Source organism: Vibrio hepatarius (assembly GCF_018860525.1).
Classification (GTDB): Bacteria; Pseudomonadota; Gammaproteobacteria; order Enterobacterales; family Vibrionaceae; genus Vibrio; species Vibrio hepatarius_B.
Map to the genome: position 1 here is coordinate 115,344 of NZ_JAHKPM010000065.1, position 57,671 is coordinate 173,014.

Consider the following 57,671-nt stretch of genomic DNA (forward strand, 5'->3'; position numbering starts at 1 on the left):
GCAGCAGGAGGAGAAAAACCTTGGTTATGTTCTTTACTCTTATTTTCCCGAGTAATCCAAAACGAAGCCCCCATGACAGCCATTCCTAATGGCGCAAATACAAACCAAGGGAATCCTGGAATAATGGCAAATACAAACATTACTGCAGCCGCCATTTGAAGTGAGGAAGGTTGACGGCAAATTTGCTCAACAAGCTCATTAGCAAGATTGTTTTTTGTTTCACCTGGCACACGCGTGACAATTAGACCAGCCGTAATTGAAATAAGAAGCGAAGGAATTTGAGCAATAAGCCCGTCACCCACTGATAGAATGGCATAGGTATTAATTGCTTCAGATGCAGACATATTATGCTGTAAAACACCTACTGCGACACCACCAAAAATATTTGTTAAAATTACGATAACACTTGCGATCGCATCACCTTTAACAAACTTCATCGCACCATCCATTGCACCATAAAGTTGACTTTCTTTCTGAACCACAGAGCGCTGACGTTTCGCTTCTTTAGCATCGATGATCCCAGCGCGCATATCACCATCGATACTCATCTGCTTGCCTGGCATACCGTCGAGAGAGAATCTTGCACTTACCTCAGCTACACGCTCTGAACCTTTAGTAATTACAATAAACTGAACTATGGTAATAATGGCAAAAACAATGATACCAACGGCGAGGTTGCCTCCAACCACAAAGTCTCCAAAGGTATAGACAATTTCACCAGCATCATGCTGTAGCAAAATCAATCGGCTGGTACTAATAGTTAATGCCAAACGATATAAAGTTGTTATTAATAGCATTGATGGAAAAGCGGAAAACTCGAGTGGATCTCGAATATAGATTGCTATCATTAATAAGACAATCGACATACCAAGATTAATAGCAATCAATACGTCAACCAATGTAGTAGGTAGCGGCAAAATCATCATGAAGACCGCAATAATCAACATCGCACTTAAAACAATATCTTGCCTACCAGCAATTTTAGCCAGAAAGCGAGTTGCTACTGACATACGTTATTACCTCCAACAAGCTGTATAAGAAACTCTCGTTGTTTTTTACATACCCAAAACCACTGCCGCGCATCAAATTGAGATGGGCACAGTGTGCTTATAAAAAGTTTATTTTTAATCATGAATAAGCGTTGAGGTAACCCTTTAAAACGTTCTGGTTGATTTCGTTTAAGAGCGTAATCTAATTGTAAATCATCAATTTCAAGTAACCATGAAGTTAACATCAAGCGCTCACCGATCACTTCAAGTTTCAAACCATAAGGTGATTGATGTATTTCGAGGATATCTGCCACCTCAGATTGAGGAAGCCTGAATAAAGAAACTAATTGTTCAATGTTTCTTAACATTTGTAGATCCATAATCACTCCTATCGCTATCTAGCCTATAGCAATATGATGCCGTGATTTGGACTGGCAAAATATCAGGTCTACACCTGAAAAAAAAGCCCCAAACTAAACTGGGGCATTAATATTTAATCAACAAAATTTTACTGCGAATGCCAGAGCATCGTCGAGATTCCCTTTTATGTACTTACTAATTTTTTCGTGGCACCCTTCCCAAACTTTCTCGTCGTAATTTTCAACCGTCAATGTTCGTGCTACCGCAATATCTTCAGTACGTGCTTGCCTATATTGGCTGTCAAGTTTTGCAACCGACTGGCTAGCAGCCTGAGTAATTTCATCCTGCAACGCCTGTTCTTGTTGTTTAACTGACATATCATTTAGCTTCAATGATTTTCCAGCACCTTCAAGTTCTTCACTCAGTAGTTCGGCTAAACGTTTATTATTGGTTCTTGCCTCTATACGCTCAAGAGCTTGATCAATACGTTGTTGAGTCATTTTCTCTCTTGCTCTTTCATTGGCATCATTCATACCAAGAAAGTTACTTGCAGCAACCAGGTTAATCATTGTCCTAGCAAAGAATCCACCGATAGACATGGCACCTACTCCAGCAAGAACAGCAATCGCGATCGAAATTCCTCCTGTACCTATAATAGAGATAACGCCAAGAGCTGTAATTGCAGCAGCCCCGACAGATATTGCTGATGTAGTAGCAAGAGTAAAAGTTTTCGCTTTCCAATCCATCTCGGACCATGTGTTTTTTACGTCCTGAAAAGCTCTACGTATCGTGCTCATTTTATCAGTTTCAAAACAATCCCTAGAAATCGTTCCTACATCTTGAAGCGCCTGACGCTGCATTGTATAAAAAGCCATAGCTTGTGCCCGGTCTTTAAAACTTCCACTATTAATTAACCCTCTCATTAGGGCATTTACCATAATTTCGGTCGTTCTATGTTGGGTAACAATATTTGCCGCCCTACTTTCAGACCATGTTTGCACTATGCCACCTAACATTCTTGCCATAGGCTGAACAAAAGCGCCCCCTGGCATTAATGTCGATACAAGCAATCCAGCTCCATTTGCCATAAGACCACCTCCAGCAAGCCCTTTTATTGCAGAGGCCATATAGGGTGCACTTTTGGCTAGATGAAGTAGTGCAATCATCTCAGGTGTCATAGATAGAGACTCTTGGCTAGGCAAAAACTCACGACGGCCTTGAAGAATATCTTTTACCTGACTTTCAACAGTCCCTGTACTCCAGATGGTAGATGCCATTGCAGCCACATCAGAGCCGAAAAAGCCACCATTGGTACTCACGATCTGAAAAACATGGTTTAGATCGCCTGCTAAAGCTTGAGACTCTAATGGATGTGACATTGCCCAGTGATGTAAATCAACTAAAGCTTTTTTTACACCATCGTAACTAATGGTTACCTGGCCGGATACTAATGGTACAAAGACCGTTTTATATGCTTCTGTGTAACTACTTATGCCAGCTTTAGTCATCTGGCGCTCTAGAAGCAGTGCACTCATATCAGGACGAAAATCTCCCGATAAACTTCCAGATACATTTTGTTTGACCCATGCAGACCAAGCCTCAATGCTGTTACCATTCTCACCTGGGTAACCTTTGTCTTGATTTATCTGCCGATCAAGTCTTGTCAGTTCTAACAATCGTCTTTCGTATTCATCATCAAGTATCTGAATATCCGTATTGAGAGAAGTAATTCTTTCCTTAAGCGTATGATTTTCTTTGTTTTCTAATTCATTTTGAAGATTATTTCGTTCTATAACTAGCTCTCTAACCTTGTCATTATTAGCTCTCAAAGAAGGCAAAAATGTCAGAAACCCCTGCAAGTTCAACCGTTGAGTAATCGATGTTGTTGAATGATCTAACATGGTCTCTACACGGGCTAATTTATTACTTAATAGTACTTTTGTATCAACCACTTGCTGTACTGAATTGCAGTGTGTCCGTAGCTTGTTTAAATGTTCAAACTGTATTTTTGTTTCAACTATTATCGATGAAACCTGATTGGTTACTTCGCTACCTATAGATGCTGTATGTTGAGAAAATGCCTCTAAGGCTGCAATATAACTTGCCAAGGCCGATGCTTTCTCTTCTATATAATCTGAATAGCGTGGAAGATTTTGAGTCAGATTATCAACCAATTGGTGGGCTTCAACGTCAGAGTAAATGTCAACCCCTGCATTATTATTGGACTCGAAAGTAATAGTATTTCTTTGATCCAACCATGATACACGATACTGGGCTTGGACAACATTTCGAGCTATTTGGCGAATGTCATCACTCACATGACCTTCTTGCAATTCTTTTTTAATAAGACTGCTGAGGTTAAGATCTTCATAATCCGTTAAGTCATCTGGTATCAGAGTATCATTTTTTGCTACTAACCATTCCTGTCCAGTGATAGCCCATAAAGTTGCTACAAACTGATCTTCTTGGTTAGAATCTGAATTCATCAGTTCTTGAAAAAATGTCTCGAATTTAACAGAAACACGTTGAAGGTCTGCCATTTTACCTGAGAGATCTAAGCGTTCATCTATACCTCTTTGTTCTGCACTTAATTGCTTTTGGCTTTCTATTAATGCCTGTGTAATAAGTTGAATTGCACCAAACTGTGCTTTCTGCTCAGGTTTGGGGAATGCAATTTGAACATCATCAGCCAATGTAGGTATCTTCTCAGCCAATATGTCCGAAAGTACCCTCAAATTAACTGCTGACATATCTGAATCATATTGAGCGAGCATATTCGGCAGGTGATTTGCTAAGCCTTCTGTTTCAAAGTGCGGTGATTCTGTAATCAGTTCGAAGCACAAACGTTTCAATTCAGGTGTCATGGTCGATTGGAGTCTCGATGAACATGACGAGAAGAATTCATGGAAATTTTTATAATCGTTGATGTTCGAATTCCAATTCCCTTGGAATTCCTCTACTAATATGTGATTTTTATCCAGTAAGTCATGTTCTTGGCTCAACATAGCACCTAATTGCTTTGCATCACTTGAATCTAGTTCTGTTAAACTTTGATACGCGGACTCAACTCTAGCTAGAGCACCTTGTAGTTTTTCTACTTTATTGGAGAACGTTTTGAGTTGCTCTGTCACCACCACCTCTGATACGGGGTTATCAAACAACTTAGCAAGTGTTTGTGCTTCATCATTCATAACAAAATCTTTGATGATTTGGTTATATTCGGCCACTTCTTTTTGAAGTTTCTGCATAGAATCCGTCTCACTGTAAAAAAAACTACTCACATAAGATAGAGATTTAGGTGATGGTAATGTATTGGGTTTATTCAGTTCAGATAGTTGCTTTCCGAGATTATCTAAACAATAAGCGGAGCTAACACCGCATCCGATCAATGTTCTTTCTGCTTGAGCTTTATCGCTCAATTTATTGGGGTTAACATTTTTCTCTGAAGATTCTTCAGATTGTATATCACCCTCGATGGAGCCTTGTATTATTTGTCTAACTAACCGCTCGTTCAGAGGTGAACGTCCACTAAGATCCATTTTTTCCGTAATTTGATCTGCTATATCCTCACCATATTCATTGGATAGTGCATGGATAAATACCCCCAATACTTTGAGGTTTTCATCCGTTTGATTACGAACAAAATCTTTAACTGCTTCCATATCACTTAGCAAAGGTATGTTGCTAAAAAATTGAAGTATTTTTTCGATAAACCCTAATTTAGCTGTAACAATTATTGGTTCCCCAGTCGGGCCATCAGATAGGTTAAGCTGGTGATTATCGACTCCCTGAGTAAATTGATTTAGTTCAATAGACATGGTTGCTACCTCTCAGTAAAGTAAAGTCTTCATCTGACCATTCGTTTGATTCAAATATACCTTGTAAGTATTCATACCTGTTTATCAATTCAGTGAGTCTATCAATAACTTCATCTGTATTTTCAAGATCTTCTATTCGATCTAAATACAACAAGGCATGGCTATCATCTTCAAAATATATATGACCCGATCCAACCTGATTGAGATGATGATTGATAAGTAACGCTTTCTTAAAAGTTGTTTTTTCTTGCTCAGGCTCGATTCTCGCCAACATACAAGTTAACTTCCAGTGTTCTTCTTCCGGTGCTAAGGATACCAGAAGGTGGCGATCAAACATGAGCATACATTGATTCGACTGATCAAATTCAAGAGGTAAGCCAAGTTGTTCACCGACGCGGTTTAATGTTAATTGATGATTCATATTCGTTATCTCCCAACATTGGTTTACTCATTCCATCGATCTAAAAGTTCAAGCATTGCTTCCTGAACATGCTCTTTTTGTTCTGGTTCTCGGTAACATTCCGGTGACATTACGGCTATTAAATCTTTCCATCGACGTAAGAAAATAACTTTTCGATCCCAAGTTAAATCTAAACGTTCTATCATTAGTGATAGTGCATCCGGATAAATCCAAGACTGTTCGAGTAGCTCGATAGTCACCGACATAACGACAGGTAGTTCCAACCCCATAGCTTGAGCTAATGAGCTACAATGGTCCTCAAATGTCAGAAATAACAATAATCGCTTCAAATCAGCAATTGACGCTACAACCATTGTCATGTCATCACGTTTTTGACCTTCTGCTAGTGGCTCCGACATAGACCGAATTAGAATTCGGATATATTGGCGTCTATCTTGATGTCGCTGAAGCAATTCAAACCAATGCGCTAGGCCTTGTTCACCTCGCTTAGCATGTTGGTATAATTTTCTGAGTACTCTGAGGCCTTCATCATTAACATTCAGTCCTTGCGCTGCCGCTATAACCTCAAGCTCAATTCCTTCTTCATTCAATAGTAAATCTAAACGTTTCTTAAGCTCTTTCTTAATTGAACTAGATAGGCCCTTAAAGCTCATTAAAGACGTTAAAATTAGCGCGATGTTTCCCTTATCTAAACCTGATTGGTCTAATGCTGTGAAAACTTGATTGGCATTTTTTAATTGTGACAGTTGTTCACACATACGATTGATCGACTGGCGAGCCATTTTATCCATTTGCTGAAGAAGTTTTTCCATACCATTTAGCATCGAATCCTGAGCTTTGTCTGCCAGACTAAGCTTTTTCATCATGCTACTAAGCCCAAGACTTAAACCTTCGATAGTTTCTTCTAATGCTTCTTCTCTCACTTCAGCAAGCGCTGCACTCGCTAAAGAAGCCGTCGATTCGTTGGTAACTCTTGTACTAACTGTATTCGGTGATAAAGAGTGAATTTCCGTATGTATATGCGTGTCGACTCTCATCTTTATTCTCCATTTACTGTTGATATAATTCGGCTCTGTCGTGAAAATGAGTCGAGCAAGGTTTGTAATTGAAAATCTAGATCGAGCCGGACAATCAAAAATTCAGATACTAATTCGGCTTGTGCTCCCTCTAGCTCTGGCTTTACTTGGACTTTTAGTTGATCATCGAAAGCCTGTGCCACCACAGCGTAGTGCTCCTTTGAAACGAAAAGTGTTAGGATCTCTTGGCTACTTTGAAGTGCTATCTGATCGCTAAGTCGTTTAACCATAAACTGACTGATATCCTGCTCCCCTGACCATTTCTCTATCACGCTACGAATTTGCTGACGAATTCGCTCTTTGAGGCTGTCGACCAAATTTTGTTCAATATGCGCTTTTTCGACTAACCAAGAGATAGATTCCTGAACCACAGCTCGTTGAGCATCTTGCTTCCACGTTTCTTCAAACTGATGAGCTTTTTTATGAGCATCTTCTATGATTTGCTCTGATTGCTTATATGCTTTGTCTCGCGCTATTCGGGCGCGACGTATAATTCCAGCCACACGAGAACGTGCTTTAGCTTCATTGCGAGCGGAACGAATGGCAGATTGAATTCTTTGTTTTGGTACTACCTCTCCATTCTTTTCAAGATCACAATCAGTGGCTGAAATAGCAAATGGTGTCATAAAAATTTCTCCAATCTGAACATCCAGCTAACAACGCCTTCGTTTTCTGTCTGAGATAGCTCAATAGGGCTTTCTACTATGGGTAAGCTAAGTGACAATATTGTCCAAAATGGATGTCCATTCCATAAATGGTACAGAGCACTCGCAGAGAAATACTCCGCTTTTAACAGCATTTCCTCTGGTGCCCATAATGGTGAGTGATGGTTATGCGGCCACAACGCAATTAACTGCTCGATCTCGGATTGACTAAATCTTTGCTGCATTTCCTGACGGTACTGTGTATCCCAAATATAATCAGGACAACCCTGAACTATCAATCCAGCAGCAATAGACAAAGCAGGTAACTTATCTATTATTACTAACCATTTATAGATAGACTCTATATCCTCTTTCAGCATAAAGTCTTGATGTTTAATGCGGCTTAATATGACATTATCCAATCGTTGTCTAATTAACTCATTGTCTTTGGCCAAATGTTGCCAGCTGCTCATATTCAATTTTTCCCACCACTGAAAATGGAGCCTTGAACTCACCTGACGAATTGTTTTGTTTAGTTGGATAACTTCTAGTGTCATAATCAGCTCTCTCTTTTTCGCCTTATAGCTAAACAAGCAACACCAGCAATAAATACACTCCCTAAACCAATCGTTACAGGTGTTTTATTCGCCACAATCCAATGATGTGCATCAACCCACCCTGGATCATCGCTTTTTTGCATGGAGGGTTGATATCGAAAGTCAGCCGGTTGTAGAAATAAACTGATATTTTCGTACTGGAGATCCGGCACCGCATTTTTTATCAAATTACGGATCTGAGTTTCAGAGCTGCTTAAATTTGCCTCTGGCGAATACTTTATATATATAGCAGCCGATTTATCAGTTGCATTCGAGTAATTCGTTGAACCAGATTTAACATTTTCAGCTATTGATACACGAGCACTAATCACTCCGTCCATATTCGATAATGTTCTCTCTAGTTGCTGCTCTTTTAGGTAACTCATCTTGGCCTCTTCTTGGGCTGGAGAGGAGACAAGTTGCCCTGAAGGAAACAGCTGTTCTATGTCAACATAATTCGCTTTGGGGTACCCATTTTGCCTCAGTAGTTCAACGGCATTAATGAATTTATCTTTTTCAATTTTAAGTGTCACTTTTCCTGTTTTAGCATCAATATCTGAATTTACATCAATATGGTTAAGCATGAGTAGCGCGACCATTTGATTCGCTTCAGACTGGGGAAGGTTTTGGTAAAGTTCAACTTTACAACCTGCCAAAAACAAAGCTAAAACTAGAACGAGCCATCTTAATTTCTTCATTGCATTGTCACCAGTTTGTTTATAGATTGGGATAGGCTTCCTGCTGTTTTAGCCACTAAATCCACTTCTACTAACGCACGTGTCACCACCTTTTGGCTTTCGATCGCTTGCTCTGCAGAAATACCTACCGAAGATCCATTAATTGGGGAAAGGCCAACCAATCCGCTGAGGCTTGACGTTTCTTGGACCCCCTGTTGCATCAGTTGGCTGAATTTATCCACTAAGCCCTTATCTGGGTTTACGGGTTCTGCCTGTTTTTCCAATGCAGCAGATGTCGCTTTAGCTATTGCACTGATCTCCATCTTGACCTCCAGTAATGAGTGAACAAATTGTTTTCATGTCCGCGCTTTCAGCCGATGAGGTATAAAGAAAACGCAACCCTTCCGCTTGCTCCGTATGTAAACCATTAAGAGCACGCAGTGCCTGCGCTCTTTTTCCCAAAGCAAAATAAATCAGGCTTTCACAAATACGCCTATCGACTTCATCTTCAATAAGGTGAGGAAAAGCAGCCATAATACTTACTGCCTGTTTCTCAAGTCGATGGTTGGCTGCTGCTAATGCAGCTTCAACAAGAAGTTGCTTATCTGAACTTTTCATATTTTCGAAATGATCCCCTGCACCATATCTTTGACAGCCTTAATTAAAGCACTTTCATATCCCATGAAATTTGAATATTGCTGTACAGCAAACTGAGCCTTCAACATTTCATCAGGATTATTAGGATCAGCCTGTGTCATCTTAGTTTTAATGTCTTGTGCTGATTGAGCCGACATTTGAGATAAATGATTAATAATTGCATTGAGATCCATAATAAACTCCTATTTTCTAACCACCCTTAAATCAGAAGGGCTGCAGTGATATCGCTTTTTAAAGGCACCAATAAAGTGCGAGTGGCTACTGAAGCCGGCATCAAACGCAACATCCGCAATTTTTCGATCTGTTTCCAGGATAGATTTTTTAGCAAATTTTAGTCTTTGTTCTGTAATCCAAGTCTTTGTAGATTGTCCATAGTATTTATAAAATGCGGTGTTTAATTTAGTCACATCCATCTCTAATAGTTCGGCATAACGTGTCACTGACCATTGTTCATAAAGGTGTTTATTAATAAAATCGAATATTTTTTCGTTAGGATCCGAGTATTGGTTGAGCAGATTCGAAAAATACGTTTTATCTATCTCTAAGCAATATGTGAAAACAAAACGAAGCATTACACTCTTACTTACTTTGTGAAGCTGTTTAATTACGTTTACAAGTTCATCAAAAATTGGCACTGTTTTTACTGATTTGCTTATTGCCTTAATATCGACATAGTTATGATCAATCAGCTCTGTAACTAAATGATATATTTCGCATATCTCGCCAGGGTAAAAAAATATACTCATCCAATCATTACGGCTTTGAGCATGTATTTCTGCTTCTTCAGTCACCATGACTAATTGATTGGCACTTACTTCAGTACGTTGACCTTGATAATCGATATGACCTTGCTTATTGAACAATACGACCTGTAACGCTTTCACATCAATGACCTTCTATTTCTTAGCTTAGGGGTAGTTTGCCAAGATCAAGCAATATCTGGTATCAGGTCTTCACCTGAATTAGTGGGTTGGATGGGGGCAGGAATAAGAAACAGAAAAATAACAATTAACTCATAAAGTATATATAAAAAGGTCCCTGACAAATCAGGGACCTAAAAGCAAAATCATGCCATAGACTATTAACTTGTCAAAGCAGCTAGATAAGGTATCGAATCAAGCTCCCTCTGCATGGCCCTCATTTGTTCAAACTGCTCTTCTTTTTGCTTCAGTCGTTCCATTTGTTCTCGTTGTGGATCCATCCTAATTTGCAATCTTACATTCTCCTCGGCGAGCTCTTTCGTATCTTTTTTGTATAGTGCCTCTCTCATTGTCAGCATTGAATCACGAAAACTGACAGCAACCTCTGTTTTGTGAGCATTAAGCTCAGCTTTTGCCTTATCATGGTTTACCTTGCTACTGCCCAGATGAAATCCTAGCATTTCATTACCTGTTGCAGAGATACCGAGTCTCGCCATTTTAGTTGTTGATATAGCACTGGTCGCCGCACCGAGGCTTGATGGAACAGAAACCGTACCAGCATAAAGCGTACCTATTGTTAAACCTAATCTAAGTGTGGCTGAACTCGCTCGTGCCCAATGCTCTGCTCTTTCATCCTGCACTCCCATTTTATCCAAAAGCGCATAGACAAGGTTAGAGAGAGTATCTGAACCCATTCTTAAACCTTGCTCTCCGTTGTCCGCCTTACTCCAATTATGATATGCACATCCAGCATCTGAGACTGCAAGTGTTAATGCTATTCCTGCTGCTACGGTAAGAGGGATTCCTAAACCACCGCTAATGACAGTTGCCGCAACCGCTAGCCCTAGTCCAGCACCAGCAATGACAACATTAAATAACTCTTTAAAAAACGTACTATTAGCTACATCTACGCCCGCTTTTTCAGCTTGTTGATACAATTTCGCAGACTTTTCTATTAGTTCATGTGTGTGTGACAGATGGGAATCTATTAGAGATAAATTCTTTTCTTGATTGGCAGAAACTGCGGGGTCCAAATATGTGGATAAAGGCACTTGGGCAACATCAAATTTTTGAAACTCAGTATCTTTTGATACATTAGCATCACTATAACTATTGACTTGAGATAGTCTAGAATTCGCGACTTCTAGAGGCATAACCATTAATTTCGCTCCTATTGGTTATATTGGTGAATTTCATCCAAAAGCGACTGAGCAAGTTGCCTTATCTCAGGCTGCTCTGGAGACAGAAAACTTTGCTTAATACTTGTTCGAAGCGCATCGGATGCTTCGTTCGTTCTGTCGAGTAATAGATAACACTGGCCAATCCTAAACGTAACACCAGCATCACATGCATCCATCAAAGTAGCGTAGCCGTAAAATATCAATGCATTTTCATATTGCTCTAGCGCATGTAACGTCGAGGATAATCCGAATATATATTCCCTACGCCACGGATTATTCATAACAAGATATGTGAAATGCGTCATAGCTTCGGCCATATTGCCGCTGTAATACTTACCCAAAGCGTCTTTGTAAATATTTACTAAAGCTTTTTCATCAATATTGTTCAATTGAGCCAGTGTTTTGTGTCCATTAATAACACTATCTATTGATTTTTTTAATTGATTGATATCGATAGAAAAAGCATTGTTACTTATCATAGAATCTCCATTTTTTGGTGAGAGCATCATTGACACGATACTCTCACATTCGTGATGATATTAATTGCGTACAGCTGAGGTTAACTTTCCATTTAGCTCAACCAAATCTTTGAGCATTGCATTCATTTGTTGGACTACCTGACGTGCCTTTTCTACTAATTCATTTAGCGCTTTCATATAGTCCTGCGCATTCATTGCTTTAAATTCACCGGCTATCTTGTCCATTTCTGCATCTTTAGTAATCGATGCAGACGCCATAGTGCCGACTGCATCAACACTTTTGCTCATTGCTTGACTTAAGTGAGTCGCTGCCTCTCCTAACTGGCTGGTTCCACCAACACCTGCCATTCCAATAACTCCAGAAAGCGCCTGTAAAATCCCAGCTGAAATACCTGAATCTTTTGCTCTCTCTATACCATCTCTTTTGTCACTTAATGACGCTTCCTGGATGTCATACTGCTGTGACCGTTGCTGTGCGGAATATTCCCTCATTAACTGAAGAATTTGGTTCGTGATTTTTGCTAATTCAGTTCCAAGCTCATTGATCTGACCAATCATATCCTCTATATTGCTCTCAGTTGGTACTGAGGATACCGCAGCTGATTGTTTTGTTGATTCAGTAGCTGATGGTGTATTCATGTTTATAGTTGAAAAACTTCCACTCATAATAATTCCCCTTAACTAAACAGATGCATTGATGATGCGAGTTTGTAACATCGCAGATTCATTAATTACCTTAGTGGCACCATCAACAGCTTCGCCCGCTTTTGCTAATTCACTACGATTTCTTTCATTGACTTGTTTCTTATTCTCACCAAGCCAGTCATAACAAAACTCCATGAAGTTCTGCTTCACAATTAGATCTTCTATTTGCTTTTGAAGTTTGGCTTTTTCAATTGTTATAACTCCGTTGGTGATTGCTTTTCCTGCACCTGCTGAAGCTCGAATTAACTCTAGTGATGTATAGGTACAGGCTTTAATCGTACGGCTTATGACCTCGTTACGTACGGCCTTGACTACCTCTTTAGTAATTTGATCAGCAGTGACCTGACCGCCTTTCTCCATCGCAGAAACAGCCACTTTTTCTACCGCTTGACTGACAAACTTTTCAATAGCTCCTTTACTAAAAGCTTCTGTGAGTGATTTAGCTATGTGTCCACCCTGCTCTGCAACTTTTTCGATGGCTTGGGTTGCCCCCTTCATAAGTTGTTCTGCCACCTGTTCCGAAACCTGCTCAGAAACTTGACTACCTATTTGCTGGGCAATATTGGCCACTTCATTGGTTGAACCTTTACCAATACTTTCAACTAGTTTAGGGGCTGCTTCTCCCATCGCAGTTTCCGTCCCTTTTGCGATAGAGCGCGTCGCTGATATAGCACGTCCAGCTTGGAAAATATCCAAGGCCATGCCTACAACTTCTGCCCCCAATTGAACTTTACCGGCAACGTCAATAACCTGCTGACATTTCTCTTTGTCGGCTCCACATAATATTGCTGTTTCAGCCGCAGCTTTAACCATTCCTGCGATCCCTGCAGTAAGATATGCACCGCCACTTGCCATATCCATAGCACCACCAACCACATCGCCAACAACAATACGTGCTGCGCCCTCGATAAGCTTAAACACACCTATCACAGATTCAACTGCACCTACTATCCAGTCGAATATGGCACCAAAAATACCACCTTTGTGGGCTTTTTCTGATTGCTCAATATGTTTTGCTAATTGCTCTTGAAACTCTTTTACACGCTTATCGTTTAATACCGCCTGAGTGTCCGTCTTTAACTGGCTTGCTTTTGATAGCGCTTTAGCGGTATCAGTAAATACTTCAATACCAATATTGGCCACTAAAAGGGCAATTTCACTCATAGATGCATGTTCAACATGACCTACAGACACATTCTGATTTGTTATACGTTGTAAAGCTTGATTGGCTTCTTCCAAACTTACTATATGGCTTTTATCTTGTGTCAGTTCAGCCTGTTTACAAGCCCCCGAATCAGGTAAGCGTGCTGGAATTTTTTGGCTTTTTTCCACATACTCAGGTTCTAGTGTGGGATTAACCGCGAAATGGTTACTCATACTTATATTACTGGTCATAACATGCCTCCTGCGTCAATTTAGCTAACGCTTTACGAGATTGATCTGCTATGTCTGTCCATTTATCTTCATCAAGACAATCACACACTCTTATAGCCGCTTTATATGATTTGACGGCATAGTCTATATTGCCTACAGCATGATAGCTTTTACCTGCATAATAAGGACTGCGTGGATCTTCTACATTAATAATGCCAGATCGACCAAAACAGAAAATCGCTTCTTCATGCTCCCCGAGCTGCTGACAACTGGTCCCAAGAGAAAAAAAATAATCGAAGTTCCATTGATCAATCTTCATCAATAAATAGAAGATTCGTTTAGCCCCCTCATAGTCGCTATAATTCATTAACTGAGTACCATAGCGATACAGTATATTAAGATCTTTAGGGTCTGTATCAGCCAACATTCTTAGAGATCCACCTTGATGAAGAAATGCCTGCAAAGAGGCATAATCACTTTCTTTCATAACCCTTCTCCTATCGAATGCCTTGGAAAATAGTGTCACAAAGTTGTTTAATCATTGTTTGCAAGCTACTAATCAAAGTAGTAATCATGTTCGCGTTTTGTGTCAGTTTCTGAATTTTCAACTGGGCTTGAGTGACGAAATCAGAGGCTCTGTTTGATACAGTTTCTAGTGCTGCTTTAACCGCTTGAAGTTTGCCTTGATCAAGGTTTGGGCCATTTTCTTCAAGATATTGATCAATGGATTTTCCACTTACCTTAAATCCATTTTGTTTCATGTAGTTAATTACATCGTCTGGAAGTTGACGGGTTGCTTTGTCCCCTTCTTCAGCCGCTTCGGCAATTTTTTCATCCACACGGTTTGCCATTTCTTGAGCATCACGTGTTACTCGAGACTTAAGTTGCATTTCTTCAAATTTTTGTTTCCCCATGGCAAAAACAGTACTCATGAAGTCAAATAAAGTTGAAATACCAAATGAAAAAAATCCGTCATCTTTAGATTCTGATGTGTAGTCATTTTGTTGGTTGTTTACTGCATGGGTATTTGGGACACTGTCACTTGAAATATATCCGCTCATAATATTCTCCTCAATTTAATAAGTTTATTACTACAAGCTGGGGTGTAAATCTGGAGTTCACCATTTATCATCTCAGTTTGTTATTCCATTTTAACGCTTGATTGTTATGTTTATTCCTAATGTCAAAGAATATCTCAACATTCTGGTATGACCAGATGGTGTCATTTATATAAAAAACGGCGCAATATTTTATTGCACCGGTAAAAAGCATGGAAAACATTTATATGTCGAGAATTTCAACACTCACATATACTTTCTCATTGCTTTAACTTTACGTATATTGGTCTGCTCATCTTTATTAGATGTTTCAGATTCTCCTATTGCTAGAAAGCCTTGCTGTAATTCTTTAAAACCATCTTCTATTTGAGCAACTTTTTGCATTATGCTTCCCTGAGAAGAAGACATCCCCTCAGGAAACAATTGATTTAGCTTATCAAGCTTTGCTCTAGCATCAACGTCATGGTTAGAACGTTTAACTAAATCTTGTATTTCTTCTTGTAATGACTCGAATTCTTGAATCTGTTCAGTAAGTGCACCACGACGATCGTTCAAAGCATCCATCACGGCTTTCATGTCTTCAAATGTGTCCATAATTATCTCCTAAATAAAATTTATTAAATTCAATATAATTATTTATAGCGTTTTGCTAAAATATTTATCACATCCATGGCGGAATCTATTGCTTCATTATATATATAGCTATCTTCTTTAGCTTCTTTATTTATAATTATCTTTGCATTCTCTAGCTGATTAATTAATTTTCTTTTCACTACAGAGTCATTTTTTAAATTTGTCTCTAGGTTTGTAATACGTGCCATAGGGCCTCCTATAATATAAATGGAATATGGATAACTTCACCATCACGGCTTAAGTCCAATCCTTTTAAATCTATGTGGCTAACCATATAACCACTATCAAGTTTGCTATTCATATAAAGTCGAGTGCCATTGCTTAACTCAACAAATGGGTGACTTGCATTACCGCCAAAGCTGACTATTTGACCAGACAAATAACGCGTTAAATTGTCTCTTACTGTAATATTCTCAAACCTAACATCAACCGTTTGACCTGTGCTAGAAGTCAGTTCTTTATTCACTTGGCGAATCTGACTACGTATTTCATTGGTAATTTGGCCGGTGACCATTATGCTTTCTTGCCGCCTCTCGACCATAAGCCCTTTTAACAAACCTTTTTCTCTTAGTTCATTAATGAATTTGTGAATATATCCGCCCAAATCATTAGCAACTTGCCAATGCTTTAAACCCTGGATTTGTTCTAACTCAGCTGTAACTTTATCCCACTGCTCTCCAGACTGTATAGCACCAGAAATCCTAACCTCTCCAATTATACGAGTTGGCATCACATGAACACTCTGATAACCATTTGCCGCTAAAACAGCTGCTACATTGTCTACCAACTTATCTGTACAGATCGCTTGGGCATTAAAACGAATTGAATGCTGTTTCAATCCTTCTTGTAGCTTAGACATAGAAGTTGAGTTATCGCAGTATCCTGTTAAAGTCACAACACCGTCTTGTCCCCAACTAGCTTCTATTTGGTGCAGTGCGGGTACATTTAGCTGACTTTGTAACCATAGCTGTGGGTTAAATACCGGCTGAGTTTTTGCGGGTAACATAAGCACAAATGCCATCAACACCAAAGCAAAAAAAGTGGTACAGAGCAAAGCTATATTTCCCCAACTATTAATCATTTTACTGGAATGTGGCGGCAACTTTTGCCATTTCAGTGTTTGATTGCAATTACCGAGAATAAAGCCAACACCACATATTTCTATAGGTTGCCCCATTGGTAATGGTGTAGATGAGTTAACCAACATGCCCTTAACCCAGACATTTATATTATCCTTTACAACCACGCCTTTTTCATCGACCTTGATGTTTATGGCATCATGCTCAACAAGGGGGACCATGATGTCGCCATTAGCCCCCATTGAAAGCTCACCTAGAGGCATCTTTAGTTCTCTACCCTGCATAGGGCCAGTAAGCCATAAAAGTTTGATACTAGGTTCCATAGTCACTCCTCGTTATTGATTAACGGGTTCTGCTTTGATTAGGAACAAACGCATCACACTTTGTTTACTATGGTTGGTGCTTCGGAAGAGCCCACCTAGTAATGGTATATCGCCAAGTAAAGGAATTTTATTTTCAATTGTTTGGTCTTTATCTTGAACAAAACCGCCAAGCAATAAACTTTCTCCGGTTTTTAAAGTAGCCTGTGTTGCAATCTCAGAGTTTTCAACCTGTGGTAGAGGGTCCTTACTATTAATAGATTTAGATTGCTGTCCATCTTGAATATTAAGTGACAACATCACTTTCCTATGATTTTTTTCATCAACCAATCTTGGAGTCACTCTTAGCAGAGAGCCCGTTGTAACAGATTCGAGCTTGGCAACTTTTTCACCCTCTACTTTGGTATAGAAAGTAATGTTTTTATCCAATACCGCTTGGATATTGTTCAGCGTTACTACTGAAGGCCTCGACAATACCTTCGCTTTAGAATTTTGTTCTAACGCATTTAATCGGACCATAAAGTTTCCGGTATTACCAATAACGGTAGAAAAATTATCGCTGTTCAAGCTACCTTGGTTAAATGATACACCTCCACCCCCTATTTTGGCAGCAGCTGACCAATCAATACCTAACTGATTAAAATCAGATGTATCAACATCAATAATGGTGACAGAGATTTCAATCATGGTTGGAGTGATATCAAGTTGTTTAATTAAAGAAGCATACATTGTCATATCTAAGTTACTTGCGCGGATAATGACTGCATTTTGCCTTGAGTCTGCGGAAAAGCTGGTTGTACTGCTATTTTTGGGGTCTGAATTATCTTCCTGCTCAATTTGTTTTAGAACAGAAACAACACCAGGCACAGTAACATCTTGGCTTCGATAGCTATATACCGTATCGGTAGCCGATGCGTATTTAAGAGGAAAGATACGCACTGCTTTTTGAGACTTAGCATGCTGCTGAGAATCATTGTCTAGCTGTTGCACGAACTTAGCAACTGAGCTTACGCACGCTGGTACTCCATTAACTTGTACCGCGTGAAGCCCCGATATGGAGGTCACTTCACAGGCGACTTTATCTAGCAAGTTGGCTTTTGCGATATAACGTATTGCTTGGTCATTCGACAGAGAAGACAGCGATACAACGTCATTAATGACCTGACGGGCTTTATAAACATGCAATAAATCACCGTCGTAGTACCAAACTAAACCGTACTGTTGAGCTAGCATAGTTAAGATCTGTTTTGGCGTTTTTCCATCAATCTGTCCACTGAAAGTATCTGTGACTTGATCGCTGACTTCAATGGGGATCCCATAATTTTTTCCAACATCTTCGATAACAGATTTCAATGGTGTTCCACGGCTATAGAAAATAAAAGGTTCACCATGCCACTGTACTGCCGATATTGGTGCGGCATGTGCAAAGTTAATTGTGCAAAGCAGTAGCCAACATATTAATTTTTTCATAACTTACTCCTCCAAATACGAGGTCTATTAGCCGGGGGTGATTTCAACATGTCCTGTTCCAAGTAATGGGCCAAGGCTAGTTGCATTTTCATTGATGACACAAGAACTTCGTCATCTATTGCACTCGGGTAGCAATACCATAAGACCCAGTCATCACCACAATGCTCGATAGAACAGTCCCATCCGTGCTCACAAGCGGCTAGCACAAGGGTAGCCTGCTTCGACCAACTGCGATGATTTGGAGGTGACATCTTCATTCCGATCGTGACGTAATGTTCCGATTTCAGCCAGCGAAGTAGTCTGCTCGCACAAGAACCTTGCCATTTACTATTAGGGGGTAAGTCATTTGTATCTAAATAACCTAACGCCAATAAACGTTCGACCATTGAAAACCTCTTTCTCCGATTATGAATACATTATCAATATTTCACTTATTACCATCTATCAGGTGAACACCTTAATCTGAAATTGATGCAAATCTATTATTGTCATTCGACGGCAAAGATGGACCTCAGGCGGTTATTCGCGCTATGGTAGAATTAGAAAAATGAATCTCTACGGCCTTAGGATTGGATATGAAAACTAGCTGGAACTCCTCTCTCGTAACCAAACTCACCGTCGCATTTGTTTCTGTTTTTATTGGCTTATGGGTCCTAATCCAAATCAGCGCCTTTGATAACACCTACAAAGGCACTCTAAATCAAACACTCAAAAGCTATAACGAAATGGGAGAGATTCGATCTCAGATGAATCAAAGCTTGTTTCAACAAGCCATGGAAGATACACAGCAATTTGAACAAAGACTCGAGCAATTTAAAACGTTAAGGATTGATCCCAATATTGAACTGGTTGCTAGACAATTTAATATTGGACAAGGAACTTTGGATATTGACCATAAAAAGCTGTGGGCTCTCCAAACATTCGGTATTGCCGGGCAACAACGATATGTTGACTCCTTTATTATAGAGCCGAATAAACATGTCTCAATTTACTCTGCGTCCGAGCGAGAACGGGAACATCAAGAGCAGAGAATTCAAGAAATTATTGACCTTGCTAAGCTTCCGGCAAAAGAGGGCTTTCGCTGGAGTGAGCCTAAGTATGACCGCGAACGCAACAGTGTTTACATTTTGCTAAGTTACACACTAGCTCCCAACAATAGTTTGGCCCGTCAGGTTGGTTTTGCGATTAACATTGAAGATGTACTCACGGTTTCCAATGTCTATGCCAAAGATGATATCAATTTATTTATTACCCGAGATGAAATAGTCCCTGTATTTGGTCAAACTGGAATAAATGACACGATAGAGAAAGAGTTGAAACAGTTTATTAACTATAACCAGAGTGCTAGTGCTGTCAAAGGTAAACCTAAATTTCCTCAAATCAACAACTTTTATGTGGTCAGTAAATTTATTGATGGCCCAAACTGGCATCAAATTTCGTTAATACCCAGGTCTAAAATTGAAAAACTCGCCTATGCACCATTTTATAATGAACTTAAGTGGTCTCTCGTATCCTTCGGCCTTATGGCCATTATTATGCTTGTCATATTGAGAAAGTCCCTTGCTAACCCCATTCGCCGTTTTGTAGACATCATTAATAGCGATCGACAGCCAACCTTTGATAGACGCCTGTCTGAATCCCGAAAAGACGAACTCGGAGACATTGCAAGGGCTTATAACATGCTACTTGATACAATCAAGTCGAGCTACGATGAATTAGAATCGAAAGTTGAGCTACGAACAGTTGAATTGGCGCACGCCAAACAGGTCGCAGAAAAAGCAACGGCTAGAAAAAGTGAGCATCTAACTAATATTAGCCATGAAATAAGAACACCGCTTAATGGAATTATCGGTTCATTGGAATTATTACGAAATACTATTTTAACTGACCAGCAAGCTGATCTTAGAAACACAGCTTATACATGCGCTAAATCATTATTAAGCATTATTAATAACTTGCTAGATTTTTCGCGCATAGAAGCAGACCAAATTGAATTAAATATTAGCGACAACCCTCTTCTTAAAATCGTCGATGAGGCTATGTTAACCATACAATCGTACATCATAGATAAACCAATCCAGCTAAAAACTATTGTTAGTTCAAACACTCCAGAAACGAGCTCATTTGATCCTATTCGCGTAAGACAAATCTTAGTTAACTTGTTAGGTAATGCGGCAAAGTTCACTGAGCAAGGTGAGATTGTTTTGTCTATTGATGTCATAGATAAACAACTATGGTTCTGTGTCAAAGATACAGGGCCAGGAATTCGAGAAGATAAGCTCAATGAAGTATTTGAACCTTTCCGACAATCTTCACAACATCAGGTAGGCACTGGTTTAGGCCTACCTATTTCACGTAAACTGGCAAATATAATAGGCGGAAGTCTTACAGTAACAAGTGAGTATGGTGAAGGCTCAGAGTTTATCTTCAAAATGCCTCTGAATAACACAGGAATGCTTTTACGCCTTAAAGAAGCAGTTATTGAAGCACCTGAAACACTTCACCCACAGATTCAAGCATGGGGCGGCCACTGCATTTCCAGTGACTCTGATACACTCAAAAACGAAGAATTTCATTACTTACCTTGGCGTTTATGGAAACGACTATACGAACTGCAGCATGGTATTTCCACACAAAAAACGCATACAAATCCAAAAGAAATGATTCCATGGAAGCTGAAAGTATTACTCGTCGATGACGTTGAAACCAATCGTGACATAGTGAGCAAAATGCTGATTGAACTGGGTCAAGAAGTGACATGCGCCAGCAGCGGAAAGATGGCCCTTAAATACAGTGAACAGCATGTATTCGATTTGGTATTGATGGATATTAGGATGCCAGAGCTCGATGGCTATCAGACGACCAAGTTTTGGCGAGAAAGCGAGACCACGCTGGATACCGACTGCCCTATCATAGCCCTGACTGCAAACGCTAATCCGTCAGAGCATGATAATTCGATAAACCTTATGAACGGCTACCTAACCAAGCCTGTGTCTATGAAAGAACTCGCTAAAGTATTAGAGCATGCAGCAGAAATTCAAATAGATCGCGACATGCAACCGGACATTAATATGGAGTCAGATACTCCCATTATGGATTTCAATGAAGGTGAATTTACCCAACGCTTAACCAACCACTTCAAAGAAATGGCCAATGCAGCAAGGGAAAGCTTCGCTGATAAGAATTGGTCTGAGTTCAAAGACATCTTACACAATGTAAAAGGCAGTGCAGGGCTTGCCGGTGCAACTAATGTTTTCGATACGGTGAGCACTCTAGAGCATCAAATTGAAAACGGCCAGAAAATAACCGATGAAGAGTTTTCTCTGTTAATCAATGCTCTAGAAAAATACAGCAGTAAATAACACGTTGGCAAGTTTTTATATGATGGCAGAATGCATCGAACTATGCATTTGCTTTAATTTTTATTGTTCTTTGATAACTTAATGAAAAATTGGATAAATAGAAAGATTTAATCTCGCACGTTTGGCATTTTTCATTCCATTCACTGGTTTTTGTGTTTACGATGGCAAGGTTTAGTTTCGTGGTAGCGCTACTCGCGACTTATCAAGGTATTAGATTTAAGGAATTGTTATTAATAGATTATTAGTGTTAGCGGGAGTGTTTATCGCATTTATCGCGCATGGTACACCTGTGAATTTAGAATATTGCTCAGAGACCGTTATTCAATCAAGCAGATTAGAAGATGATCAAAGGGTTGAGGTTGTCAAAACTACCACTGGTTATTCCTGACTACGAATATGACAAAAAAACAGGAAACATACGACTTCTTTGCCAACAAACCTCACAAGGTATTTAAAGTGTATTAGTTACGACTAGATCTAACCGCTACCCTTTCCACTTGCTAGCGGTCAGTGATTAAAAATTAGCAACGGACCTAAATACCCATCCTGTGTGCCCACTTCATTAAATCTGCTACGTTATGTGCATCAAGTTTACGCATTATATTCATTCGGTGGGTTTCTACCGTCTTTAATCCAATCAGTAACGCTTCTGCAATGTCACGGTTGCGTTTGCCTTCGAAGATAAGCTTAAGCACTTGCTTTTCACGTGGTGTTAAAACGGGAATATCGCCTTCTTCAACGAGGCTTAATGCCTCGATGTGTTTGGCATCTAACGCGGGATCTAAAAAGTTTTTCCCCCTAGTGACACTTTTAATCGCAGCAAGTAACGTACTTTTTGACCCATTTTTGAGCACATATCCATTTGAGCCAGCATCTAAAGCCTCACGAGCTTTCCTTTCCTCTTCCGAAGCAGTTAACACAATAACCATCATTTCGGGCCAACGCTTACGTAATTGCCTTATGGCCTCTACACCAGACATACCTGGTAAATTAAGATCCATAAAAACCATATCTGGTTTAAGCTTCAAACACTCTTCGTAGACTTTTAATCCATCATTAACAAAACCGACTAATTCCAAATTCGGATAAGGCGCAAGACAACTTTTCAAACCATCAAATATAAGATCATGGTCGTCTACAACCAAAATTTTTAGCTGTGAGTATTCACCAAATGTCATTGTCTTCCTCCACATCATAGACTGATACGAATCAGATTTACTATAACCAAATGGTTACAAATTTATTGATTATATTAATAATTAATCTATCACCCACTAGCAACTTATCAAGAATGTTTTTCATTTAAGTGATGTAGATTAGACTAAGTGGCGAAAGACAGCCCAAAATGGTCAAAAATCAACCTACAAAGCAAGTTTAGTCGATTAAACGTATCAGTATATTTTTATTAATATAGGGCCTAGCGTGATATGAACATTGAGTAACATAAATACAGAAATGTGTAGGTGAAATCATATTGTTTTGGGTTGTTTGTAGACGGCAAGACTTGCGTTAAAAGCAACTACAATCTTATTAAAAATAACAGAAAGTATTATGCTAATTTTAGTCATCACTTTCATCATAAGATACACTCATGATGATTCGAAGCAACTCTGACACAGGTTCAAATAAAGATTCAGGTATCGCATGACCTGATTCAACATCTTTAAATAAAGCTCTAGCTAAAGGAATATTTTCAACTAAAGGTATTGTATGTTTTTCTGCCATCTCGACAACATGAAGAGCCATATGGTCTTGTGCTTTATCCAAGACCACTGGAAGCGGAGTTTCACCCGGTTGATAGTACAAGCACACTGCAAGATGAGTTGGATTTCGAACAATAACAGTTGACTTCTTAACATTAGAAACAAGAGAGCCATTAGCTGTTTCTCTTTGCAACTCGCGACGTTTCTGTTTTACTTCTGGGTTACCTTCTGTTTCCTTATATTCTTGCTTGGTATCATCTTTTGACATTTTAAGTTCTTTCATAGTCTGGAAGTGAACAAACGCATAATCTGCAACAGAGAATATTAAATAGCAGATTAAAAAAGCACCCCACAACCATTTCACTAAAGTGAAAGTCACTTCTACACCGCACTCTGCTCCACAAGTAGGTAGATATTGAAACATGTTGATATGCTGGTGTAACAAGTAGTAGAAGACCAAACTCAAAACCAAAATCTTCAATATATTTTTCAATAACGAAAACACGCTTTTCATTGAAAAAATATTTTTTGCATTATTGACTATATTGATTTTATTGAAGCTGGGATTAAGGCTTTCTGAAGCCCAAACTGGACCAGTTTGCACCATACAACTAAAAATAACCGTAATAATTAGTAGAAAAATCAGCCCAGCTATAAAACGTACCATGATGAACACGAAGGCAGCTAAAACCATTTCAGCGGCAACTTTGATTGGAAGATTTATCGAGTTAATCGCAATATCGATCATCTTCCAGATTGCCTCCATCATCCCTTGCCCCTCAACGATGAAGTAGCCAAGAATGACAGCCATTTGAAACCCAGTTACAATTTCTGGGCTTTTTACAACTTGTCCTTTCTTACGCGCATCTCTTAAGCGTTTTTGTGTCGGTTTTTCCGTTTTCTCAGCCATATTTAGCCTTTCATCAATTGAAATAAAGTAGAAATTTTTCCTTCAAATTGATTAATTTGCTCCAAGTAATGAGACAAAGAAAAATGTATAGTCACCAATAAAAGAAATACCACCAATATACTCTTAATTGGCATAGATAAGAAAAATACGTTGAGTTGTTCTACTGAGCGATTGACTAAGCCAAGGGCTACATCCACCATGATCATAACGACCATCGATGGTAGTGCAAAACTCAGGCACATCTCGGACATCATTTGCCATTGCTGACTAATAAAAACCAACAGTTCCTTATTAAAAGACAAAGCAGATTCCGGAGGTAGTGAAGAATAAGACTGATATAAAGCCGTTAATAGCGCATTAAACCCTCCAGAGACTAAGAAAAGCACTCCTAAGATCTGAGTAAATAACATCCCAAAAACGGATGACTGGAGTCCCATTAATGGGTTTAAAACTGTCGACATCGAAGCACCACGCATCGTATCGATAACAAACCCCGCCATATCAATCGCCCAAAAAGGAATAGCGGCACAAAAACCAACAATAATACCAATCAACAATTCCTCACCGTATATCAAAATTAACTCTATTAGTGGCTTAGAAGAGAAATCTGCCGGATGTGCCTGCATCATAGGGATTATAGGGAGAGCAAACATCAGCACTAGGGAATTACGAATTAATCCACTTCCCATGGCTCCGCCTTTAAAAAGCGGTAGCATCAACATCATACCTAGAGGTCGCATCATGCATAGAGCAAGAATAGGAACGTATTCTACTAGGGCAGACATTTATCCTCCCACATAGCCAATTTGGTCAAACGCCAAACCTGCATAGTTGAGTAATGTACTCCCCATCCAATGGTAACTAACCGCGAGCGTTATACAAACAGCAACTAACTTAATGAGAAACTGCAATGACTGATCTTGAATCTGAGTCAACGCTTGAAACAAGCTAACTAGAATACCTACGACAGATGCAACTAATACCACTGGCATCGACAATATAAGGACTATCCACAATAACTCAGACGTAAAATGTACGATGACGGCTTCATTCATGAGAAAGACCCCATAAGCTGACCAATTAATTTATCCCAGCCTCCCATAAGTATGAAAATTAAAAGCTTAAACGGTAGAGCAATAGTCATTGGTGAGACCATCATCATTCCCATCGCAAGCAAGATATTGGAGACAATTAAATCGATTGCGACAAAAGGTAAATAAAGTAAAAAACCAATTTTGAATGCTTCTATCAACTGACTCATAGTGAAAGCAGGAAGCATTACAAGAAGTGAGTCTTTAGACAATTGACTTTGGTATTGCTCAGGCCAAATTTTATGACCGACTTCGGAGAAAAACTGGATTTGTGTATCGCTAGTGTTATGACTCAAAAAATGGTGATATGGCGCAATAATCTGATCTGATACCAGTGTATATAGATCAGGTGAGGTCCAATCAATTGGGTGTGCTAATAGGTTATCTCTAATCGCAAGGCCAACAGGCGCCATGATAAACATGGTTAAAATTAATGACAGACCATATATCGCCATGTTAGGTGGGATCTGTTGAATACCTAATGCATTTCGTAGCATCGAAAGAACAATTGATAGTTTCAAAAATGATGTCCCCATTACTGCAAACAAAGGCAGCAAAGAAAGACAAAATAAAACAACGATTAGTTGAATTGGGTTATCCAATAAGGCCATATACACCTCCCTCTATACTCACAGAATGAGTTTGCTACATATGGCACTTTGATAATATCAGGTGAGGACCTTAGATTAATAAAAAGAAAACTCTAAAAAAATACATTTCAATAATATAGAGTATTTGCCCACTAACTATTGATGAAACTGAACTTTAATTGGCTCATCATTTTTAGCACTTTTAAAATAAAATTCAATATCTTGCTGTGACAAAAGCTTGACCTTCCAACTATAATCGTCAACCTGCACCTCTAAAGAAGGATCCATACTTTTCATCGTCCAATCATCGACAGGTTTATAAACGATTAATATCGAACCTTCTAAATAAGCGATTAGAGAACTATCATTAATATTAACCGTACACTTTGGGGTTAAGTAGCATTCTAGATTGTCTTGCTCAAAATAAGATAATGTGCGCCATGTAAACACCGCGATTAAAAGAGTTAACATGATGATAATTTGAGCAAAACGAGTAGGGGTAAGTTTTTCGGCTGCCATGCGGTAATGTTCTCCGTGTAACTAACTTCAAAGTTTTTAAATAAAAGGTCAATACCAGACCAAGAGTAAGGTTACTATACTGTCATTGGTATATTAAATGCAGTATAGTTGCCGGCTGAAAATGCCACTTTTTAGAAAATCCACAAGGAAGTTTAACCATTTGTTTAGTCATAACTTTCTAGACGATTTGGGTGGCATTACGACATGAGTCGTGTTGGAAGTAAAGTGTAGTTAATTAGAAAATTGGAAGCATGCAAATGAGCCAAGAAAAGCAGCTTGAACAAAACTACAACTATACGGTCGTACGTCAATTTACCCTTGTAACTATTTTATGGGGTATTGTCGGTATGGGCGTTGGTGTTTTGATTGCCGCTCAATTAGTTTGGCCACAGCTAAACTTTGATACGCCGTGGCTGACGTACAGTCGTTTACGTCCCCTGCATACTAATGCGGTTATTTTTGCGTTTGGTACAAGTGCTTTGTTCGCAGCATCTTACTATGTTGTACAGCGTACTTGTCAAACTCGTTTATTCGGTGGCCCTCTTGTCGCCTTCACCTTTTGGGGTTGGCAAGCAATAATTTTATCCGCAGCAATAACTTTACCTTTAGGTATGACTTCAGGTAAAGAGTATGCTGAACTTGAATGGCCTATCGACATAGCAATCACACTTGTGTGGGTTTCTTATGCTGTTGTATTTTTTGGAACAATAGTAAAGCGTAAAACATCTCACATTTATGTTGCAAACTGGTTCTTTGGAGCCTTCATAATTACTGTCGCAGTCCTTCATATTGTTAACAGTATGGTCATTCCTGTTTCCATTGGTAAATCCTATTCGATTTATTCTGGTGCGGTTGACGCCATGGTACAGTGGTGGTACGGGCACAACGCTGTAGGTTTCCTGCTGACTGCTGGTTTCCTTGGCATGATGTATTACTTTGTTCCTAAACAAGCTGAACGCCCTGTTTATTCTTACCGTCTTTCTATCGTTCACTTTTGGGCACTTATATCTCTTTACATATGGGCTGGACCACACCACTTACACTACACTGCCCTTCCAGATTGGACGCAGTCTATCGGTATGGTGATGTCTTTAGTACTGTTTGCTCCTTCTTGGGGAGGAATGATAAATGGTATCATGACACTTTCTGGGGCTTGGCATAAACTCCGATACGATCCAATACTTAGGTTCCTAATTGTGTCTCTGTCCTTCTACGGTATGTCAACGTTCGAAGGCCCTATGATGTCCATCAAAACGGTAAACGCACTATCGCATTATACTGACTGGACGATAGGACATGTTCATTCCGGAGCTCTAGGTTGGGTTGCTATGGTTACTATTGGCTCTGTCTATCACTTGGTTCCAAAGCTGTTTAATCAGGAGCGGATGTACTCTGTAAGCATGGTCAATGCACATTTCTGGTTAGCAACGATTGGTACCGTTCTCTACATTGTTGCCATGTGGATCTCAGGTGTTATGCAAGGGTTGATGTGGCGTGCAGTAAATTCAGACGGAACATTGACTTACAGTTTTGTTGAGTCTGTGCAGGCATCTTATCCGTTCTATTTTGTTCGTTTCCTTGGCGGTGCTATTTTCCTAACTGGAATGCTTATAATGGCATACAATACGTACAAAACTGTGTCTGCCCCTAAAGACAGCCTAAAAGCTGTTCCTCACCCGGCATAAGGAGATGAAAAGAATGAGTTCTAATTCTAGCAATCGCCACGAAATCGTTGAACGCAATGTCGGCTTACTCGCTATTCTTATTGTACTTGCAATCAGCCTAGGTGCTCTTGTGGAGATAACACCGCTTATATTCCAAAAACAAACTACTGAGCCTGTTGAAAACTTACGTCCATACACTGCATTACAGCTCGAGGGTCGCGATATATACATTCGCGAGGGTTGTAACGTATGTCATAGCCAGATGATTCGACCATTTCGCTCTGAGACTGAACGTTATGGGCACTACTCCATCGCTGGAGAGAGCGTTTGGGAGCACCCTTTCCTGTGGGGCTCTAAACGAACAGGCCCAGATTTAGCACGTGTTGGTGGCCGTTACTCTGATGAGTGGCACAGAGTTCATCTGCTTGACCCCCGTGAATTGGTTCCTGAATCAAATATGCCCGGGTTTCCATGGTTAGCTGACAACGTTCTCGACGGTAAGTACACACAAAAGAAACTAACAATCTTCCGAGATCAGTTTGGTGTTCCTTACACAGACGAACAAATTGCAAATGCGTCTAAAGATGTAGAAGGTAAAACAGAGATGGATGCCATCATTGCCTACCTTCAGTCTCTTGGCCACGCAATGAAGTAATAAGGGGGAAGTTATGGATATAGGTACTATTCATGGTATTTGGACCATAGTGCTGTTTGTGTGCTTTATCGGTGTAGTGTGGTGGGCGTTTGGTAAAAGTCGAAAAGCCCGCTTCGATGAAGCTGCAAACCTTGTTTTTGCTGACGAAGAGCAAGCCCCCTCAAAAGAACAGGGAGTGACTAAGCAATGACGACATTTTGGAGTCTTTGGATAATCATTATTACAGTCGGCACTTTAGTAGGCTGTGCTGCAATACTGTCTTGGTGTCTTAGAGACAAGACTGGCATCGAAGAAGGTGCAGACATGGGACACGAATATGATGGTATTCGTGAGTTAAATAACCCGCTACCTAAATGGTGGACATATCTGTTTATCGGTACTTTCGTATTCGCTGCAGTATATTTTGCCCTCTATCCGGGAATGGGAAGCTTTAAAGGTCTACTCGGCTGGCAAAGCTCTGACCAATTGGTGACTACTTTGGAGCAATCCAAAGCATCCATTACCGATGCTCAGGAAAACAAACGCCTGATTCAGTATGCGAAAGAATTGGATGACGCTGATGCCTATTTTGGCAAAGCATTTAAGCGCCTAGCATATGTTGATGGTGGAACTGAATTGCGTTCTATCCCAGAGATTGCGACAGACAGTGAAGCTGTCAAAGTAGGTCAGCGCCTATTTTTACAAAATTGTTCGCAATGTCATGGCTCTGATGCTAGAGGTCAGAAAGGCTTCCCTAACCTAACAGATGAGGCTTGGCTCTATGGTGGTGAACCTGAAGCGATAGTGACCACACTCATGTATGGTCGAGTTGGTCAGATGCCTTCTTGGAAAGATGCTCTTGGCGAGCAAGGAGTAAAAGAGGTAGTTAGCTATACGCTTAGTCTGTCAGGTCGCTCAGTTAACGCTCGAGAAGCAGAAGCAGGTAAAGCACGTTTTGTTGTATGTGCAGCATGCCATGGTACCGATGGTAAAGGGAACCCTGCAGTAGGAGCTCCTGACCTAACTGACCAAAATTGGTTATATGGTGGTTCTCGATCAGACGTCACTGAAACACTAATGAATGGCCGTTCCGGTGTTATGCCAGCTTGGAAAGACATTCTGGGTGAAGATAAAATCCAACTTGTTGCTTCCTATGTATGGAGCTTGAGTAATTCGGATTCAGAACAAGAATAAAAGTCCAATATCAGCCCCTTTCTAAGGGGCTGCCTTTCCGATTGATTGAGCCTAGTTTCTTTTCAATATATGAGAATTTTTTATGGTAAAGCCTTGGTATAAGCAGTTTTGGCCCTGGTTCCTGATAGCGCTGCCACTGACTGTCGTAATTTGGACCATTATTACTGTTATCATATTTTCAAATAATTCGGTTTCTCTTGTAACAGAGGATTACTATAAAAAAGGCAAAGGTATAAACATCGATATATCTAAATTAAACATTGCCAACGACCTTGGGCTATCGGCTTCAATAACCTCTTTTAGTAGCGATATTATTATCACCTTTGATAAAGGCCGGTTAAAACATTTTCCAGCTATAACAGCTTTATTCGCGCATAGAACATTACCTGATAGAGATTTTACCAAACTGCTAACCTCGGATGCCAGTGGGCAATATAAATTGAAGCTTGATAACGCGCTTCAAGGCCCTTGGTTTATTGAATTAACGCCACATGACGAACAATGGCTTATTCAAGGCCGTGTTACCTTCCCTACCGAGGCCAATGTTGAACTCTCAAAATAACTCACTTAAAGTTAAATCATGTTACCACTGCGGAGAAGAAGTACCGAACAACATAGACTTTAAAGTCGAAATTTTAGGTAAAGAAAGGGCCATGTGTTGTCCTGGGTGCGAGAGTGTAGCGCAGACAATTATCGATAGTGGCTTAACATCTTACTATCAATATCGAACCACCACTGCAGAAAAAGCCAACTTAGTACCTGAGCAGCTTCAAGCATTAACTCATTACGATAATGACGATGTACAATCAGAGTTTGTGCGGCATAAAGATAATTTTGCAGAAGTGACGCTGTCACTTGAGGGGGTTTCCTGCGCGGCTTGTGCATGGCTAATAGAAAAAAGAACCGCTCGGCAGAAAGGAGTTATCTCTATCCGAGTTAACACAACAACTCATCGAGCTATCCTTGTGTGGGACAAAACTCAAACTCAACTAAGTGATTTGCTCAGTGTCATACACAGGCTTGGTTATAAAGCTGCCCCCTTTGAAGCAGATAAACAAGAAGCCGCTTATCACAAACAAATGAAGCAATATCTCAATCGGCTCGGTATTGCTGGACTTGCTACCATGCAAGTAATGATGTTGGCCATTGCTCTTTATCTAGAAGTTTTTGGTGATCTAGAACCTGAATTTAAAAACTACTTTCGATGGGTTAGTTTAATTTTTGCCACGCCTGTAATGCTCTATTCGGCTCTGCCTTTTTATATTAACGCTTGGCGTAGCTTAAGGAGTAAAACACTGGGTATGGACGTTCCAGTGTCACTTGCGATGATATTTGCCTATATCGCCAGCTTGGTTGCCACTGTGACAGAAACAGGAGAAGTATTTTTCGAATCAATCTCCATGTTTGCCTTTTTCCTTCTACTTGGTCGATTCCTTGAAATAAGAGCCAGACGTAAAGCGGCCGCTGCAAGTGGTAACTTACTCAAATTAATCCCAGCAATGGCGACTAAACAAGACGGTCAGCAAGTTCCTGTGAAAACACTGATGGTTGGCGATCGTATTCGTGTTCTTCCAGGAGAGCATGTTCCATCTGATGGAGTGATCATTCAAGGTAGAATTCATATTGATGAATCAATGCTGACGGGAGAATCTATACCCGTTGTGAAAACCACCGATGACTATGTTTACGCGGGTACATTAAATGGTGAAGAATCATTCGAACTTGAAGTAACATCAACAAAAGCTGACTCGATGATTTCTAAAATTATAAAGCTTCAGGATGAGACCCAGCTTTCCAAGCCTAAGATAGCACAGCTTGCAGACATTGTTGCGCGCTACTTTGTCGCAGCGATTCTTATAATAGCGAGCGGGACTTGGCTTTATTGGCTCCAAACCAAACCAGACGATGCATTTTGGATTATGCTCTCAGTTTTAGTGGCAACGTGTCCTTGCGCTCTTTCACTCGCAACACCAACCGCACTAACATGTGCTACATCTCGATTAGGTCATCTGGGCATCCTTCTTCGTAAAGGACATGTATTCGAAACCCTGTGTAAAATTAACCATCTCATAGTAGACAAAACAGGTACCCTAACCCACGGTAATATTGCTATTAGCAATATAAAAGTTTTTTCTCACTATTCTGAAAGCAAGGTTGCAGCCATTGCTTCATCACTTGAATCTTATGCAAACCACCCTCTTGCAAGGGCCTTTTCTGCCTATAACAACCCCAAAGTTCAGGTGTCAAATGTAGAAAACATTATAGGTTCAGGCCTTATTGGCAAATACCTCGATGCTAGCGTTAAAATAGGTAGTGCTGCTTTTGTTCTGGGAAAAAATATGGGTTCGAAGCCTAACCAAATATATTTATCTATTAACGATCAACATGTCGCTACTTTTTCCTATCAAGACCAAGTTCGCTCAGAATCAAAAGCTTTCATTAGTCGCTTCAAACAAGCAGGTATATCTGTCACATTACTCACTGGTGATTCTGATCTAAACGCAAATGCAGTTGCAAAAGAAATGGGAATTGAAAAAGTAATATCAGGCGCAAAACCAGAAGATAAGCTTGCCTATCTAAAGAGCCTGAATCATAGCAATATTACAATGATGATCGGTGATGGTATTAATGACGCACCAACCCTTGCGGGTGCACACGTTTCCGTTGCCATGGGTGGAGGAACAGATACCGCTAAGGCTTCTGCTGATATGATCCTTTTAGGTGATCAGTTAGATAGAATATTAGCAGCTAGAGAACTAGCGATACAAACACGTACTATTATTCGTGAAAACCTTGCTTGGTCTCTCGGTTACAACGCCTTAATTCTTCCTCTAGCTGTTACTGGCTTTGTTGCGCCCTACTTTGCAGTTATTGGTATGTCTGCAAGCTCTATTATTGTAGTATCTAATTCTCTTCGTTTACTTAAAGAGTAAGAGTCGCCAATATGGAAAGCCTTTATATTTTAATACCCATCGCTATTGTTCTCGTCTGTATTGCAATTGCAATTTTTATCTGGGCAGTAAAGAGCGATCAGTTCGAGGATTTAGAGCGGCAGGGCCATAACATTCTGTTCGAAGACGATGACAAAAATGAGAATGATCCCAAATGACACCAGATTGGCTTGGCGCATTTTTGATTGGTGTAATTGGAGCAGGCCATTGTATGGGAATGTGCGGTGGTATCGCATCTCTACTGAGCACGAATGCATCTTATCACTCAAAATGGACACCTATTTTTTACAACCTAGGTAGAATGTTAAGCTACTCAATAACAGGAGCGGTTGTCGGCGGCACGATTGCGTCTGTAGCCGAGTTTAGCTTAATAAATAATGCTTTAACTTGGTTGAGGGTCTTCGCCGCTTTTTTCATGATATTGCTCGCTTTTTATATCGGTCGCTGGTGGCATGGATTAGTCTATATTGAAAGTATTGGTCAAAGACTATGGAGATTAATTTCCCCTGCTGGTCGTTCTCTTCTTCCACTTAAATCACCACTTTACGCACTTCCATTTGGATTCGTATGGGGCTGGCTTCCGTGTGGGTTAGTCTATTCTACACTAACTTGGGCTGCTGTCTCTGGAAGTGCGTTGAATGGAGCTCTTATTATGGCATCGTTTGGAATCGGAACCCTTCCAGCTATGTTATTCGTCGGGTTTGGAACAACTTATTTAAGCAAACTGAATCAATCGAACGTTTTTCGCCAGATAGGTGCGATTTTGATCTTATTCTACGGAATTTATACGGCTGTTGAATCATCAATACTATTATTATCAACTTGATATCAACTTGTTTGATATGGTTTTTTTATGCTACCTTTTCAGGCTAATGAATGCTAAAATCTTGATGTATGTCAATAAGTGAAGTTTGCTATGATTCCTGAAAAGCCTGCGACAAAACCTATCCAATCTGGTGCATGTACCATTCACTGTCAAGACTGCAGCATCAGTCAATTGTGTATTCCTTTCACGCTAAATGAAACTGAACTCGACCAGTTGGACCAAATTATTGAGCGAAAGCGACCAATCCAAAAAGGGCAGGAACTCTTTAAAGCTGGGGATAATCTAAAATCTCTATATGCTATTCGTTCAGGGACAATTAAGAGCTTCACAATAAGTGAACAAGGTGACGAGCAAATCACCGCATTCCATCTAGCTGGCGATTTGGTCGGGTTTGATGCAATTACAGAAGACATTCACCCAAGTTTTGCTCAAGCTTTAGAAACATCCATGGTATGCGAAATCCCATATGAAACTCTTGATGACCTGTCAGGAAAGATGCCTAAGCTTCGACAACAAATCATGAGGTTGATGAGTAGCGAAATCAAAGGCGATCAAGATATGATATTGTTACTCTCTAAAAAAAATGCCGAGGAACGCTTGGCCGCTTTCTTATATAATCTATCAACACGTTTCTCCCAACGTGGCTTTAGCCCAAGAGAATTCCGCCTCACCATGACAAGAGGTGATATTGGGAACTACCTCGGCCTTACCGTTGAAACAATTTCACGATTACTTGGTCGTTTCCAAAAATCTGAAATGTTAAGTGTAAAAGGTAAATATATCACTATACTAGATCACGATACCCTCAAAGAGCTCGCTGGCGTTTCAACGGAATCCTAATAAGTTCAATGACGTAGTTCAAAACAGAGCTACGTCATACTTTTGATCACTATCCTCTTCTTTTGCTAAAATTCTTTATCTAGCTGAGCTACATTAATCATATAACTCTCCCTACACTTAAGGAGTTACTATGAGTATCTACAACAACATACTTGTCGTTGCCGACATAAATAAAGATGAACAACCAGCCTTAGCTCGTGCCATGCAGCTGGCAGCTCAAAGTCGTTCTCGTAGTAAAGTGTGTTTCTTTTTATCTATTTATGATTTTTCATACGATATGACTTCTATGTTATCAGTTGATGAACGTGATGCTATGCGTCGAGGCGTGATAGGCCAACGTGAGCAATGGATGCACAAGATTGCCAAATGCTACCTCGTTCAAAACATAGACTTCGAGGTAAAAGTGGTTTGGCACAACCGTCCATATGAAGCTATTATTGCTGAAATATTTGCTGGAAATCATGATATTGTGATCAAAGGGACTCGTAAACATGACGTTCTAGAATCTGTAATATTTACACCCACTGACTGGCACTTATTACGTAAATGCCCCTCACCTGTCTTGCTAGTAAAAAACTCAGACTGGCCAGATAATGCAAGTATATTGGCCTCTGTTCATGTTGGTTCAGAGAATGACACTCATCTTGGTTTAAACGACAATATGGTGGAACAGTTAAATAGCCTGAGTGAACGATTAGGAGCTAAACCTTATCTGGTTAATGCATACCCTATAACACCCGCGAACATCACTATTGAATTGCCAGAGTTTGATCCAAACACCTATACCGATGCAGTAAGAGGTCATCATCTAACAGCAATGAAAGCTTTACGTCAGAAACATGGGTATGATGAACAGCAGACTATTGTCCAACAAGGGTTACCTGAGGATGTAATTCCAGAATCTTCTGAGAAGTTAAACGCTGCGATGGTGATTGTAGGTACAACAGGCCGTACAGGTTTATCCGCGGTCTTTATTGGAAATACCGCTGAGCACGTTATAGATAAAATTAACTGTGATGTACTGGCACTAAAGCCTAAAGGTTACATAAGTCCACTTGACCCTAAAACAGCTGTCTAACACTATTGTTAAAGGCCATCAAAGTGGCCTTTAACGAACAGTAATCATAGACCTATTTGAGTCTCTTAGCTTCAATGAACAACTTAGACCAATACTTTGAATTGAGGTCGCTTATCTGCAAATATGGGGCGTTATTACCATCATTATCTGCTACTGTTGCGTTAATAAACAAAAGATTCCCCTCACTCTTACTTAAAAAAAGTCCTACATGAGTGACTTTTTTATTACCAAAAAAAAGCAGATCACCCGGCTTAAGTGATGATTGGGATACTTGGATCAATCCACCCCACTTAGATTGTGGTCCCGAATCTCTCGGTATATAAACTCCAATTGCTTTATACATTTCTTGGACAAACCCAGAGCAGTCAAATCCAAAGCTAGACCTACCACCCCAAGTATAAGGAGTACCAATAAATGACTTCGACAATTTAACCATTTCTTTGATATCAAGATCGAAAGAACCGATATTGATGTCCCCTCGTTGTATCCAAGCTATCTGGCCATCCAGCAATTGTATTTTTACCCATCGTTTCTCCCATTTAATTACCTCATCCATTGCGACGAGCTGAATACCAAAAGGAAGTTTGATTAAAGGCTTATGTTCACCAACACTAGCGGAACTGTATACCAGCACTTCTCTGTTTAACGTTGTGACAAGCTGATTTTTTGCATGATAATTATCGGTATGAATAATTTCGTTGCGTTGAACCCAACCTTCATAGTTATCACTCGACTTTACCAATAACCAATTAGACTGCTCTTTTAACACAATCACTTGCTCAGCATATTTAGCCTGAGAAACCACAGAGCTGTTTTCATCAGCATACTCATGCATGTTGACGACAGGAAAATTTACCCTTTCTTCAGCCCAAGAAAGTACAGGAAAGAGTAGGCACAAGCACGTTGCCCAAAATAATAATTTTAATTTCACAAATTGACCCTATAATAAACGACAATGCCCTCAATTGATGAGGGCATTGTCGTTATAACTTAAGAATCAGCTCAATACTCTAAACAAAATTACACATAGAGTATATTAGACTAAGTGGACTATAAAAAATTCTAAATATTGGTAACATCAATAAACATTGAGTCGTCTATATTAGTAGAGGAAACGCAGGCCTCAGTAAACTCATACTCTTTTCGGTTTCCCTCACGGAGCAAAGGAAGGTTAACAAAATCGAACAAAACTCTATCAGCGAGCTGACTCGGACTCACATTCTGAATAGACTTGAACACCTTTTCTACTCTTCCGGGAGTTTTGTGATCCCATTCAATGAGCATAGTTTTAATCGATTTACGCTCTAACTTTTCTTGTGAGCCACATAAATTACAAGGAATAATTGGAAAGCTTTTATGTTCTGCATACGCGATGAGATCTTTTTCACGGCAATACGTAAGGGGACGAATGACAACATTTCGTCCATCATCAGATCGTAATTTGGGAGGCATGGCTTTTAACCTTGCACCATGGAACATGTTGAGAAAAAGAGTCTCGACAATATCATCCATATGGTGGCCAAGCGCTATTTTAGTCGCGCCTATTTTTTCAGCAAATGAATACAAAGTACCACGACGCAAACGAGAACACAGACCACAAGTCGTTTTTCCATCTGGTATTTTTTCTTTCACAACTGAATACGTATCTTTATCAACTATATAGTAAGGGATATCGAGAGTTTCAAAATACTCAGGTAAAATATGCTCAGGAAAGCCAGGTTGCTTTTGGTCAAGGTTTACAGCAATGACCTCAAACTTGATCGGCGCTGATTTTTGCAACTGTAGAAGAATATCAAGCATTGCGAAAGAATCTTTTCCACCACTGATGCATGCCATGATAACGTCACCATCTTCTACCATGTTGTAATCAATAATCGCATTACCAACATTACGTCTGAGACGTTTTTGAAGTTTGTTATATTCCAGCGTCTCTTTTCTTGTATCTACTTGACTCATTACCTACTCACAAATAGCTATCGTAACTATAAAATGTCTGTGCTGTTGCTAGGGGGCAATATTATACGTACTTTTCTGTCGGTATGAAATGCTTATCTAATCCTTACTGGAGCAGAAAAATAGTTTTTAATCGAGACCAGCGACAAAATTAATTCGCTTTGGGTAAGTATGGTAAGACTCTACTAGTTTTTTGAGGAAGCGTCATTGTTCCACCTTTACCTATATCCGATAATGCAACTTGTACTTTTCCACCTTTAATAGGCTTAGCTTGACCATTCGAAAAATGAACTTGATCATCTAGCTCATTAGCAAATTCCAATGTGACACCTTCTACATCTGGCGTAAACCAGCTAGCAAACATGCCACCTAAGTCTTCGAGTATGGTTTGCATTTGAGGCATGAGTTTTTCAATCTCAGCATAAGATACTTTTCCGCTAAGTGGCTGTTTGGTCATAACCACCATAGAGAAATCACATCGCTCGTCTTGTGGTGTCCTGACAAAAACTAACGGGTTTGCTGATTTTAGGTTATCGTCTAAAGGGACTAACAATTCATGATAAGGCGTGGACTTTAGCTCTTCATAATGCTTTTCTTTTTCCATCCAAGCTTTCTGAATAATACAATTTTTTTTTGTATCTGCATTAAGAAAAAAGAAGCCAACTTTGACGTCCTCGTGGCCTTCCTTAACATTTTGTTTCAAGTGACTAAAAAGCTTCGAGTAGGTAAACATGTATTCTTGAGCCTTTATTGACAAAGGCAAAATAGATAGAGTAACTCCTATCAAGAGAGCGAAGGGTAGTTTTTTCATTTCAGTGGATAACTTATTTTAAGTGGTCTTTCCAGAAAGATTTATTGTGCCTGATCATTGTTTGCAAGTCCTTGACATATGCCTCACCCCTTTCGGAATATTTTAGTAAGCCTTGTGTGAGAGCAATCGCCGCTGTTGTGTCAGTTAAACTTTCTCCCCGAAGATGTCGCTGATAACGTATTTCACGTAATTCTTCATACGCTTTGTTGCGATTGACATTCATGAAATAGCCTTCAATTGATTGTTGGACCGAAGAAAACTTTGCAACCTCGTGTGTCATTCCCTCCCCTCTTTGCAAAGGGATCACACCGCAACCGCTACTGTAACACCACTGCCCAAAGTAATTATTCGCTTGAGTTGCAAAGCGGGAGGTCCCCCATGCAGATTCATTCGCCCCTTGAACCAACACTAGAGCTTCAGGGATAACATCAACACGATGAAGCATTTGATCAAGCCATTGTTGATTGATACCTGATGGTGTAAGTTTCACTCTGTAGCGCTTGGAAAGGGCTATAGCATAATCTTGATCTTGTGGTGAAACTTCTCCTGCAAGAAAGTGATTTCTAATAGTGTCAAGCCGTCTGCGTTCTTTCAAAACACGTTGATTTTCAAACGCAATTCCAGGACGTAAATAGTTAAAAAAAGCCCTTTTTTTTGCGGTTACATTGTTAATAGCTGAAAAATCTGGAGCCTCGCCAATAGAATGTCCACTAAATGATGGTGAAGGTGTTGGCTGATAAACTTGCTTCGGGGGCTTATCGGTTGGTTGTTTACGATTTTGATAATCATAAAGGCTACAGCCAGCAATCATACTAACTGCAGCGATTACAAGGAATTCGCTTTTACGCATTGAACATTTGTGAATTGTTGCCATTGTCATCCTTATCGTTTGGTTTGTCTTTTGCCACTACCTTTAACTTAATACCAAACATTTCTCGATAAATTATACCTTTGACATGAAAGTAAAAAGGGATAACTAAGATTAAACCTAGCCCATAAAACATAGCTCCTAGAAAAAACATTAACACAATCAATGTATATATTCCGGCTAAAACAAAAAATTTCTTATTTACCGCACGCAAAGACAGTAGCAAGGACTGTAACGGCGAGATTTTCTTCTCACATATAAGTAGAACAGCATTACTAAATGCTAATGACAAATACATAGATATAAATGGCAAGATCATTCCCACAATGAGTTGTGCAAGTAAACTAATTGTCGTTGCTATAATTACAGGAATTGTAAATTGCAGACCTTTACCGATGTGACGGGGTTGAGTCGGTAAACCTGCTGCATGACTCATCGCCATTAAACTCACCCCAGCCACAACTGGTGCACTAACAACTTCATAACTAAAGTTCGCGACAAAAACTGCCTGCACAATTCGCGGATCTATAGCTTCAGGGTGAGATAGTGCATTTGCGATAACAGACAAGTCCCCAATCTGCAGCTTTAAACCTACATAAAAAATTAATACTTGAGCTATTATCAATAAAACTATGCTGGGTGAAAAAGAAATAAAGTGTTTTATTGTGTGTCCCCAAGCCTCCTTGAAAACAGCACTTATTTTTAGTTCATAGTTTCCTGAAAGTGCCTGTTCAACACTACCACCTAAATTAAATTCTTTTTCTATATCATCGTTCATCTGTAATTCCGGTGCTTAGGCTAACGTTTGACTAAGCAAATTTGCTAATAAGAGATAAGTACGTTACTAAACCCAACATTATACCGAAACCTAACCATGCCCAAAGCCGAATTTTACTTATCTGCTTGATTAAACAACCAAGTGATTGATAATTAATCACAAAGCATGTCAGGCACTAATGTTTGAATCATGTTCTATTAGCTACACGTTAAAGTTCCACTAAAACAGTATGGTCAGAGATGTTGACTATTACCTATAAATTTTTAACGCTTAAATGTGAGAAAACACTTTGATTTCATACTGTGGATTATTATTATGCGCGCCTCTATATTTTGTAACTACTGGCTAATTTCTGTTGAACATTAGGAGAAATAAAGACGTTGAACAATAAACAGCTTGAAGCACAACCCGTCATTCACCTACGTGGAGTCAGCAAAAGCTTCGATGGTAAACAAATCATCAAAAATCTAGATCTCGATGTTAATCATGGCGAATTCCTTACAATATTGGGCCCATCCGGTTGCGGAAAAACAACCGTTCTTAGGATGATTGCTGGGTTTGAAGATGCAGACGAGGGAACAATTACTCTAGATAGGCAGGATGTTACTCATACACCTGCTGAGAAAAGACACGTCAATACTGTTTTCCAAAGTTATGCACTATTCCCTCATATGACGGTTTATGACAATGTCGCTTTCGGACTACGCATGCAAAAAGTTTCCACCTCCGACATAGATTTCAGAGTTATTGAAGCACTGAAAATGGTCCGTTTAGAGAACCTAGCACAACGTAGGCCTCATCAACTTTCAGGTGGTCAACAACAACGGATTGCAATCGCTCGTGCTGTTGTCAATAAACCTAAAGTTCTTCTACTAGATGAATCACTGTCGGCGCTAGACTACAAATTACGCAAGCAAATGCAAGTTGAACTGAAGCAACTTCAACGCCAATTAGGTATCACATTTATCTTTGTCACACATGATCAGGAAGAAGCACTCTCAATGTCAGATCGCATACTGGTACTACGTGATGGTGTTATCGAACAAGATGGTTCACCAAAAGAAATTTATGAGGAACCCAAAAATCTTTTTGTTGCGCGGTTTATTGGTGAGATTAATGTGTTTGAAGCAACTATGATTGAGCGTTTAGATCAAAATCGCATTCTCGCCACAATAGAAGGCATTGATTCCATTGTTTATCATGATAAATCTACCACACATAAAGGTGATAAACTCAAGGTTCTTTTACGTCCTGAAGATCTCCGGCTAGAAGAAATATGTGAATCAGAGCAAAAAGGTATAGTAGGCCATATTATAGAGCGTACATACAAAGGTATGACTTTAGATTCTATTGTACAACTTGCGTCTGGTATGCGTGTCATGGTTAGCGAGTTCTTCAACGAGGATGATCCAGATGTCGATCATTCGCTTGGGCAAAAAGTTGCTGTTACTTGGGTTGAGAACTGGGAGGTCGTTCTAGATGATGGGCAAGAAGATTAACCTTCAGAATTCGATTATCTTTCTTGTGGTTGGATGGCTTTCATTATTCGTGTTGATTCCCAATATAATGATTATAGGTACCAGTTTTCTTACTAGGGATGAATCAAACCTCATTGAGCTGACATTTACCTTTAACAACTATTTACGCCTCATTGATCCTCTCTACGCTAAAGTAGTTTGGCATTCATTTTATATGGCAATCACTGCAACTTTATTGTGTCTAGTTATTGGCTATCCATTTGCCTATTTCATAAGCAGAATGCCCGTTAGAGTGCGTCCAATTATGCTGTTTTTAGTGATCGTTCCTTTCTGGACAAATTCGCTTATTCGCACATATGGGCTAAAGATAGTACTTGGCACACATGGGATTTTGAATAAAATGCTGCTGGCTGTAGACATCATAGATAAACCTATCCGTCTAATGTATACAGAAGCCGCAGTCATGATAGGTCTTGTGTACATACTACTGCCTTTTATGATTCTTCCGCTTTATTCAGCAATTGAAAAATTGGACACCACCTTTATAGAAGCCGCAAGAGATCTTGGGGCGAATAAATTTTATACCTTTACTAAGGTCGTACTCCCTCTTACCATGCCCGGTATTATTGGAGGATGCTTGCTCGTTCTCCTCCCAGCATTAGGTATGTTCTATATTTCTGACTTACTCGGTGGTGCCAAAAACCTTTTAATTGGCAATGTCATCAAGAGCCAAGTACTTAACGCTAGAGATTGGCCATTTGGATCAGCAACCAGTATTTCTCTTACTGTAGCAATGGCGATAATGCTTTATGCCTACTACCGAGCTGGCAAACTATTAAATAAAAAAGTGGACCTTGACTGATGATAAAAAGTATTAGATTTGGCTTTGTCTGTCTTGTTTACGCCTTTTTGTATTTGCCAATTTTTGTCTTGATCGTCAACTCTTTTAATGCCAGCAAATACGGTATGAAATGGGGTGGATTTACAACACAATGGTACCAATCGCTTATCCACAATGACAGCTTAGTTCAAGCTGCTTGGCATTCACTCAATGTGGCCATCTTTTCAGCAACCGCTGCAACCATTATTGGAAGTTTGACTGCAGTTGCGTTATTTCGCTATTCATTCAAAGGCAAAACATTGGTCAATGGACTATTGTTTGTTGTTATGATGTCTCCCGATATTGTTATGGCAATATCATTATTGGCGTTATTTTTGTTTTTGGGTGCTCAACTCGGCTTTTTTACCCTTTTGGTCGCGCACATAACATTTTGCCTGCCCTTTGTCGTGGTAACCGTATATAGTCGATTAAGTGGCTTTGATGTGAAAATACTTGAGGCTGCTAAAGATCTTGGAGCCAGTGAGTGGGTTATACTTAAACAAATTATTCTAGCTTTAGCTAAGCCTGCTGTAGCCAGTGGTTGGCTTCTCAGTTTCACTTTATCGCTGGACGACGTAATCATCAGTTCCTTTGTCACTGGCCCCACATATGAAATCTTACCTCTAAAAATATATTCCATGGTGAAAGTCGGTATTTCACCAGAAGTAAATGCCTTAGCTACAATCATGCTGATAATGTCACTTATTTTAGTCGTGATATCCCAAGCATTATTAAGGCAGAAATAGTCATATGAATGGCATTATGCACAAAAGGTCAATAGTAATATCCATATAGTCATTCAATATCACAGCTGGGAGTCAATTCGTAAAGGAAGCCCTCCCACACCAAGATCACTTTGATGCATATAAATTCACTGTCAAATCTCATAATTTGGAATCATTTTGTGCCTATTCAACAGTTTGGCTGATATAATGCCCAGCAGGGACGATTGTATTCAATTGACTCTTAACTAAGGCTTAATGTTCAATAAACGCCACAATGGCGAATTACTCAAAGGCAACATCTATAACAATGAAAAATAAACTTTTTACTAGCGCCTTATGCGCCGCGTCTTTAATCGCATCACCAGTAATGGCTGCGAACCAAGAGCTCTACTTTTATAATTGGTCTGAATACATTCCTAATGAAGTACTAGAAGACTTTACCAAGGAAACTGGTATCAAAGTCATATATTCTACTTACGAGTCAAATGAGAGTATGTATGCCAAACTTAAAACACAAGGTACTGGCTATGACTTGGTAGTGCCTTCTACCTACTTTGTATCTAAAATGCGCAAAGAAGGTATGCTGCAACAAGTCGATCATAAAAAGATATCCAACTTCGATGGCCTTGATAGTAACTTTTTAAACAAACCCTTCGACCCTAAAAACAATTACTCTATCCCTTATATTTGGGGTGCGACGGGTATAGGTGTTAATTCTGACATGCTTGATAAGTCCTCCATCACGAAGTGGGATGATTTGTGGGACAGCAAATGGGAAGGACAATTAATGCTTATGGATGACTCAAGAGAAGTCTTCCATATTGCTCTTACTAAACTGGGCTATTCACCTAACACCACCAACCCAGAAGAAATAAAAGCAGCTTACCAAGAGTTGAAAAAACTAATGCCAAACGTGTTAGTGTTTAACTCAGATTTCCCTGCTAACCCATACTTAGCAGGAGAAGTATCTCTAGGTATGCTTTGGAATGGCTCAGCATACATGGCACGACAAGAAGGTGCCCCTATTGATATTATTTGGCCAGAAAAAGGAGCAGTTTTATGGATGGATAGTCTATCTATTCCATCAGGCGCGAAAAACATTGATGCTGCACACAAGATGATAGATTTCCTCATCCGTCCAGAAAATGCAGCTAAAATTGCGCTTGAAATTGGCTACCCCACTCCAGTAGCAGCAGCTCATAAGTTATTGCCGAAAAAATTTGCTAATGACCCAAGCATCTTCCCTCCACAAGAGGTTATGGAAAGCGGAACTTGGACTGATGGCGTTGGTGAAGCAAGCGTAATTTATGACGAATACTTCCAAAAGTTAAAAGTTGGTAATTAAAACTGCGTTTAAGTAGCTTAACATACTACTACTAAGCGGCTAGTTTATAGCCGCTTCTTTATACTCTTAAGCCAATAAAACTACTCTTTATCAAATTAAATCATTCATGAGCAACTCATCAACCAACTTCGGCACCTCAATACTAGCCTTGCCATAGCGCTTTTCTACAAACTCACTTTCCACTGCGCTCGGTTCAAGGTTTATTTCTATAGTATGCGCTCCATTCAACTTGGCATCATGAACAAACCCAGCAGCAGGATAAACCACTCCTGAAGTACCTATTGATATAAATAAATCAGCTTGTTCCAATGCCTCGTATATCTCCCCCATTCTTAATGGCATCTCACCAAACCAAACAATATGAGGACGCATCTGAGCAGGAAATTGACAGCAATGACATAAGTCTCCAGTAAGAATATTTCCATGATTTTCGATTGTCTGATTGGACTCACTGCACCTTGCTTTCAAAAGTTCACCGTGCATATGAATCACATTTTTGTTTCCTCCTCGTTCATGCAAATTGTCTATATTTTGAGTAATAATGTTCACTTTCCCCTTCAGTTCTTTTTCTAGGCGACCTAAGGCAAGATGCGCAGAATTAGGCTTGACCCGAGTCTCTTGAAGTTTTGAGCGTCGTTGGTTATAAAAATTCTGAACCAAGTCGGGGGCACGCTCAAATCCTTCTGGAGTAGCGACATCTTCTATACGATGGTCCTCCCACAAACCATCTTGAGCCCTAAACGTTTGAATTCCTGATTCTGCTGATATGCCAGCTCCTGTTAGTACAACAATATTTTTATAGGGAAAATTCATTCAGCATTCCTTTAAGTTTCTAACCTAGCTTAACATCACCACTATAACCGCATAATACAAGCTGATTAGACCATGGTCTAAGTTCACCCATTCAGTTGCTTTTCTGTGAACTAATACATAGCTAACTGATAAAAACGTATCCATAGAATACTTTCTTGATCATAAAACTCTCTTTTTAGACCGAGAAATAGCTTGCTTTGGGTTATGAGGTTTTTCACTTATAACTTGCAAAATACATATCTAGTGCTATTCCTTTTATGTCTAGCTAACATAATAAACAAATTGCATATTAGATAAAATTGCAATGCCACTCTGCCTATGGAGAGTCCAGATGAATGAATCATCTAATAGTCGGCAATTTTCTTTTACTTTGTCGATACACGCAAAGTTGGTTTTGATCAACCTGACGTTACTAGTGTGCGTCGGCTTATATGCATTTTATGAACATTCTAGCTTTTCTAATTTTGAGTCTCTCGAACATGCTGCTACAGAAAACCTGCAAGGATCAGTAGACTTGTTAATGTTACGACGCCACGAAAAGGATTTTTTGGCGAGAAAAGATATGAAGTACCCTCAACATTTCGACCAAGTATTTGAAGAGCTTTCTCAGCGGTTAATCAAGCTTAATCTTTTATTGAAGTCTCACAATCTTCATCTAGAAGAACAGACAATAAACATCATTGAAACTTTAGATAAATATCAAGAACAATTTCATCTACTAGTTGAAAAAGTCGATATTATCGAAGGTAAAAACAATCCAAACAACTATAAGCTTCAATTAGAAACTTCAAGAAAAGTATTAAAAAACGCAGTATCCAACTTTGATAATTTCACCTTAGAAGTTATGCTCTTAGAGCTTATGGAAACGGATTATCGTTACTTGGCCAATTCAACCTTTGATACCAGTAACGCTTTACTCTCAGCAGTCTCTAAATTTTCTTCAAGTGAACATGTGCCCAATTCGTTAGAACCTGCACTTGAGCAATATCGACATGATATTGAAAACGTGCTCAATGCGTCTAAAGCATTAGGTCATTCATCCACCGAGGGATTAAGAGCAGAGCTGAGAAAAAATGTTCAAAGTGCCGAGAATGATATTAAAACACTGCAAGCTGAAATCAGCCAAGCAATAAGTATAAAAGCCGAGCAAATTCGTAGCCAACTTTTAACTTTTGGAAGTGCTATTGTCGTATTACTATCAATGCTTTTATTCTTTATCGGTAGGAGTATTCTCGGGCGTATATCAGCAATAAATTGTTTGATGCAAGAAATTGCTAGTGGAGATGGTGATCTCACGGTCAGAATGAATGCAAAAGGTAGTGATGAATTAGCTCAACTAGCAAACTCTTTTGACTTATTTATTTCTAGATTACATTGCAACATTCAAGAGGTCGCAAAGGTAATGTCAGTTCTCACCGAAAGCTCCGAGAGTTCTAAAGACAGTGCACGTAAAAGTATGAAAAATGCAGAGCAGCAAAAAGTTCAATCAGAGTCAGTCGCAACTGCTGTGAATGAGCTGGTCATGACCAGTAATGAAATCACCTCCAATATAGAATGTGCTGCAAGTAATGCAGAAAAGATGAAAATCGAAGCAAGCAATGCCTTGAATATCACACACTCTACAAGCGAATGTATACAATCTCTGTCTTCAAATATTTCAGAATCACAAGACCTAACGATAGATTTAGCTGAGCAAAGTAAAGAAATAAACCAAGTCATCACTGCCATCCAAAACATTGCTGAACAAACAAATCTTCTCGCGCTAAATGCAGCGATTGAAGCGGCACGAGCTGGTGAATATGGACGAGGATTTTCTGTCGTAGCAGACGAAGTTCGACAACTATCATTAATGACAAATAACTCCACTCATCAAATTGAGACTACTATTCATGAGTTGACATCTGGTATCCAAGATACCGTATCCAAAATGGCGTCCAGTATTGAGTTAGCTCAACATACTAAAGAAACAACGAAAGATGTGGTAGGTGCTATTGAAGCCATGGTGAAACGTATTAATGAAATGTCAGACATGAATACACAAATCGCGACCGCGTCAGAGCAGCAATCTATGGTTTCCGCTGAAATAGACCGGAATATTACTGAAATAGCTCATCTTGCAGGTAACACACACCAAATTGTATCAAGTTCAGTACATTGCAGTGAGCAAGTATCTAATGTCAGCCAGAAACTAGAGAAAATCGTTGCACAATTTAAATACTAGTGACTACTGGCTAAATTAACCGAAGAAAATAAAGCAGTTAATATGCGCACAAGTCACGCATGAGATAGTAGAAGCTAAAAGCAGTTGTTAAATCAAAGCTTGCTGTCGCTCGGAAATAGTCATGTCGACTTGCCGGACACAGTTGCCTGGAGAAAACAATGAAAACACTATTACAATTAGCTTTTTTATTATGGAACACACATTGCTATGCACAGTCACTTATGCCCCCCATTGATATAATCAAAATCGATCAAAGCATAATAGAGTCATACAATGAGGTCAATTTCATATCTGAAGATAATTTTGTCTTTCGCCCCATTCAGCACCCTTTTGCGATGCAAATGTACTTCTCCGATTATTCTGACTGGCTGGTACTTGAAGAAGATCTCTTGCATTGGAGTGGTTCTATGGGAATAGACCCAAGAGTTATATTAACTACATTAGCTACAACATCTGGTTGGTCTCCAGAATCTAAAGCAACTGAAACTTCTATTGCCGACTTAAAACGTGACATAAAGCTTGTTGCAAACCATCTTTCTCAGCTTTTTTATTACGCCATAAATCATGATTTATCTGATAACCAAACCGTAATGTTTTCTATTATATCGTCATTAAATGCAAATACTCCGTGGTCTCAATGGCAGAGTTTTTACATTGAATGGTTCGGTGAGCCTAGCTCTGATCAAAGTAAATCCGAATCACCACAACCCAATATGCAGTGGCCATGGAGAGCTGGTTATAATTGGATACCTAATGGGCCACACTCACACACTGGATCAGGGTTTCCCCTGTCATCTATTGATGTTTCTTATGACTGGCCCCGTTGGGGAGGACAAACATACAGTGTAACTGCAGCACATGATGGTTATGTATCAGTGTTTTCACGATGTCAGGTCAGAGTTACTCAACCTAGTGGGTGGGCGACAAATTACTATCATATGGATGGAATAGACATCCAAGATGGTGAATGGGTTAATAAAAACCAAAGGATTGGCAGCTACGCAAGTCAAAAGAACGTAGCTCTTTGTCAAGGTGGTTCCTCAACAGGCCCGCATCTACATTTTTCAGTACTATTAAACGGACGCTTCAAATCATTACAAAATTTATCTCTTGGCCCTTATCGTATCGATGTTGGACGATATAGCTATGATAACAATTGCCGTTATACATGGATGATTGATAATAGATTAAACAATAAGAAATGTTTTTGGTCTAGTATCGACAATCCATAATACCTAGTAAGTTACATCCGAAGAACCTCTTTTTGTTTACCATTAGAGGTTCTGTATTAATTTTCAGCCCCCTTAAAACCGAGAGGTTAAGCTTGCAGTCATACTCTTAAGTCCAGTTAACCATTTTTTCACTGGCTGAATAATCCAATATCTTAATATGAATAAACTAATCTGTAGTAATATGTATTTTCGACCACAATACAAAACACATAGATATTCAAACTTATCACTTCTACCTTCAAACAATATATTACGAAAAATAAACTTCTGTCGTTGGGCTACCTTTGGGTTTCTAGCGCCTCCCATGAAGTATCGTTTCTTCATTGAGAATGCTCTCCAACTAGCATATATAAATACGTAACCACGTTCAAAGTCTGATAAAGTATCTTCTACCCAAATACTACCACCTTCTACAATATCATCACCTGAATCATAAAGATCATGTACACGTATGTGCTGTGGCAAATCCGATAAATATACCAGTGGATGTTCACAATTAACCGTATAGCCTGCGCACATTCTACCATTAGAATCAAAAAAAGCGTCGACACAGGTGCGGCGTTTTAACTCATCAGCTTCAATGCCATGACCAGATACCAAATGATACTGTTTGGAAAATTCAAGTATTTCTTCATTTTCTGAGATTGTTTTGCATGTCAACATCATACTATTTCTCCCTTATTATTAAATGGAGGTATCTTCATTTGATACCGCCCAGGAGCTAAAATGTTGTCGGTATCCAACGCCACTTTGATTTTATTTCGTAGGATTAATGCTTCAGATTCCAATTCTTCTTGACTATCAAAAGGCATCTCATCAACCGAACGTCGATAACAAGGCCATTGATAACGTTGATAAAGAGAACTCAACTTTCGCCTTAATTCCGTTGCTTTATCGGTTTCTTCTGAGTTACTTGCATCATAATAAATACTTATAATTGCCTGACACATATGGGAACTGACTGCCGTTATAGTCACACCAAATTCAAAGCCCGCTTTATCAAATGCTTGTTTAGTTAAGCGCATACACTTTTCAACTTCATTACCTAACATCGGTACAGAAGGCGCTATCCAAAAAAAACCTGCTCCATCAATAACTGGATCCATTTTTTTTGGAATGTCACCATTATAACGCCAATAGCATCCTTTTAACGCGAGATCGTTGGGGTTACCTTCAAACATTTCCATCATTTTCGTAAAGTCGTTAAGGCTACTTTGTAAACGCCGATACATGGCTATGCGCCCAAAAAGTTTACCAGCAGCCTGCACTAAAGTGTTGGATTTATTTAGGTTATTAAAACTAACTATATTGACTTGAGCAATGGGTTTTAAAAGGTTTTTAACTCGTTTCGCTTTCGCTTTCGCAACCTCTCTAGTGCCAGAAATCAAAAATGCACCAGACCAAGGTGTAATAGCATGTTTCTTACAAAGTGAGGCTTTATCATGATCACTAATACCTGCTGATGGATCCCATTCATCAAAATTGAAGCGTTCCATCATAGTCAATATACGATATTCATTTCCTAAGTGAGGTAAACCGTCAATACTACCTTCCGATTTAAGTTGGCGCATTATCTCAATATATTCACACAAGTCATTCGAAGAATTAAGACGAACTAAACAACGTAAACTAGATTGAGGCCTTAACATCAACTCAAACTTCATTTTGCTTACCACTGCAATGTTGTTTTGAGTGAATAACTCATGAAGATTAGCTGACAGACCGGCTCTACCGCAGTAACGAATGCTATGATTGAGTTCAAAAACCTCCCCAGTCGATAAAATCAGTTCACTTATTGTGAAGTGTCGACTTCTAATACCAACGGGACCATGGCCGAAACCTCTTTCTAATACATTTCCCACTATGCTTGTATCTGGCCCTGCACCAGTGCAATCTAACATCCATTTTGTGTGTTTTAGGTACTCAGCTAACTGACCTTGTGTTACACCTGGTTCAATTTCTACAACTCCGAGTTCCTCGTCAAAATTAAGAATACGATTCATTTCACTCATATCGAGCAAGATACATCCATCACTCGCGGGGGATTTATAGCCATACCCCCAATTATTTCCTTTACTTATTGGGTAAAATGGTTGTTTATCGATAAAAGCTTGTCCGATAAATTGCTTAAGTTGCAGATCATTTTTTGGCTTGAACACTTCAGAAATGGTGCGTGAATGCTTACCGAGACCACTATGAACTTCTACCCCTTTAATACAGAAATCCTTCTCTTCAACACAAAACAAAACATGCTCCTTCATTGATATGTATATGGTTGATTGTTTTTTAAACCTTATTTTCTTAAGGCACACTATAAAAATGGAATCGGATTATGTCACACATCCGATACAAAACAACTCTCATATCAAGAACTTGAATATATTTAGCAAAATGAGATGCGGCCATTAACCATATTATATCTATGGGTTAATCTAATAGAGCATCAGTCTATAATTGGGTTACATTCTATGGGTAAGCTTAACTGTGATGCCTGTATAACTCATCTAGTGCAATTGATAGTCCATCCTCTTTAACAATTCTTATATGTTCGCGTTTTAAATCTCGAGCATTTGTTAATCCACAGGAGTGTGCAATTAGGCCAATACCGTAGTGGATATACTTGTTATAGTTTGCGACACGCTCCATTTTATCTTCAACATGAAGCCCTTGCTGAAGTCGCCTGTCATGAGTCGTTATACCCGTAGGGCAAGTATCTTTATTACATTGCAAGGCTTGAATACAACCCAATGCAAACATATGACCTCGTGCAGATACAACAAAATCAGCACCCAATGCTATAGCCCATGCAACCTTAGAGGGTGTAATTAGTTTCCCAGATGCAATCAATTTTACTCTAGGAGTAAGCCCGTGTTCGTTTAGAAGATTGATGACTATAGGTAAACTTTCTTTGAGGGGTAAACCAACATAATCCATCAGTGGCTGTGGCGCAGCCCCTGTACCACCATCAGCACTATCTATTGTTATAAAGTCAGGAGCACAATCATGACCTCTTTTATCGATTTCATTCAAAAGTTCGTTTAGCCAAGTTTGCGAACCAAGTACTGCTTTGAAACCAACTGGCTTACCAGTCACATTACGAATTCGACTAATCATGTCAAGTAAATCGCCAATAGTGCGAACATCTGGATGCCCGTTAGGGCTTATTGAATCCTGTCCTTGAGGTATCCCTCGAATTTCAGCAATTTCATCCGTCACTTTACGGCCAGGTAAGATACCGCCTTTTCCAGGTTTGGCACCTTGACTCATCTTGATCTCAAACATTTTGACATTGTCATGTAATGCAATTTCTAACAACTTCTCATCAGAAAGTTTACCTTGCTGATCACGCACACCATATTTTGCTGTACCGACTTGAAAAACAATATCGCACCCTCCTTCTAAATGATAAGTACTAAGACCTCCTTCTCCTGTGTTCAACCAGCACCCTGCCAATTTGGCGCCTTTTGACAATGCTCTCACCGCAGGTTTAGACAAGGAGCCAAAGCTCATTGCTGATATGTTAAAAATTGATGACGTGACATAAGGAATACGACAACCAGGTCCTATAGTTACTGGAGCAGGGGTAACCGCGTCTTCTTCAAGAGTTGGAAATGCACAATTCATAAACATAATAGTCCCTGTTGTGTCCAAGTTACGCGTAGAACCAAATGCGATAGTGCGATCAACATTTTTCGCTGCCTTATAAACCCAGCTTCTTTCAGCTCGATTAAATGGCATCTCTTCTCTATCCATCGCAAAAAAATACTGCCTAAAGAATTCACCCTGTTTCTCAAACAAATAGCGAAACCTTCCAATGACGGGGTAATTGTGCCTTATAGCATGCGTATGTTGGCGTTTATCGGCAATATACATGTAGATAATACCGATAACTCCAATACCTATAAACAGAGTAAAAAGCCCTGAAAACAAATCGATACCTATGATAAAAAACTCACCCATCTTTCTGCTCCAATCAGTTTTAATGTGTCTATTTTGTTCAGCTGACTTGATTAATATAGCCGACTATTTCTAATTAATTTGGGTTTAAGGATTCGAGTGATAGATCTGATTGCAGATGATGAATATTCATCTATTTATCAAAAAAAGATCACCAATAACGAGATATGCCTTTAAGTTCACATAAGCTGTTTAATATTGACTCCTATGACGAAGGTAGTCTAGATCATATTCAACTATGATTGCCTGCCAACCTACAGCTTTAGAACATTTTATATTTTGTCATAACAACTCAGTAAGATTGAACACATAATCACTGTATAATGTTTGAGTACTAATTCAACTAAACGTTAATATAGACAACCCCCAAATCACCTAATTATTGGCCTATCGAATGGATGTGATAGAATTATCAAAAGTGATGGATTTATTAATAACGCTATTTCCGTTGCCATCTATGGCTTCAATTACAACTGAATCACCACCATATTGACTACAGAAAATTGAAAAAGTAATGCACCCAGTTTGTAAATTTAAACGGAGAAATGCAGATGAAAAAAACGTGTGTAATTACCGGAGGAAGCTCCGGAATTGGTCGAGCAATTACTGCTCTTTTTATAGACAATGGTTACAATGTCTATAACTTAGATATTAGCCAAAGCGACTTAGGCATCTATCTCGAGTGTAACATTACCGATCATGAAAGTGTTCATCAACATATTGATAATATAGCGAAAAATGGACCTATAGATGTCTTAATAACAAGTGCAGGAATACATTTTTCTGCAAACATTGAAGACACTTCTGAGCAGGATCTACAACGAGTATTTGATATCAATGTAAAAGGCGCCTATTCTGCGGTACAAGCTGTTTTACCCAACATGAAAAAATACAACTCGGGCTCGATTATAATACTCGCCTCAGATCAAGCATTAGTCGCTAAGCCAAACTCTTTTGCTTATAATTTAAGTAAAAATGCCCTTGCTTCACTAGCAAAAACTACCGCCATAGATTATGCAAAATATAATATTAGAGCGAATGCCTTATGCCCAGGAACCATTGAAACACCTCTATACCATAAAGCTATTGAACACTATTGTGATGTTTCAGGTAGCGACATTAACGAAGTCCATAAAAGTGAAGCTCAAATGCAACCTTTAGCCCGCCTAGGGCAACCTCAAGAAGTTGCACATTATGCACTTTTTCTTGCAAGCGATAATGCGTCCTTTATCACGGGCAGTACACCAGTCATTGATGGTGGCTACACAACAGGTTAATAAAAACAATGTTTAAATTAATAGACTCCCACCTACATTTTTTTGATTTTGAAAATGGCGATTATCACTGGCTCAAACCTGATAACCCTCCGTTCTGGGAGGACAAAAGCCGCATCGCTCGAAGCTTTGTACAAGGTGACTTACAACTTAGTCCACCATTGGAACTAAGTGGCTATGTACATATTGAAGCTGGATATGATAATGATGACTTCTGGCGTGAAATCGAATGGCTAGAAAAGAACAATACCCTCCCCTTTAGAGCCGTCGCCTCTGCTGACCTTACCCGCTCACCAAATGAATTTGCTAAAGATATCATCAAACTAAAGCAATATCATTCAGTAACTGGTATCAGGCATATTTTTGATGAACAAACGCTAAACTTGCTGAATAATTCTTATGTTTGTAAAAACCTTGAGCAACTAGCAAAAAATAACCTATCCTTCGATTTGCAGATGCCATTCAATGATTCAAAAGCCATTGACTGTCTTTTAACTCACATGGATTCGTTATCGCAGTTAAAAATCATCATTAACCATGCAGGGTTTCCTCCGCTAACTAATGACCCCACCTGGGAAACGTGGCTTTCTAGCATTAATTCTGTTGCAAAGTACCCTAATGTGGCCATTAAATGTTCAGGTTGGGAAATGAAATGCAGAGACTATAGTTTAAGTTGGGTCAATGAAATTATGACCGAATGCATCAAAGCCTTCGGCAACGACCGAGTAATGCTAGCAAGCAACTTTCCTTTATGCCTTTTTTCAGAAAGCTATCAATCTTTTTGGGAGCAACTTTTGCCGATGTCAGCAGACAATATGCAGGCGCTTCTCTACAACAACGCCTGCAATTGGTATAAGTTTTAGCCTACTACTTTACACATACATGGGGTGATCTTTTGATTACCTCATCATTAAGTTCAATGCCTATTCCTGGCGCATCAGAAACCTGAAAAAAGCCATCTTTAGGCTGTGGATCCTGAATACAAAGTTCTCGGTTCCACTCTTTAATCGCATAAGTGTGATGTTCATGAATTAGAAAGTTTGGAATTGCCGTTTCTAAATGTAATGAAGCCGCTGTAGCAACAGGTCCTCCACAAACATGGGCCTGTATTCTGATATCATAGACATCAGCATAGTCACAAACTTTTTTTGCCTCAGTAAAGCCGCCGCATAAACCGACATCAGGTTGTAACACATCAATACTTTGATCTTCAAAATAAGGCCTGACATCCCAACGATGGTATAGACGCTCTCCACCAGCTATTGGAACATTGACATTTTCCGCGACTTTTTTATGAATTGCAGAGTTCAAATAATTAACAGGCTCTTCATACATCATGCAATCTACTTCTTGAATGACCTCACCCATTTGGATTGCTGAAGCCGCTCCCATCAGTGAATGTGACTCGAAAATGATATCAACATCTGGCCCCACGGCATCTCGTATTGCCCTTAATCGGTCGCCAAATAAACGCATTTGAGGTCGTGTGAAAAGTTTCGTTCTATCGAAAGACGATTCACCATTTTGATCGTAGACTATAGGATCTACCTTAACTGCATCATATCCTTCTGCCACTGCTTTTAGAGCAGCTTCCGCATACTCTGTAGGGTGGATAAGTTTTTTACACTCCTTATCCCAATCAAATTGTAACTGGCTAGCATAAGTTCGTAGTTTGTCATTCGTCTTGCCACCTAAGAGCTGGTAAACAGGTAATCCTAATGCTTTACCTTTAATGTCCCATAAAGCAGTATCAATAGCACTCATCGCAGCATACAAAACTGGACCACCACCAAGACCCCAGAAACTCTCCCTAAGCATTCTTGACCATAGTTTTTCAGTACTAAAGGGGTCAAAACCTATCAGAACAGCTTCAGCTATTTCCTTCACCATAGCCGCCGCTGCGCTATGCCCCCAGTCATAGGCTAAACCAGCCTCTCCTACTCCAGAAATACCTTCATCCGTGTGGATGCGAATAAATACAGGATTCCAAGGTGGCCTTTTAGGACAGTGGATATCAAAAATTTCTACTTTAGTGATTTTCATCGTAATACACTCAATTATCAATAGCCACACAGCTATACATCAAAGTCAGGATAAAGCTGTTTTACACTTCTCATCATAGCTGGCCAAGCTTTTTGGCCGCCTGTTAAACCAGAATGAACCACATTCGCTTGAGCTTTAATACCATCAACAATCGACTGATCGACAAGATGGTATTTTTGACCAGTCGATTGAACCTGTAATTGTATTTGGCACGCTCTTGTTAAATCATACATATGCATAAATGCATCACCGATCGTCTTACCCATGGTTAAAGCACCATGATTTCGAAGCAACATAAAATTTGCTTGTCCAAGATCTTCTTGGAGTCGACTTTTTTCCTCATGATTAACCGCTAATCCTTCGTAATCATGATAACTCATCGACGCCAGCGCAAACATTGAATACTGACTTAATGGGAGCAACCCTTCCTTTAAGCTCGCAATCGCCACCGTTGCGTCTGTGTGTACATGAAGAGCACATTGATCTTCTGGTCTTGCTTCATGAACGGCACTATGAATGGTAAAACCCGCTGGATTAATATCAAATGGGGTATCTGAATCAACGATATTACCATCAATATCAATCTTAACTAAGTTAGATGCTGTGATTTCATCAAATGAAAGTCCAAATGCATTTATCAGCAGGAGCTCAGTCCCAGGGATTCGTGCTGTAATATGAGTATGAATAAGATCGTCCCAACCATGCATCACAAAAAGTCGATAGGCTGCTGCTAGTTCAACTCTTGTCTGCCATTCAATTTCAGACACTTTACCCTTCTCATTCAAAACAGGTATATCATACATCATCAACTCCCCAACCTAATTTTTATATTGTGTTCATTACCTCTAGCGAATATAACAATAATACACATTAAGTTCACAGCTAAACTTACAATACTTAACCACTAATGTTGTATCACCCTTCAAAGATATATCACGCCTTCATCTATTAGCTAGTTTTGAATGCACCATTAACAAACCTAGGTTCAATGTACTTTGGGCACTAAAATGAAATCCGCGCTCCTTTAAACCAAATTCAAGTTCTTTATCTAGCTGTTTCAAGTACTGAATTCTACAGAAAGCAAACAGCTTGGTAGAGACTATAACAGGCACATTTTGCTAATTGTTACACTTTTTTCCTCAACCAAACTCATCGGTGTCCATTAAAGAGGCTTCAACGTATGTCCAACGTAATTGATTGAACAGAGCTAATTTAACCCGCGAAAAGCAATAAAATATTCATACCAGTAACTGACAATAATAAGCACTTTAAAATGTTAAAAATCATTAAAATAAATATTCACAGATACATAGTAATTTGTTAACAAAAGAAATATTACTATAAATAAATCCATGTCATTACTTGAACACAAATTGTATAAGGTGAGATTTTTACAGTCAAACCTTATACATAAGCAATGATTTAATAAATTAATTATATATCTTTAAAAACAATCACTTACCTTACTCACATA

General features: G+C 39.4%; 59 protein-coding genes (1 of these 59 only partly in view). 19 read left to right on the forward strand and 40 right to left on the reverse strand.

The genetic code is table 11. The features are described 5' to 3' along the window. From KO511_RS19685 to KO511_RS19795, 23 genes are all read right to left on the reverse strand, one after another. Positions 1 to 1,010, reverse strand: the beginning of a protein-coding gene (locus tag KO511_RS19685; protein ID WP_215989088.1) for an EscV/YscV/HrcV family type III secretion system export apparatus protein. Its footprint begins 1,036 nt before the window's first position; 1,010 of the gene's 2,046 nt are visible here — the first part of the coding sequence; it begins with the start codon at positions 1,008 to 1,010; the stop codon falls past the left edge of the window. Beyond that, positions 1,001 to 1,369 (reverse strand): hypothetical protein, encoded by a 369-nt coding sequence (locus KO511_RS19690; RefSeq protein ID WP_215989089.1) that lies wholly within the window; start codon positions 1,367 to 1,369, stop codon positions 1,001 to 1,003. The genes KO511_RS19685 and KO511_RS19690 overlap by 10 nt, the downstream gene beginning before the upstream one ends. A gap of 117 nt (positions 1,370 to 1,486) precedes the next feature. Further along, positions 1,487 to 5,167, reverse strand: coding sequence for a type III secretion system effector BopA family protein (locus KO511_RS19695; protein WP_215989090.1), 3,681 nt, complete (start codon positions 5,165 to 5,167; stop codon positions 1,487 to 1,489). Further along, positions 5,157 to 5,588: a chaperone SicP gene (sicP, locus tag KO511_RS19700; protein ID WP_215989091.1), complete on the reverse strand. Its 432-nt coding sequence runs from the start codon at positions 5,586 to 5,588 to the stop codon at positions 5,157 to 5,159. Before sicP ends, KO511_RS19695 begins: the two co-directional genes overlap by 11 nt. Positions 5,589 to 5,611: 23 nt before the next feature. Continuing rightward, positions 5,612 to 6,625, reverse strand: a complete 1,014-nt coding sequence (locus KO511_RS19705) for an HrpJ domain-containing protein (RefSeq protein WP_215989092.1) — start codon at positions 6,623 to 6,625, stop codon at positions 5,612 to 5,614. Between the two features lie 2 nt (positions 6,626 to 6,627). After that, on the reverse strand, positions 6,628 to 7,290 hold the full coding sequence (locus KO511_RS19710) for a type III secretion protein (RefSeq protein WP_215989093.1): 663 nt from the start codon (positions 7,288 to 7,290) through the stop codon (positions 6,628 to 6,630). Continuing rightward, entirely contained in the window at positions 7,287 to 7,865 is a 579-nt protein-coding gene (locus KO511_RS19715) for a type III secretion system domain-containing protein (protein ID WP_215989094.1), read from the reverse strand. The genes KO511_RS19710 and KO511_RS19715 overlap by 4 nt, the downstream gene beginning before the upstream one ends. A gap of 2 nt (positions 7,866 to 7,867) precedes the next feature. Then, the gene (sctJ, locus tag KO511_RS19720) at positions 7,868 to 8,602 is read right to left on the reverse strand and encodes a type III secretion system inner membrane ring lipoprotein SctJ (RefSeq protein WP_215989095.1); all 735 of its coding nucleotides are present in this window, start codon (positions 8,600 to 8,602) and stop codon (positions 7,868 to 7,870) included. After that, positions 8,599 to 8,904, reverse strand: coding sequence for a type III secretion system inner rod subunit SctI (gene sctI, locus KO511_RS19725; protein WP_215989096.1), 306 nt, complete (start codon positions 8,902 to 8,904; stop codon positions 8,599 to 8,601). The genes sctJ and sctI overlap by 4 nt, the downstream gene beginning before the upstream one ends. Beyond that, a complete protein-coding gene (locus KO511_RS19730; protein ID WP_215989097.1) occupies positions 8,882 to 9,199 on the reverse strand; it encodes an EscG/YscG/SsaH family type III secretion system needle protein co-chaperone in 318 nt (105 codons plus the stop codon). The genes sctI and KO511_RS19730 overlap by 23 nt, the downstream gene beginning before the upstream one ends. Next, positions 9,196 to 9,411, reverse strand: a complete 216-nt coding sequence (gene sctF, locus KO511_RS19735; protein WP_125321591.1) for a type III secretion system needle filament subunit SctF — start codon at positions 9,409 to 9,411, stop codon at positions 9,196 to 9,198. Before sctF ends, KO511_RS19730 begins: the two co-directional genes overlap by 4 nt. Before the next feature lie 9 nt (positions 9,412 to 9,420). Continuing rightward, complete coding sequence (locus tag KO511_RS19740; RefSeq protein ID WP_215989098.1) at positions 9,421 to 10,122, reverse strand: helix-turn-helix transcriptional regulator; 702 nt, start codon at positions 10,120 to 10,122, stop codon at positions 9,421 to 9,423. Positions 10,123 to 10,319: 197 nt separating this feature from the next. Continuing rightward, a complete protein-coding gene (locus KO511_RS19745) occupies positions 10,320 to 11,318 on the reverse strand; it encodes a hypothetical protein (protein WP_215989099.1) in 999 nt (332 codons plus the stop codon). An 11-nt stretch (positions 11,319 to 11,329) separates the two neighbouring features. After that, positions 11,330 to 11,818, reverse strand: a complete 489-nt coding sequence (locus KO511_RS19750; protein WP_215989100.1) for a type III secretion protein — start codon at positions 11,816 to 11,818, stop codon at positions 11,330 to 11,332. 60 nt (positions 11,819 to 11,878) lie between these two features. After that, positions 11,879 to 12,484 (reverse strand): pathogenicity island effector protein, encoded by a 606-nt coding sequence (locus KO511_RS19755; protein ID WP_215989101.1) that lies wholly within the window; start codon positions 12,482 to 12,484, stop codon positions 11,879 to 11,881. Between the two features lie 15 nt (positions 12,485 to 12,499). Then, positions 12,500 to 13,918 carry a type III secretion system translocon subunit SctE gene (gene sctE, locus KO511_RS19760; RefSeq protein WP_215989102.1) on the reverse strand — a complete coding sequence of 473 codons (1,419 nt, stop codon included), beginning with the start codon at positions 13,916 to 13,918 and terminating at the stop codon, positions 12,500 to 12,502. After that, complete coding sequence (locus tag KO511_RS19765; protein ID WP_215989103.1) at positions 13,908 to 14,384, reverse strand: CesD/SycD/LcrH family type III secretion system chaperone; 477 nt, start codon at positions 14,382 to 14,384, stop codon at positions 13,908 to 13,910. The genes sctE and KO511_RS19765 overlap by 11 nt, the downstream gene beginning before the upstream one ends. A gap of 10 nt (positions 14,385 to 14,394) precedes the next feature. Next, the gene (locus KO511_RS19770) at positions 14,395 to 14,958 is read right to left on the reverse strand and encodes a secretion protein EspA (RefSeq protein WP_215989104.1); all 564 of its coding nucleotides are present in this window, start codon (positions 14,956 to 14,958) and stop codon (positions 14,395 to 14,397) included. Positions 14,959 to 15,201: 243 nt separating this feature from the next. Further along, positions 15,202 to 15,549, reverse strand: coding sequence for a hypothetical protein (locus tag KO511_RS19775; protein ID WP_215989105.1), 348 nt, complete (start codon positions 15,547 to 15,549; stop codon positions 15,202 to 15,204). A 38-nt stretch (positions 15,550 to 15,587) separates the two neighbouring features. Next, positions 15,588 to 15,776 carry an EscE/YscE/SsaE family type III secretion system needle protein co-chaperone gene (locus KO511_RS19780; protein WP_215989106.1) on the reverse strand — a complete coding sequence of 63 codons (189 nt, stop codon included), beginning with the start codon at positions 15,774 to 15,776 and terminating at the stop codon, positions 15,588 to 15,590. Positions 15,777 to 15,784: 8 nt separating this feature from the next. Then, complete coding sequence (gene sctD, locus KO511_RS19785) at positions 15,785 to 16,990, reverse strand: type III secretion system inner membrane ring subunit SctD (protein WP_215989107.1); 1,206 nt, start codon at positions 16,988 to 16,990, stop codon at positions 15,785 to 15,787. A gap of 12 nt (positions 16,991 to 17,002) precedes the next feature. Continuing rightward, positions 17,003 to 18,457: an EscC/YscC/HrcC family type III secretion system outer membrane ring protein gene (locus KO511_RS19790; RefSeq protein WP_215989108.1), complete on the reverse strand. Its 1,455-nt coding sequence runs from the start codon at positions 18,455 to 18,457 to the stop codon at positions 17,003 to 17,005. After that, positions 18,454 to 18,843 (reverse strand): hypothetical protein, encoded by a 390-nt coding sequence (locus KO511_RS19795; protein ID WP_215989109.1) that lies wholly within the window; start codon positions 18,841 to 18,843, stop codon positions 18,454 to 18,456. The genes KO511_RS19790 and KO511_RS19795 overlap by 4 nt, the downstream gene beginning before the upstream one ends. A 189-nt stretch (positions 18,844 to 19,032) precedes the next feature. Here KO511_RS19795 and KO511_RS19800 point away from each other — a divergent pair, with 189 nt between their 5' ends. Then, complete coding sequence (locus KO511_RS19800; protein WP_215989110.1) at positions 19,033 to 21,819, forward strand: two component system sensor kinase; 2,787 nt, start codon at positions 19,033 to 19,035, stop codon at positions 21,817 to 21,819. A gap of 533 nt (positions 21,820 to 22,352) precedes the next feature. On the opposite strand, the gene KO511_RS19805 is transcribed toward KO511_RS19800, so the two are convergent. From KO511_RS19805 to KO511_RS19830, 6 genes are all read right to left on the reverse strand, one after another. Then, positions 22,353 to 22,997 carry a two component system response regulator gene (locus KO511_RS19805; RefSeq protein ID WP_215989111.1) on the reverse strand — a complete coding sequence of 215 codons (645 nt, stop codon included), beginning with the start codon at positions 22,995 to 22,997 and terminating at the stop codon, positions 22,353 to 22,355. 382 nt (positions 22,998 to 23,379) lie between these two features. Beyond that, positions 23,380 to 24,432: an EscU/YscU/HrcU family type III secretion system export apparatus switch protein gene (locus KO511_RS19810; RefSeq protein WP_215989112.1), complete on the reverse strand. Its 1,053-nt coding sequence runs from the start codon at positions 24,430 to 24,432 to the stop codon at positions 23,380 to 23,382. A gap of 2 nt (positions 24,433 to 24,434) precedes the next feature. Next, positions 24,435 to 25,217, reverse strand: coding sequence for a type III secretion system export apparatus subunit SctT (gene sctT, locus KO511_RS19815; protein WP_215989113.1), 783 nt, complete (start codon positions 25,215 to 25,217; stop codon positions 24,435 to 24,437). After that, positions 25,218 to 25,487 carry an EscS/YscS/HrcS family type III secretion system export apparatus protein gene (locus KO511_RS19820; protein WP_125320920.1) on the reverse strand — a complete coding sequence of 90 codons (270 nt, stop codon included), beginning with the start codon at positions 25,485 to 25,487 and terminating at the stop codon, positions 25,218 to 25,220. Next, positions 25,484 to 26,134, reverse strand: coding sequence for a type III secretion system export apparatus subunit SctR (gene sctR / locus KO511_RS19825; protein WP_215989114.1), 651 nt, complete (start codon positions 26,132 to 26,134; stop codon positions 25,484 to 25,486). Before sctR ends, KO511_RS19820 begins: the two co-directional genes overlap by 4 nt. A gap of 135 nt (positions 26,135 to 26,269) precedes the next feature. Beyond that, on the reverse strand, positions 26,270 to 26,632 hold the full coding sequence (locus KO511_RS19830) for a hypothetical protein (RefSeq protein WP_215989115.1): 363 nt from the start codon (positions 26,630 to 26,632) through the stop codon (positions 26,270 to 26,272). Between the two features lie 251 nt (positions 26,633 to 26,883). Here KO511_RS19830 and ccoN point away from each other — a divergent pair, with 251 nt between their 5' ends. From ccoN to uspE, 10 genes are all read left to right on the forward strand, one after another. Then, a complete protein-coding gene (gene ccoN / locus KO511_RS19835) occupies positions 26,884 to 28,317 on the forward strand; it encodes a cytochrome-c oxidase, cbb3-type subunit I (protein ID WP_215989116.1) in 1,434 nt (477 codons plus the stop codon). Positions 28,318 to 28,330: 13 nt separating this feature from the next. Then, positions 28,331 to 28,951: a cytochrome-c oxidase, cbb3-type subunit II gene (gene ccoO, locus KO511_RS19840; protein WP_215989117.1), complete on the forward strand. Its 621-nt coding sequence runs from the start codon at positions 28,331 to 28,333 to the stop codon at positions 28,949 to 28,951. Positions 28,952 to 28,964: 13 nt separating this feature from the next. Beyond that, positions 28,965 to 29,141, forward strand: a complete 177-nt coding sequence (locus tag KO511_RS19845) for a cbb3-type cytochrome oxidase subunit 3 (protein WP_125320925.1) — start codon at positions 28,965 to 28,967, stop codon at positions 29,139 to 29,141. Then, complete coding sequence (ccoP, locus tag KO511_RS19850; protein ID WP_215989118.1) at positions 29,138 to 30,124, forward strand: cytochrome-c oxidase, cbb3-type subunit III; 987 nt, start codon at positions 29,138 to 29,140, stop codon at positions 30,122 to 30,124. Before KO511_RS19845 ends, ccoP begins: the two co-directional genes overlap by 4 nt. Before the next feature lie 82 nt (positions 30,125 to 30,206). Continuing rightward, positions 30,207 to 30,686 (forward strand): FixH family protein, encoded by a 480-nt coding sequence (locus tag KO511_RS19855; RefSeq protein ID WP_215989119.1) that lies wholly within the window; start codon positions 30,207 to 30,209, stop codon positions 30,684 to 30,686. Beyond that, positions 30,667 to 33,057, forward strand: a complete 2,391-nt coding sequence (locus tag KO511_RS19860) for a heavy metal translocating P-type ATPase (protein WP_215989120.1) — start codon at positions 30,667 to 30,669, stop codon at positions 33,055 to 33,057. Before KO511_RS19855 ends, KO511_RS19860 begins: the two co-directional genes overlap by 20 nt. A gap of 11 nt (positions 33,058 to 33,068) precedes the next feature. Next, positions 33,069 to 33,233 carry a cbb3-type cytochrome oxidase assembly protein CcoS gene (ccoS, locus tag KO511_RS19865; RefSeq protein ID WP_215989121.1) on the forward strand — a complete coding sequence of 55 codons (165 nt, stop codon included), beginning with the start codon at positions 33,069 to 33,071 and terminating at the stop codon, positions 33,231 to 33,233. Next, positions 33,230 to 33,901, forward strand: coding sequence for a sulfite exporter TauE/SafE family protein (locus tag KO511_RS19870; RefSeq protein WP_215989122.1), 672 nt, complete (start codon positions 33,230 to 33,232; stop codon positions 33,899 to 33,901). The genes ccoS and KO511_RS19870 overlap by 4 nt, the downstream gene beginning before the upstream one ends. Before the next feature lie 90 nt (positions 33,902 to 33,991). Further along, a complete protein-coding gene (locus KO511_RS19875) occupies positions 33,992 to 34,741 on the forward strand; it encodes an FNR family transcription factor (protein ID WP_215989123.1) in 750 nt (249 codons plus the stop codon). Positions 34,742 to 34,871: 130 nt separating this feature from the next. Then, positions 34,872 to 35,819 carry a universal stress protein UspE gene (gene uspE, locus KO511_RS19880; protein ID WP_215989124.1) on the forward strand — a complete coding sequence of 316 codons (948 nt, stop codon included), beginning with the start codon at positions 34,872 to 34,874 and terminating at the stop codon, positions 35,817 to 35,819. 52 nt (positions 35,820 to 35,871) lie between these two features. On the opposite strand, the gene KO511_RS19885 is transcribed toward uspE, so the two are convergent. The 5 genes from KO511_RS19885 to KO511_RS19905 form a co-directional block, all read right to left on the reverse strand. Continuing rightward, a complete protein-coding gene (locus KO511_RS19885) occupies positions 35,872 to 36,750 on the reverse strand; it encodes an NlpC/P60 family protein (protein ID WP_215989125.1) in 879 nt (292 codons plus the stop codon). A 131-nt stretch (positions 36,751 to 36,881) separates the two neighbouring features. After that, on the reverse strand, positions 36,882 to 37,775 hold the full coding sequence (gene ttcA / locus KO511_RS19890) for a tRNA 2-thiocytidine(32) synthetase TtcA (protein ID WP_215989126.1): 894 nt from the start codon (positions 37,773 to 37,775) through the stop codon (positions 36,882 to 36,884). Between the two features lie 148 nt (positions 37,776 to 37,923). Beyond that, positions 37,924 to 38,583, reverse strand: coding sequence for a DUF2987 domain-containing protein (locus KO511_RS19895; protein ID WP_215989127.1), 660 nt, complete (start codon positions 38,581 to 38,583; stop codon positions 37,924 to 37,926). Positions 38,584 to 38,596: 13 nt separating this feature from the next. Continuing rightward, on the reverse strand, positions 38,597 to 39,457 hold the full coding sequence (locus KO511_RS19900) for a glucosaminidase domain-containing protein (protein WP_436840232.1): 861 nt from the start codon (positions 39,455 to 39,457) through the stop codon (positions 38,597 to 38,599). Beyond that, on the reverse strand, positions 39,426 to 40,229 hold the full coding sequence (locus KO511_RS19905) for a hypothetical protein (protein ID WP_215989128.1): 804 nt from the start codon (positions 40,227 to 40,229) through the stop codon (positions 39,426 to 39,428). Before KO511_RS19905 ends, KO511_RS19900 begins: the two co-directional genes overlap by 32 nt. A gap of 371 nt (positions 40,230 to 40,600) precedes the next feature. Between KO511_RS19905 and potA the strand changes: the two genes are divergently transcribed. From potA to KO511_RS19925, 4 genes are all read left to right on the forward strand, one after another. Continuing rightward, positions 40,601 to 41,728 carry a spermidine/putrescine ABC transporter ATP-binding protein PotA gene (gene potA, locus KO511_RS19910; protein WP_215989184.1) on the forward strand — a complete coding sequence of 376 codons (1,128 nt, stop codon included), beginning with the start codon at positions 40,601 to 40,603 and terminating at the stop codon, positions 41,726 to 41,728. Next, entirely contained in the window at positions 41,712 to 42,569 is an 858-nt protein-coding gene (potB, locus tag KO511_RS19915) for a spermidine/putrescine ABC transporter permease PotB (protein ID WP_215989185.1), read from the forward strand. Before potA ends, potB begins: the two co-directional genes overlap by 17 nt. After that, complete coding sequence (gene potC / locus KO511_RS19920; protein ID WP_215989129.1) at positions 42,569 to 43,333, forward strand: spermidine/putrescine ABC transporter permease PotC; 765 nt, start codon at positions 42,569 to 42,571, stop codon at positions 43,331 to 43,333. The genes potB and potC overlap by 1 nt, the downstream gene beginning before the upstream one ends. Before the next feature lie 286 nt (positions 43,334 to 43,619). Next, complete coding sequence (locus KO511_RS19925; RefSeq protein ID WP_215989130.1) at positions 43,620 to 44,657, forward strand: extracellular solute-binding protein; 1,038 nt, start codon at positions 43,620 to 43,622, stop codon at positions 44,655 to 44,657. A 90-nt stretch (positions 44,658 to 44,747) separates the two neighbouring features. On the opposite strand, the gene cobB is transcribed toward KO511_RS19925, so the two are convergent. Continuing rightward, positions 44,748 to 45,470 carry a Sir2 family NAD+-dependent deacetylase gene (gene cobB, locus KO511_RS19930; protein ID WP_215989131.1) on the reverse strand — a complete coding sequence of 241 codons (723 nt, stop codon included), beginning with the start codon at positions 45,468 to 45,470 and terminating at the stop codon, positions 44,748 to 44,750. Between the two features lie 331 nt (positions 45,471 to 45,801). Here cobB and KO511_RS19935 point away from each other — a divergent pair, with 331 nt between their 5' ends. Together KO511_RS19935 and KO511_RS19940 are read left to right on the forward strand one after the other, a co-directional pair. Then, on the forward strand, positions 45,802 to 47,691 hold the full coding sequence (locus tag KO511_RS19935) for a methyl-accepting chemotaxis protein (protein ID WP_215989132.1): 1,890 nt from the start codon (positions 45,802 to 45,804) through the stop codon (positions 47,689 to 47,691). 158 nt (positions 47,692 to 47,849) lie between these two features. Then, entirely contained in the window at positions 47,850 to 48,923 is a 1,074-nt protein-coding gene (locus tag KO511_RS19940) for a M23 family metallopeptidase (protein WP_215989133.1), read from the forward strand. Positions 48,924 to 48,995: 72 nt separating this feature from the next. Here KO511_RS19940 and KO511_RS19945 read toward each other — a convergent pair whose 3' ends face one another. The 3 genes from KO511_RS19945 to KO511_RS19955 form a co-directional block, all read right to left on the reverse strand. Beyond that, positions 48,996 to 49,589, reverse strand: coding sequence for a hypothetical protein (locus KO511_RS19945; RefSeq protein WP_215989134.1), 594 nt, complete (start codon positions 49,587 to 49,589; stop codon positions 48,996 to 48,998). Beyond that, positions 49,586 to 51,169 carry an FAD-binding oxidoreductase gene (locus tag KO511_RS19950; RefSeq protein WP_252724461.1) on the reverse strand — a complete coding sequence of 528 codons (1,584 nt, stop codon included), beginning with the start codon at positions 51,167 to 51,169 and terminating at the stop codon, positions 49,586 to 49,588. Before KO511_RS19950 ends, KO511_RS19945 begins: the two co-directional genes overlap by 4 nt. A gap of 232 nt (positions 51,170 to 51,401) precedes the next feature. Next, a complete protein-coding gene (locus KO511_RS19955) occupies positions 51,402 to 52,883 on the reverse strand; it encodes an FMN-binding glutamate synthase family protein (RefSeq protein WP_215989136.1) in 1,482 nt (493 codons plus the stop codon). Positions 52,884 to 53,431: 548 nt separating this feature from the next. Here KO511_RS19955 and KO511_RS19960 point away from each other — a divergent pair. Further along, a complete protein-coding gene (locus KO511_RS19960; protein WP_215989137.1) occupies positions 53,432 to 54,157 on the forward strand; it encodes an SDR family NAD(P)-dependent oxidoreductase in 726 nt (241 codons plus the stop codon). A gap of 8 nt (positions 54,158 to 54,165) precedes the next feature. Then, complete coding sequence (locus KO511_RS19965; protein ID WP_215989138.1) at positions 54,166 to 55,017, forward strand: amidohydrolase family protein; 852 nt, start codon at positions 54,166 to 54,168, stop codon at positions 55,015 to 55,017. 4 nt (positions 55,018 to 55,021) lie between these two features. Here KO511_RS19965 and KO511_RS19970 read toward each other — a convergent pair whose 3' ends face one another. Together KO511_RS19970 and KO511_RS19975 are read right to left on the reverse strand one after the other, a co-directional pair. Continuing rightward, a complete protein-coding gene (locus KO511_RS19970) occupies positions 55,022 to 56,197 on the reverse strand; it encodes a mandelate racemase/muconate lactonizing enzyme family protein (protein ID WP_215989139.1) in 1,176 nt (391 codons plus the stop codon). A gap of 32 nt (positions 56,198 to 56,229) precedes the next feature. Beyond that, positions 56,230 to 57,003, reverse strand: a complete 774-nt coding sequence (locus tag KO511_RS19975) for a class II aldolase/adducin family protein (protein ID WP_252724462.1) — start codon at positions 57,001 to 57,003, stop codon at positions 56,230 to 56,232. Positions 57,004 to 57,671 lie beyond the last annotated feature (668 nt).

Bases quoted from the DNA above. Each gene is read 5' to 3' on its own strand.
- KO511_RS19755 (WP_215989101.1), bottom strand. From the start codon at position 12,484: ATGAGTGGAAGTTTTTCAACTATAAACATGAATACACCATCAGCTACT.
- sctJ (WP_215989095.1), bottom strand. From the start codon at position 8,602: ATGAAGAAATTAAGATGGCTCGTTCTAGTTTTAGCTTTGTTTTTGGCA.
- sctR (WP_215989114.1), bottom strand. From the start codon at position 26,134: ATGGCCTTATTGGATAACCCAATTCAACTAATCGTTGTTTTATTTTGT.
- ccoS (WP_215989121.1), top strand. From the start codon at position 33,069: ATGGAAAGCCTTTATATTTTAATACCCATCGCTATTGTTCTCGTCTGT.
- KO511_RS19705 (WP_215989092.1), bottom strand. From the start codon at position 6,625: ATGAGAGTCGACACGCATATACATACGGAAATTCACTCTTTATCACCG.
- potC (WP_215989129.1), top strand. From the start codon at position 42,569: ATGATAAAAAGTATTAGATTTGGCTTTGTCTGTCTTGTTTACGCCTTT.
- KO511_RS19940 (WP_215989133.1), top strand. From the start codon at position 47,850: ATGAAAACACTATTACAATTAGCTTTTTTATTATGGAACACACATTGC.
- KO511_RS19790 (WP_215989108.1), bottom strand. From the start codon at position 18,457: ATGAAAAAATTAATATGTTGGCTACTGCTTTGCACAATTAACTTTGCA.
- sctT (WP_215989113.1), bottom strand. From the start codon at position 25,217: ATGTCTGCCCTAGTAGAATACGTTCCTATTCTTGCTCTATGCATGATG.
- KO511_RS19765 (WP_215989103.1), bottom strand. From the start codon at position 14,384: ATGAAAGAAAGTGATTATGCCTCTTTGCAGGCATTTCTTCATCAAGGT.
- KO511_RS19710 (WP_215989093.1), bottom strand. From the start codon at position 7,290: ATGACACCATTTGCTATTTCAGCCACTGATTGTGATCTTGAAAAGAAT.
- sicP (WP_215989091.1), bottom strand. From the start codon at position 5,588: ATGAATCATCAATTAACATTAAACCGCGTCGGTGAACAACTTGGCTTA.
- KO511_RS19875 (WP_215989123.1), top strand. From the start codon at position 33,992: ATGATTCCTGAAAAGCCTGCGACAAAACCTATCCAATCTGGTGCATGT.
- KO511_RS19730 (WP_215989097.1), bottom strand. From the start codon at position 9,199: ATGAAAAGTTCAGATAAGCAACTTCTTGTTGAAGCTGCATTAGCAGCA.
- KO511_RS19965 (WP_215989138.1), top strand. From the start codon at position 54,166: ATGTTTAAATTAATAGACTCCCACCTACATTTTTTTGATTTTGAAAAT.
- KO511_RS19750 (WP_215989100.1), bottom strand. From the start codon at position 11,818: ATGATAAGTAACAATGCTTTTTCTATCGATATCAATCAATTAAAAAAA.
- ccoO (WP_215989117.1), top strand. From the start codon at position 28,331: ATGAGTTCTAATTCTAGCAATCGCCACGAAATCGTTGAACGCAATGTC.
- KO511_RS19810 (WP_215989112.1), bottom strand. From the start codon at position 24,432: ATGGCTGAGAAAACGGAAAAACCGACACAAAAACGCTTAAGAGATGCG.
- KO511_RS19695 (WP_215989090.1), bottom strand. From the start codon at position 5,167: ATGTCTATTGAACTAAATCAATTTACTCAGGGAGTCGATAATCACCAG.
- KO511_RS19745 (WP_215989099.1), bottom strand. From the start codon at position 11,318: ATGGTTATGCCTCTAGAAGTCGCGAATTCTAGACTATCTCAAGTCAAT.
- KO511_RS19845 (WP_125320925.1), top strand. From the start codon at position 28,965: ATGGATATAGGTACTATTCATGGTATTTGGACCATAGTGCTGTTTGTG.
- sctF (WP_125321591.1), bottom strand. From the start codon at position 9,411: ATGGATCTCAATGCAATTATTAATCATTTATCTCAAATGTCGGCTCAA.
- KO511_RS19780 (WP_215989106.1), bottom strand. From the start codon at position 15,776: ATGGCACGTATTACAAACCTAGAGACAAATTTAAAAAATGACTCTGTA.
- uspE (WP_215989124.1), top strand. From the start codon at position 34,872: ATGAGTATCTACAACAACATACTTGTCGTTGCCGACATAAATAAAGAT.
- ccoP (WP_215989118.1), top strand. From the start codon at position 29,138: ATGACGACATTTTGGAGTCTTTGGATAATCATTATTACAGTCGGCACT.
- KO511_RS19925 (WP_215989130.1), top strand. From the start codon at position 43,620: ATGAAAAATAAACTTTTTACTAGCGCCTTATGCGCCGCGTCTTTAATC.
- potB (WP_215989185.1), top strand. From the start codon at position 41,712: ATGGGCAAGAAGATTAACCTTCAGAATTCGATTATCTTTCTTGTGGTT.
- KO511_RS19795 (WP_215989109.1), bottom strand. From the start codon at position 18,843: ATGGTCGAACGTTTATTGGCGTTAGGTTATTTAGATACAAATGACTTA.
- cobB (WP_215989131.1), bottom strand. From the start codon at position 45,470: ATGAATTTTCCCTATAAAAATATTGTTGTACTAACAGGAGCTGGCATA.
- sctD (WP_215989107.1), bottom strand. From the start codon at position 16,990: ATGGAACCTAGTATCAAACTTTTATGGCTTACTGGCCCTATGCAGGGT.
- ccoN (WP_215989116.1), top strand. From the start codon at position 26,884: ATGCAAATGAGCCAAGAAAAGCAGCTTGAACAAAACTACAACTATACG.
- KO511_RS19690 (WP_215989089.1), bottom strand. From the start codon at position 1,369: ATGGATCTACAAATGTTAAGAAACATTGAACAATTAGTTTCTTTATTC.
- KO511_RS19960 (WP_215989137.1), top strand. From the start codon at position 53,432: ATGAAAAAAACGTGTGTAATTACCGGAGGAAGCTCCGGAATTGGTCGA.
- KO511_RS19900 (WP_436840232.1), bottom strand. From the start codon at position 39,457: ATGGCAACAATTCACAAATGTTCAATGCGTAAAAGCGAATTCCTTGTA.
- KO511_RS19870 (WP_215989122.1), top strand. From the start codon at position 33,230: ATGACACCAGATTGGCTTGGCGCATTTTTGATTGGTGTAATTGGAGCA.
- KO511_RS19770 (WP_215989104.1), bottom strand. From the start codon at position 14,958: ATGAGCGGATATATTTCAAGTGACAGTGTCCCAAATACCCATGCAGTA.
- KO511_RS19805 (WP_215989111.1), bottom strand. From the start codon at position 22,997: ATGACATTTGGTGAATACTCACAGCTAAAAATTTTGGTTGTAGACGAC.
- KO511_RS19860 (WP_215989120.1), top strand. From the start codon at position 30,667: ATGTTGAACTCTCAAAATAACTCACTTAAAGTTAAATCATGTTACCAC.
- sctE (WP_215989102.1), bottom strand. From the start codon at position 13,918: ATGACCAGTAATATAAGTATGAGTAACCATTTCGCGGTTAATCCCACA.
- KO511_RS19945 (WP_215989134.1), bottom strand. From the start codon at position 49,589: ATGATGTTGACATGCAAAACAATCTCAGAAAATGAAGAAATACTTGAA.
- KO511_RS19970 (WP_215989139.1), bottom strand. From the start codon at position 56,197: ATGAAAATCACTAAAGTAGAAATTTTTGATATCCACTGTCCTAAAAGG.
- KO511_RS19955 (WP_215989136.1), bottom strand. From the start codon at position 52,883: ATGGGTGAGTTTTTTATCATAGGTATCGATTTGTTTTCAGGGCTTTTT.
- KO511_RS19905 (WP_215989128.1), bottom strand. From the start codon at position 40,229: ATGAACGATGATATAGAAAAAGAATTTAATTTAGGTGGTAGTGTTGAA.
- ttcA (WP_215989126.1), bottom strand. From the start codon at position 37,775: ATGAGTCAAGTAGATACAAGAAAAGAGACGCTGGAATATAACAAACTT.
- KO511_RS19775 (WP_215989105.1), bottom strand. From the start codon at position 15,549: ATGGACACATTTGAAGACATGAAAGCCGTGATGGATGCTTTGAACGAT.
- KO511_RS19830 (WP_215989115.1), bottom strand. From the start codon at position 26,632: ATGGCAGCCGAAAAACTTACCCCTACTCGTTTTGCTCAAATTATCATC.
- KO511_RS19800 (WP_215989110.1), top strand. From the start codon at position 19,033: ATGAAAACTAGCTGGAACTCCTCTCTCGTAACCAAACTCACCGTCGCA.
- sctI (WP_215989096.1), bottom strand. From the start codon at position 8,904: ATGGAGATCAGTGCAATAGCTAAAGCGACATCTGCTGCATTGGAAAAA.
- KO511_RS19855 (WP_215989119.1), top strand. From the start codon at position 30,207: ATGGTAAAGCCTTGGTATAAGCAGTTTTGGCCCTGGTTCCTGATAGCG.
- KO511_RS19820 (WP_125320920.1), bottom strand. From the start codon at position 25,487: ATGAATGAAGCCGTCATCGTACATTTTACGTCTGAGTTATTGTGGATA.
- KO511_RS19895 (WP_215989127.1), bottom strand. From the start codon at position 38,583: ATGAAAAAACTACCCTTCGCTCTCTTGATAGGAGTTACTCTATCTATT.
- KO511_RS19975 (WP_252724462.1), bottom strand. From the start codon at position 57,003: ATGATGTATGATATACCTGTTTTGAATGAGAAGGGTAAAGTGTCTGAA.
- KO511_RS19715 (WP_215989094.1), bottom strand. From the start codon at position 7,865: ATGACACTAGAAGTTATCCAACTAAACAAAACAATTCGTCAGGTGAGT.
- KO511_RS19935 (WP_215989132.1), top strand. From the start codon at position 45,802: ATGAATGAATCATCTAATAGTCGGCAATTTTCTTTTACTTTGTCGATA.